A 57671-nucleotide genomic window follows, 5' to 3' on the forward strand; every position below is an offset into this window, starting at 1 on the left:
AGTATGAAGGAATTACCGGAAAAATATCGTAGTGAACATGCCGTCGCGATGTTTGACGGGCATGGGAGCAGTCCTGCGCCGGGCATCGAAACGTCGGCGGTGGCTACGAATTCTCTTCCTGCTCCACCAGCCGGCATTCAATGGGGGGATGACGGGATTGATTTTAACACCCTGATCAGTGATTTTGAGGATCGACTGATACTCGAGGCGATTTCCCGCAGTGGCGGCAACAAGAAGGAAGCGGCGCGTTTGCTGAACCTTAAACGCACTACCCTGATCGAAAAAATCAAGAAGAAGAATCTGCCGGTTTAACTTGATTACGGCTGGGAATTAACTGGCTTTTTTGAAGTGTTGGGATACTTTATCCTGAATTTCATCAGTGCTGGCCGGGATCACCAGGATATCCCTGGCGCCATATTTAACTGCCCGTAGTACCGCTGAACGGGTCCACTCTTCACCGGCAAAAATCAGCGGTGGCAGGGTGCGTCCAGCCGACTGCAGCTTGATCGCAGCGGCAAACCCTTTTTCTCCCACCTGCGACATAACCAGAAAAATGCCCAGAACCTGGTGCTGCTGCAGCAGTGACTTGATATCATCCTGAAAGTTTAACAACCGGCAGTCGTAGGATGCGCCGGTGAGAATGTCAACAAAGGGTTCAGCTGCACTTTGCTGATCGCTTAATATCAGAACAATTGGCGATCCGCCGGCACTGACAGCATCTGTTTCTTCCCCGTCAGTTGCGCTGACCGGGGTGTCTGGGGGTGGTCCGCCCCCCTCACCGGCGGCCGGTGGTTGCGGGCCAGGTTGAGCTGCTGTCTGTCGGGCTTCGTCAACAGCGGCAGCATGGCTGTCGCCAGTAACTGCGGCCGGAGCATCCAGATCAAAGACGTCAGCCGGAAAGATCAGGTACAGGCGATGGAGTTCGTAGCCGTCCATGGCGATGGCAAAGGACGCCAGGTAGTAGCTGTCTTCAACAAACGGCTGATCAGAAGAGGGATCAATCTTGGTTGGGACGACGGTCTGACTTTCGGTGCGGACAAAACGTAGCTGCTTCGGGTAGCGATCAAGAAAAACCTGGGTTAAACTGCCGGCCAGAATATTGGCGATCTCACCATAGGCATCGGAAACTTCTCCCTCGAACTCCCCCTTTCCCATCTGTTCGGCAATCTGGTCATCCGGCAGCATGATCAGGGTGCCGCCCATGGCAATCGCATCGGGAACCTGGGTGAGTAAATAGCCGACCCCGGTTTTATCTCCGCTGACCTTCATCTGGGTCAGGATCGCCTTTTCCTGGCAATGTGAGGAAAAAAAGTCCTCTTTGGTGGTCATGAGCAGCTGGGTATCACTGCATTTGAGGGTCTGTCCGAGCAGGGCACCGATTTCTTCGCCAATCTGGCCGATGGTGGTCTTAAAGACAACATCGACAAGTTTTTTGGCATCGACGAATTTCGGTTTTTTGGCTGCTGGAGGTGCTGGTGCCGCAGGTTGTGCGTCTGCTGCTGCGGCAGGGGGTGGTTCCGTCGGCGTGACAGGCGACGCTGGAGCGGCCTCTTTTTCTTGTGTTGCTGCCGCTGCCGGCGTGGCTTCTTCCAGGTCAAATATGGGCAGCGGAACGACAAATTCAAAGACTCCGAGGTCGGTTTCGTCGATGGTCAACTCACAGCTGGCAACATAATAATCTGCCGGGGGAAAGGGCGCGTCACTTTCCATGTCAATTTTGGTGGGAATCAGCTCTTCAACCGTTTTCTTAACAAAACGCAAGGTTTTTGGGTATTTGTCGACAAACGCCTGGGTCATGACGCCGGCAATAATATTGGCTACCTCACCAAAGGCATCAGCCAATTCACCGTCGAGTTTTCCGGATTGGACGTTTTCTTCGATGATATCCTGAGGGAGCATGATCAGGGTGCCGGCCAGAACAGCGGCAGCAGAGATGCGATTCAGCAGAAAACAGTTGCCCTCACGCTCGCCACTGACCGCCATGCGCGTGAGGGCGGTTTTCTCGCGCGCCGGATTGCTGAACAGTTGTTCTTTTGAGCAGGTGCGAAGCTTGATGTCGGAACAGCTTAGCATCTGTCCCAGCAGGGCGCCGATTTCACCGGCCAGGGTTTGCAGGCCGGCCTTACAGATTACATCTATGAGAGCCCTTTGCTTCAAAATAACCTCGCGTTGCGAAGATGAGAGCAGGGCTAGTTAAGTTGATATTTGATCTCAACAAAAAACTGACCCTGGCTGATGGTAAAGGGTACGACAACCTGCTGACTGCCTTTTGGAGCAGAAATAACGTAGGACTGCCCGGCTACTGCCGTCGGAATGGCCAATTCAAGGTTGATATTTTCTGTGCTCAAACGTTCCTTGATGCCGCCGGCCAGCATGTTGGCAATCTCACCGAAGGCATCTTTCACGTCGGTATCAACCTCTTCCAGTTCCATGTCGAGCATAGCCCCGGCCACTGCCAGACCGACAGGGCTGGGGCAGTGGATGCCGAGCATGGCAGAAAGACCGCCGGTCAGACCGATCATGGCGGAGACATGACAGCCGATCGCCTGTTTGCCGGAAACAAGGGGAGGCGATGCAGCGATATCGATGAAGATCATGCAGTTGAAGATCTCTTCGGTTGTTTCCGCAATAATTTTAGCAAAATCCACATGGATATCCTTGATGATAGCAGTTTCTCCGGTTTTTCAGTCTGATCAGCTCTCTTTACGCAGCTGCAGTTCGACCAGAAAACCCAGGCCGTCAAAAGTGAAAGGAACGCTGACGGCCTGGGCACCGGCAAGACAGTCAACAGAATAGTCTTCTCCGTAGATTGCTGACGGCATCGACAGCTTGATATCGCTGCCACTGGGGTCAAGAATCGACTTGATGCTGCCGGCAAGCATATTGGCCAGTTCGCCAATAGCATCACGGACGTCATCGTCAATTTCCTCAACATCCATACCTAAAAACGCCGTCGTCACAGCCAGGGCGGCAGCATTGGTCATGTGGATGGCGAGCATCCCCCTGGTGGCACCAGCCAGGCCGACAATCCCGGAAATGCTGTTGATCAGTTTGTCATTGTTGCGAATAAAGGGCTCACCGGGGGCAACGTCCAGCATGATCATGCTGGAAAAGATCTCCTGGGTGGAATCGATAATATGCTGTGCGTGCTCCACTCTCTTCTCCTTTGTGCTGTGGCGGCTTATCTTCCTCGGGGGAAAAAGCAACTGTGAGGGGGTGTGCCGTTACAGCAGGGCACCGAGGGTTTCGTTAATCAGTTCCGGAGTAAAGGGTTTTTTGATGGCTCCCTTGGCACCGTAGGACTTGGCTTCATCAATAATATCAGCACCGGTCTCGGTAGAAATCATGACCACCGGAATATCCTTGATGGCGGCAATTTCCGATTTGGCTTTGAGGAATTCGAGCCCGTTCATATTGGGCATATTGATATCGCTGAGAATCACATCGACCTTATTGCCACTCAACACGTCGAGGGCCTCCTGGCCGTCACCTGCTTCGAGGATGGTGCTGAAATCGATGCCGGCCTGGCGCAGCGCCCGTGAAACAATCTTACGCATGGTGTTTGAATCGTCGACAATCAGGACCGTTTTTCCCATAGTAAAACTCCTTTGTTGATATGTTTGATAAAGAGTAACAGACGGTTATCCATTGTTACTTTTGGTAGAGGGCAACCAGTGATTCGCCGACCGCAAATATTTTCAACGGTTCTTCATCGCTATTGATCAGATGCCAGACTACGGTATGTTCATCCGCCTCCGGAAGCTTTCCGGATTCCAGGCTGGGCAGGCCGATTTTGTATTCCTGGTTGGGGAAGAGTTTGGTCATAAACAGGCCACCAATGGTATTAAGCAGTTCGTTCAGAATATCATAGGCCTGTGATGTGGTGACTTCCTCCTCGTCAATGCCAAAAACATTGCCGGAAATTTTTTTTAATAACCCGGCAGGCATTGCCAGGCGGATCTCACCTTGAACCGGGTCATTAATCAACATGCTGCTCCAGGTCAGTTCCGCAGCCGGAATGTCTGTCGGTGCGCCGTGCTCTTCAATGACCTCCATAAAGACCATATTTTCCAGGGTTTGCTGGACAGCTTTAATCATTGCCGGGTAAAACGGATGGTACTGAGTCATGCGGGGTCTCCTCAATGGGGTCCTGTTAATCCAGAAATTTTTCCAGAGCGTCCATCATCATCGGCGGTGAAACCGGCTTGTTAAGCACCCGATAAGCACCAAGTTCAAGTAGTTGTGCTTCTTTGGCGGGGTTGCCGGCACTGGTGATGACGATGATCGGCATATCACACAGTTTTGGGCTTGCCTTGACCCATTTAACCAGGGTCTGCCCATCCATCACCGGCATGTTCAGGTCAGTTAACAACAGATCTGCCGGTTGTTCCTTGGCGGCTTCAAGAGCCTGTTTGCCGTCCTCAACTTCAATAAATTCAGCATCGCCAAGACCGACAATCTGCAGACAACGTTTAATGAACATCCGCGCGGTTGCGGAGTCATCAGCAATAATAATGCGTTTCATCAGCTTTTTTCTCCCTGGTCAGACAGCGATTCTGTCAGTTTGTTAAATTCTGTATCTACTGTCAGCATAACATTCGCCAGAATATTTGCATTAATTTGAAAATAGTCGGAATAGCGCGGGTCGAGCTTGTAGCGCATGCTGTCGGAGCCGGTACCGAAGCCACCCATCATGGCGATACTGTCACCCAGGTGCACTGCATACACTAGTGGACGGAAGACGTCCTGCGCCAGAGATGGTTGATGATGATGACGAATCGCTGAAACCAGTTCCGACGGCAGCTGCCAGGCGATGGCAAGGGCTTCGCCGGCAATCGTATGATCCACTCCGACCAGTTCTTCTTCTGCGGCCAGATAATCGAGGCTGTCGTGGCTGCTGATCAGCTCGACCGCCTCCGGCGCACTGCCGCGCAGATAATCAGAGATCAGGGCTTTACCGATGTCGTGCAGCAACCCGGCGGTGAAGGCCAGATCAGGGCTGAGATCTGCTCCCGATTGAATCACCACCTCGCGTGCTGCAATAGCGGCGCGCAGATCGTGTTTCCACAAATCGCCACCAGCCGCTTCATAGCCTGAAAGTTCTTTAGCAAACAGTTCACCGGCACAGCTTTCAATAGCAATACTGACAATAACCTGCTGCCCCAGATAGGAAACGGCGCGATCGACAGAGGTGATCTGGTTGACCAGACCATAGGCTGCAGAATTGACCACTTTAAGAATCCTGGCAGTCAGGTTGGCGTCGGTTTTCACCAGGTTGACCACATCCATCACTTCATGATCAGGTTGCGAGGTGATCTGCAGAAGGCGGCTGGCGCTGGCAGAGATCATGGGTACCGATGAAACAATTGTCTGCAGCTCAGTCGGATTGATTTTTTTTACCATGATGTTTCTCCTAAAGCTGCCAGTTCGGCTTGCCGGGTGAGCTGAGTGTGACCTGTCCTGCCGCAACCGAGATGGAAACGGTACGGCTGTAGTTTCCACCGAGATCTTCAGCAATGGCTCCCATGCCGTAAGACCAGAGGATTTTTTTGATCGCCAGTGCATTGCGCTTGCCGATCTGGAAAGTGTCGTTGGTATCCATGACGTTGGCGCCACCACAGAGTTTGACGATGATCCCCTTGCCGCGCCTGTCGCAACCCATGTTCGCCATTTGCGCCAGCAGCTCCGGAATCGCGGTATCGGCAAAATAACCGGGTTTTTCAGTGGCTTTCTGCTTGTTGATGGAGGAGTCCGGCAGAGCAATGTGGGCCATGCCGACGCAGCGTGTTTTCGGATCAAGAAAAATCACGGATACGCAGGAACCCAGCGCAAAAGTTTTAATGCTGTCCTCCGCGTTATTCGACGCACCGTAGTCGCCGACACCAAGTATCATTTGCCCCATCTTATTTTTTCTCCGCCAGCAGCTTCAACAGGGAAGTTGCAATGTGATCGAGGGGCACCAGGCTTTGTGCTCCTCCCTTTTCATAAGCTACTTTAGGCATGCCAAAAACCACCGATGTAGCCTCATCCTGAGCAATACAGCGGGCACCCGCCTGATACATGGACAGCATTCCATCGGCGCCGTCTGAACCCATCCCGGTAAGCATGGCACCAATCGCATTGGCGCCGACATGTTTTGCCACCGAATGCATCATCACATCGACTGAAGGGCAGTGACCACTGACTTTTTCCGGGCCTCCCAGGCGCACCACGTAAAAACCGCCGCTGCGAACCACCTCAAATTGTACGCCGCCGGGCGCTATCAGGACCAGGCCGGTACGTACGCGATCACCTTGCTCGGCTTCTTTAACCTGCATGGCACAGAGCTGATTCAGGCGATCGGCAAACATTTTGGTAAAACCGCTCGGCATGTGCTGGACAATAACCGTTCCCGGGGTTGTCGCTGGAAAATCCTCCAGCACCCGCCGAATCGCCTCGGTTCCACCGGTCGACGCCCCGATAGCAATGACCTTGTCGGTCGACTCCGCCAGGGCAGTGGCTTTACCGACTGTGCCGGCGGTCGAGGGATCGACCCGTTTGCCTTTCCAGTGGGAAACATTGGCCCCGCTGGCAATCTTGACCTTGGTGCGCAGTTCCATCAGCATGGAATTGAGCCCGGCAGTCACATTACTGGTTGGTTTGGCAACAAAATCGACCGCACCGGCGTCCAGCGCCTCCATCGTGATCTGCTTGCCACGTTGGGTCAGGGAACTGACCATCACCACGGGTATGGGGTATTGCGGCATCAATTTGCGCAAAAACGCGACCCCATCCATGCGCGGCATTTCGACATCGAGGGTCAGGACATCAGGTTCCAGCTCTAGGATGCGATCACGGGCAATATAAGGATCAGAAGCGGTTCCTACCACCTCAATGGCCGGGTCGAGGGCAAGGCCCTGGCTGAGGATATTACGAACCAGGGCAGAATCATCAACTATCAGCACCCGGATTTTGCGTTTCATTTACAGGGTTCCCTTCTGGTAGAGCGCCGGTTTCAGGTAATTGTAAAGGGTCTGACTGCGTCCCAGGGTTTCTGAATGGCCGATAAAAAGATACCCGCCAGGCTCAGTACACTGATGGTAGCGCTGGACCAGGGCTTCACGGGTTGGCTGGTCAAAATAAATCATGACATTGCGGCAGAAGATCATGTGAAAGGGTTTTTTGAAAGGAAAGCTGGAGTTCATCAGATTGAAGCGTCTGAAGGTCGCTTCTCTTTTGACCTTGTCGATCACGGCCATATTGTCGTTGCCGGCTGCAGTAAAATATTTGCGCCGTAGATTTTCCGGCAGTTGCTTGACCCGCTCAGCGGCATAAACACCATAACGAGCAATGGTCAATGCCCGATCGGAGATGTCGGTCGCCAGGATGCCCGCGTCCCATTTGCCGTAGTCATTACCCAGATATTCCATCATCAGCATCAGCAGGGTGTAGGGTTCTTCACCACTGGAACAGCCGGCGCACCAGATCCGTAATTCCTTGCGATTCTGCTGTCTGAGTTTGTTAATGGTGGCCGGCAATGCGGTTTCGGCAAAATAGTCGAAGTGGTCTTTTTCACGGTTGAAGTAGGTGTGGTTGGTCGAGATCAGATCGACCAGTTCACCCAGGGATTTTTCCGTTTTGTCGCCGGCCAGATAGTCAAAATAAGCAGAAAAGGTTGACAGCCCAAGGTTGCGCATCAGTTTTTGCAAGCGGCCGACGAGCAGCGAACGTTTCTGATCGGTCAGGTTGATGCCGAAGCGTTCATGAATCAGATTGCGCAGCTGGACAAACTCCCGGTCCGAGATCGACATGGTGTTGGTATACTGTGGAGCCTGTATGGTGCTGTTGTTATCCATGAAGGTTATCCGTTTATTCTTCGTCGCCGTCGCTCTGAATCAGTCGCTGCATTTCACCACTGAACAACAGCTTGTGAACATCCAGCAGAATGATGACGCGATTGTTCATTTTTCCCATCCCCTGGATATAGCTGTTATCGCTGTTTTTGCTGGTGCGTGGTGCCGGTTCCACGTGGTTTTCCGGGATATCCGCAACCTCGCTGACCTCATCAACAACCAGACCAACTTCGGTGGAGTCAACATTGATGACAATAATGCAGGTACGATCATCATAATCGCGCGCCGGCAGTCTGAAACGGGCACGCACATCCATGACCGGTATCACCTTGCCGCGCAGGTTGATGACGCCACGGATAAAGGCGGGCATGTCGGGAACTTCCGTAATCGATTGAATTCCAATAATTTCAATAACATAACATATTTCAATGCCGTAGTTTTCACCAGCTAAGTGAAAGGTGAGGTATTTGTCCTTCTGGGTGTCTTCGTTATCTGAGCCATTCAGAGAGAGATCTCCTGCCATTTATTTGTCTCCTTTACTGATTGCTGCGGCATCAGCCAGTTCTTTTTTGCTGTCAAATGATTCAACCAGGGTGCCGACATCGAGAATCAGGCTGACACCGCCATCGCCAAGGATGGTACAACCGGAAACACCAGGAACAGTGCCGATAAAATCAGACAGTCCTTTGATAACGGTCTGCTGCTGGCCGAGGATTTCATCGATAAACAGGCAGAAACGGCTGTCCTGGTATTCGAGAACAATCAGGATGCCGTCGCAGAGTTGTTCTGAGTCGGGTTTTTTATTAAGAATCTGATGCAAGCGGACAACCGGAAAAAAGTGTTCCCTGACCCGCGCCAGTTCGTCGCCGTCAGGGGTGACGGTAATCTGACTCATCTCGGGGCGATAGGCCTCAAGGATAGAGAGGGTTGGAACGATACAGGTGGTGGTGCCAACCCGTACCATCATACCGTCAATGATCGCCAGAGTCAGGGGGATGCGCAGATTGATGCGGGTGCCCTGGCCAAACTTACTGGTGATATCGATCTTGCCTTTAATCTTTTCAAGGTTTCTTTTTACAACATCCATACCGACACCACGGCCGGATATGTCGGTAACCTGGGCGGCGGTGGAGAAACCCGGAGCAAAGATCAGGTTGTTGATCTGTTTGTCCGTCATGTCGGAGCCGTCCCCTTCAATCAGTCCCTTGCTGATGGCTTTCTCAAGAATTTTATCGCGGTTTAAGCCGCGGCCGTCATCTTCAATGGTGACCCACACTTCACCTTCTTCGTGGCGTGCCGAGAGCTTGATTGTCCCTTTTTCCGTTTTGCCGTTGGCACTCCGTTCGGCGGGAGTTTCAAGGCCATGATCGAGGGAGTTGCGCAACAGGTGAACGAGGGGGTCGGTGATGGTCTCGATGACGGTTTTATCAATTTCCGTTTCTTCGCCGATCAGTTGCAGATCAACCTTTTTGCCCGCTTTTACAGAGATATCATGAACCAGCCGGATCATGCGCCGGAACAGGCCGGAAACCGGAATCATCCGGATGGACATGGCCATTTCCTGGAGTTCCCGTACCAGTTTCGACATGTGCTGCGCCGCCTTGCCGAAGTTTTCCAGCTCTAACCCTTTGAGGTCGGGGTTGTGAATCAGCATGTTTTCGGCGATAACCATCTCACCGATCAGGTTGATCAGATTATCGAGTTTGCCCAGTTCAACGCGAATATCCTGGCGTTTAGCCGGAACCTTGGAACGGGACACCGGTTTGGCTTTGGATTTGGCCTCATCACTTGACTCCTGCTGGCGTTTAAGCGCCTTGGCAAGCTGCTCCGGGGTAGCACTCCCCTGTTGCATTAGGATTTCGCCGACCGGTTTTTTCTGGATTTCCACGGCAGAAGAGATCGCCAGTTTATCAACCCCTTCCTCGGCCAGCAGATCGCCGAGCAGGGGGGTTATGAGGTTTTTCAGGTCTTCGAGGTGGGAGTCAAGATCCTCGATAAAATCCTCTTTGCCGTCGGCAATATTGTTCAACCCCTGTTGCAGCAGATCGAGGCTTGCCAGGAGCTGCTCAGTTGGGTTGTCAACCGCGAGCCTGGAGCCGGACTTCACCCGATCAAGGACATTTTCCATCTGATGACTGAGTTTTTCCAGGTGGCCAAAGCCAAAAAACCCGCAGTTTCCCTTGAAACTATGAATATTGCGAAAAATATCGCCGATGGAATCAGGGTCCTCAGGATGCTCTCCCCAATTGAGCAGTCCCTGTTCTGCGTTTTGCAACAGCTCGTTGCTTTCCTGTACAAAACTGTTGCGCATTTCCTCGGTGATCTCCATCTCTGGAAAAACCAGTTCCGGTTCGCCGGATACAGAGGCGGCAGAAGTGTCGGCAATAACATCTTCAGAACCTTCTGTGCTGCCAGTGGCGGGGCCATCGATGGCCTGATGGAGTTGCGCAGAAATAGTATCGGCCGCAGCACTCATAGCGTCGTCGCTGAAACTGGCATCAACGGCATCAAGGGCATCTTTAGAGAAATCACAAGCGGCACAGAAGAGGGTGACGTGCTCCGGTATCAGTTCCATCTCCTTGTTGCGAATCAAATCAAGCAGGCTTTCGGCGGCATGAGCGACCCGGGTCAGGTGAGTGAACTCGAGAAAACCGGCGCTGCCTTTCATCGAATGGAAGAGACGGAAGATGGCATTCATGGTTTCGGGATCGCTGTTTTGCCCCAACTCAATGATCGCAGGTTCAAGCTGTTCAATCATGTCCCGACTTTCGGTGACAAACTCCTGAATGATTTCAATCTGATCGTCGTCGAGGTGCATACTCATGGCGGATCCCCACTAAGCAACATACATACAGACTAGGTTGCAAATTAAACAATGATTAATAATAGTCAGCCGGCTATCAGAAATAAAGGATTTAATGATATTTCTGATAGCCGGAGGGTTCATGGATAAAAGGTTTTTTTGCGGCTCATTGCTTATGGGCAATAAAGCGCCCATATCCATCGCGGTCTTCCTGCTCGATATGATTGACCAGCCAGTCCTTCAGAAACTTGTACACATCGGCGGGCGCCATTCTCTCTCCGGATTTGAGTTTGCCGACAAACGTACTTACCTTGTCGATGAAGCTTTTGTGAATACGGCAGTGGGCCTCATAACCAGGAAATTTGTGTTTGCGCATCAAATCCTCTTCAGCGCGAAAGTGAGTTACGGTGTAATTCACCAGTTCATCGACAATCTGCCCAACCATCATCCGGTCGCCACCATCTTTCATGCAAACAAAGAGCTGGTTGATAAGATCGAGCAGGCGGCGATGCTGTTTATCCATCAGGCTGATACCGGTGTTGAAGCTGTCCTTCCAGGCCAGGGTGCCGTTATGACCAATTGATGGGGTGGTTACTCCCGACTGGCCCCAGCCGGACGGCGCGGCGGGAAGTTGGTTTCTGACGCCGCTCGGTGCCCGTGACGTCGAGTCATGATTTTTCAGGATAAAGCGGCTAAGTTGATGTTTGAGCTGTGCTGCCTGACCGGCAAGCTCGGCACTGGTCGCGGCACTTTCTTCTGCGGTTGCGGTGTTTTGCTGAATGACCTGGTCGATCTGTTGCAGACCGGTGTTGATCTGGCTGACACCCTGCGCCTGCTCCTGGCTGGCAACTGAAATTTCGTCGATCAGATCGGACGTCTTGCCGATGGAGTTGACAATCTCTTTTAACGCATTCGCGGTTCTTTCGGCAATCTGGGAGCCATTGGCGGTTTTTGCTACCGAACCCTCAATCAGCTCTGCCGTTTCTGCTGCGGCTTTGGCGCTGCGTGCTGCCAGATTGCGTACCTCTTCGGCGACAACCGCGAACCCTTTGCCATGTTGACCGGCACGAGCTGCTTCCACCGCGGCATTCAGGGCGAGAAGGTTGGTCTGGAAGGCAATTTCATCAATGACTTTGATGATTTTACTGATATTGTGACCGGCATCACTGATATCCTTCATGGCCCCGATCATTTCCGTCATGCGCTCACTGCCGACATTCGCTGCAGATCGCGCCGAGGTGGCAAGTTCGCTGGCCTGACGGGCATTTTCGGCGCTGGCGTTGGTCTGGCTGCCGATCTGGTTCATCGAACTGCTGATCTCTTCAACCGAAGCTGCCGAGGTCGATGCCCCATCGGATAAATGCTGTGCCGATTCGCTTAACTGGGCACTGCCGCTGTCGATCTCCTCTCCTGCCGCCTGGATGCCGGCAATGATCTGGTTCAGATCCTCGCCGAGAGTTTGCAGGGCGTTGCGCAGGGTGTCATGATGGTCATGAGGGGTCACTTCAAAGGTCAGATCGCCTTTGGCCAGTTGTTGCAATGGCGCGACAATCTCATTTTGCAGGCTGTCCGCCAGTGCATCCAGGGTTCTCCCGGTTTCGCCAAGTTCATCATTCTGGGTCAGATTAAGTCGTTCATCCAGGTGACCGTGACCGATGTCGGTCAGAACCTTTCTTACGCGTGTAAGGGGAGCAACCACCAGTTTCCTGAGCATGAGCAACAAAGCCAGCCAGATGATGATGAGGCAGCTAAATCCGAGGACAAGGCTGCTGATCAGGCTGCTGCGATTGCCGGCGGCGGCCATCTGCAGCAGATGTTCCCGCTCCTGGTTGAGCTTGTCGAGACTGAAATCCACATAGAGAACACCGGACAGGGTGCCTTCTTCAGCGTCGGGGTGGCACCCCATGCAGTGGGATTGAAACATGTGGCCATGGGCCATGAAATAGCTCGTCGAGTTTTCCTGCTTGAGGCTGTAGTTCTCGTCGGTGCTGGTGATGTTCATCGCCGGTTGACGAGAGCCGATTTTATCCCGCAGGCTTGAGTAGATGGTTACCCCCTGCGGGTTGGTCAAACCGACTTCAATGACGCCGGGGACCTCACCCAGTCCGACGACCAGTTCATCAAAAACATCCATTTCGCCACGCTCGAGGGATCCCTTGGTCCCAATCTCCAGACTGCTGAACACTCCCTGCGCCTGCTCCAGGATCGTATCATGTAGTGCACTCAGGGCCTCTGTTTCCTGCTCACGTACAATGCCACGTGTTTGCAGTGCCGACAGGGTGAAGCTGATACCAAGGATCACCAGCAGAATAAGAACGAGGCCCCCGCCCACTTTGGTCTGGATACTGTTTAATTTCATGATCTTTTCCTGTTGTGTAAAGATAGTAAGAAGAGGATTGGCCCATAATCATTAATAATCTATCATGTTGTTGTCCGCAGCGCAACGGAAAAAGGATGCACAAATAAAAAAATTTAATTATCGATAATCTGGTTCTCAGTGGTGTCTGAAAGGGCTGGTGGCACGCAAGGATAGTTCAGGAGTAAAATCTCACGTACCTTTGGTCGGGCATTGCGGGACCTTGCCGGGCAGGTATGTTATATTTAGCGCTGGCTGTGAGATTTTGGGGCTGAGCTTTTTTTACGCCGCCGGCGATTGCGGCGAGCCGGAGCATCCAGTTGTTTGGCGGGGGTAAAGACCGCGCTGTTCCACTGTTGCAGCAGTGGGAGCAGATCGGGTCGGACCTTCGTCCAGAGGGTAAAGAGTTCCAGGGCCGAGACGGTGGCAGGATGGCGCAGAAATTTCTGTTCGCCGCGCTGACCGCGACCGCGAACCAGGCGGAAGCAACCGATGAGCAGATCACGTGCCTGCAGACGGATGCCGGCGGCTATACTGAAATAGCGGCAGTGGGGGGTGAGGATATCGTTGGCGGATTGCAGGGCAGTTGTAATGGGGGTGCCGCGTTCCGGCGGGCAGCTATCCATGAACAGGCGCAGATAAAGAGCAGCCAGGGCAAAGCTTTCATCGATGGTGATGCCGCCGTGGGTGCGGGCATCGACCTGCGCGAGCATGGCAATCCCCTCGTCGGTGCCGGGATAACCGGCGAGCAAATGAGGGAGCATTCCCAGTTCGCGGCACTGATGCAGCACCGGTGCGGCAATGCCGTAACGGAACAGCGCCATGATTTCTTCGCGCACCCGGGCCGGCGCAGCCGTTGCCAATAGTTCTTTGTGTTGATCGATGGCCGGAACAATATTATCGCAGAGCTTGAAATCGAGACGCGCAGCAAACTCGATGGCGCGCAACATGCGTACCGGATCTTCGACAAAACGGATCAGCGGATCGCCGATGACGCGAATCCGGCGTTGATTTACATCGGCAAGGCCGCCGACATGATCGATCACGCTGAAATCAGCAATGTTGTAAAACAGGGCATTGATGGTGAAGTCGCGGCGGTAAGCATCTTCACAAGGAGAGCCGAAAAGGTTCTGGACAAAATGCAGATGATCGTCCGGATTTTCCGGGAGTTCTCCAGCTGTGACCTCACGGCGAAAGGTCGCGACTTCGATCACCTTGTTGCCGGCAAAGCGGATATGGGCGAGGCGAAACCGGCGTCCAACCAGAAAACAGTTGCGGAACAGGCGCTTGATCTGATTGGGGGTGGCATCGGTGGCGATGTCGAAATCTTTTGGCGTACGTCCGAGCAACAGATCACGCACGCTGCCACCCACCAGATAGCTGTTGAAGCCGTTACGGTGCAGTCGGTACAGAACCTTGAGACAGTCCTCATCGATCTGCCGGCGTGAGATCGGGTGCTGGTCGCGTTTGAGGATAACAGGTAAATCAGAATTCATGTCAGTCCGGTGTTTAAAAGCATAGTTGATGTCAGGCGGACTATAACAATTCGACCCGTACCCTGTAACCCATAAAATGTCACAGAGGGGTGGTAATTCACAGTGCAAGATACGATTGACGCAGTGGTTATTCTCGGCGCGACTGCCGGTGGCAAGACCTCCCTGGCCGTAGCGGTGGCACGTCATTTTGGCGGCGAGATCATCTCCGCCGATTCCCGTCAGGTCTACCGGGGAATGGATCTGGGAACCGGTAAGGATTTGACGGAATACGGCGAGGTTCCCTACCACCTGATCGATATCGCCGAGGCCGGCAGTGAGTATAACCTGTTTCAGTTTCAGAATGACTGTTATGCCGCTATCAACACTGTGCATCAGCGTCGCAGGCTACCGGTGATTTGCGGCGGAACCGGCCTCTACCTGGATGCGATATTGAAGGGCTACCATCTGGTCGAGGTACCGGTTAATCTGCAACTGCGTGAGCACGTATCATCCTGGAGCGATGAGCAGTTGCGGCGAAAACTACTGGAAATCAAACCCCGGCAACACAATCGCACCGACCTTGATGAGCGTGAACGACTGCTGCGGGCCTACGAAATTGCCCTCGGAGAAACCCGTGCCGAACCGGTCGATCCCTTTGTCTGGCGACCACTGGTGTTCGGTTTGAAATGGCCACGTGAGATGCTGCGGCGCCGGATAAGCGAGCGCTTAAAACAGCGCCTGGAGCAGGGGCTGATTGCAGAAGTGGAGAATCTTCATGCCGGCGGAGTAACCTGGGAACAGTTGGAATTTTATGGCCTCGAATATCGGTACATTGCCCATTACCTCCAGGGCAAGTTGCGCCGAACTGACATGGTTCAGCAACTTGCCGGCGCCATCGGTCAGTTCGCCAAGCGCCAGGAAACCTTTTTCCGGCGCATGGAGAAACACGGCACGCAGATTAACTGGCTTAACGGGCAGAAAGATGCGTTTGCCCAGCTGTGTAGCATCCTAGAGCACTACCGGATCAATCGCTAGATGCAGCGTCGGCTGAAAAAATATCTGCATCGTCGGGCGGTGCTGACTCCCTGGCAGCCGGCAGGGAGTAGTGCGTCAGTGGTTGATGCAGCAATTGTCATTCCCGCATTGGCGGAAGCAGAGACTCTACCGGCGACCTTGCAGTCTCTTGCGACCAACGCTCCTGAGCTGTTGCAGCGTACCCTGGTGATCGTCGTGGTCAATCAGCGGACGGATGCTTCGCCGGCACTGCGCCTCAACAATGAAACCACCTTGTCCTGGCTGGTATCCCAACCCTGTCTGCCTTTGCAGCTGGCGTGGATCGACGCTGCAAGTCCCGGGCTGGAACTGCCGGTCGGGCAGGGGGTGGGGATGGCACGCAGAATCGGCTTTGATGCGGCATTGCACCGCCTTAACTGGAACAACGACCCCTTCCTGATCTCTCTCGACGCTGACACCCTGGTTGATCCTGATTATCTTAGCGCCCTGTTCCGGCATTTTGCCACAATACAACCAAGCGGCACCGTGCTCCCCTTTCGCCACCAGGCGGGAGCCGATTCCGGTGAAGAAGAGGCAATCCGCGCCTATGAGCTCTACCTGCGCAGCTACCTGTTCGGTTTACAACAGGCCGGATCGCCCTACGCCTATCACAGTATCGGCAGCGCTTTTGCCTGCCGGGCGCAGGGCTACATCGCTGCCGGCGGGATGAACCGGCGGCTGGCCGGGGAGGATTTCTATTTTCTCCAGCAGATCAACAAAATCAGCGGGGTTGCCGCGCTCAAGGGGACGGTGGTGCGTCCTGCGCCCCGATGTTCTGTGCGTGTACCTTTTGGTACCGGGCGTATTGTCGCGCAGCACCAGCGGGGGGAAGCACCAGCTTACCGTTTTATTGATGCACAGGCTTGTGCCTTACTGCGCGAGTGGTTGTTGCTGGTAGCAGCGCGGCCCGATCGTTCGGTAGAAGATCTGCTGAGCCGGGCACAGCGGATCTCGCCGGAGCTGGCCGGTTTTCTGATGGAACGCAATTTTGCCGCCGTCTGGGTGCTGTTGCAGCGTAATCACGCTGGTAACGAGCACCGTTTGCGCGCCTTTCATCATTGGTTTGACGCCCTGCGTACCCGCCAGCTCCTTACGCGCCTGACGCAGACCAGCGGCGATCCCGTCCCGCTGGTCGATGAATTACTGCGCTGGGGCGGATATGCCGGCTACTGTGATGCCGTGACGCAGCTCAGATTGCTCGAAAAATTGCAGGGGGTTGCCGGGCAAGGTGAGTGCTGAATAATTACAACTATTCAGCACTGCTTTAACCTGGTACCGGCAAGGTTTTACTTGGCTACACCAGGGCATTGATGGCAGAATGCGTTTTTTAATATGCTTTCCCCCCAAACTTGTAACCTAAGCACAGGTTGATTCTATGACACTGCTTTATCGGACACTGTTGTTTTTATTTTTGTTGCCAACCTTTGCCCTGGCCCAGCTGCCGGGTCAGCTGCTACAGGATCTGGCCCCGGTCGATGGGGTGGTGCTGATGGCCATGGGCGACTCCTGGCTGGTGGATCTGGATGCCAATCAGAATCTCCGTCCCGGCGATATCCTTTCAGTTATGTCCCCCGGTGAAACCATTATCCATCCGCAGACCCGCGATATTGTAGGTCGTATCGATCATGTTGCGGGATTTCTGGAAGTGACGCGGGTTTTATCCGGTTATTCCTACGCCAAGCTGCTGACCGAGGGATTAAACCTGCAGGCAGGAGATCCGGTGCGTCGCTTCGAGCAGGTTCCTGCTTATATGGATGGTTCTGTTCCGGAAGCCCTGGCACAGGAGCTCAAGCGCAATCTGAGCCATTTTGAGTGGTTTGATCAGCCGCCTGAAACCGCCGACACGGCTTTGGTTTTTCATCTGCAGGATGAACGATTAAGCGTCAGTGGAGTGGCTGGCGCGCTGGTCGGCAGTTATCGTTACAGCGAGGGGCAGGTGCTGGCCTCGCTGACCCCCACCATTCGTCAAGCCGAGCCGGTTGCTGCTGTTGACCCCGAGCGCAGTGCCCTTAATCGTGGTGTTGATTCACTGCTTGGTACCGTCGGCCTGGGGCGTGGCGATACGCGCCTTGAAGCGCCGGGGATCGCTCGTCAACAGCAGTCCGATGGCGTCTGGATCAGCCCGCCCCTGGGTGAGAACCCGGTGGCGCTGGCGAGTGCTGATCTGACCGGTGACGGACGCACGGAGATCGCTGTAGCCCTTGAAAATGAGCTGCGGATCATGCGCATGGAGGATGGTCAGCTGGTCGCTGTCGGGGTTGTCGATTTCCCTGCCGGGACACGCTTGCTCGCTATTGATGCACATGATCAGGAAGGCGATGGTCAGGCCGAACTCTACATCACTGCTGTTATTGGCACTGATCTGCGCAGCCAGGTTGTCGAGTTTCGTAACGGCCGCTTTGAGCGGGTTATTACCATGGTCAACTGGTTCATGCGGGTGGTTGATCTGCCGGGAGAAGGAGCAGTTCTCCTCGGCCAGCGCATGAGTCGCAGTGATGACCCCTTTTTGCCACCGGTTTTCCGCGTTGAACGCAATCGCGATCGATTAATACGCGGCGCGGCTTTGGATCTGCCGGCACGGGTCAATCTGTTCAGCATGGTGCCGGTTACCGCCGCCTCAGGCGAAACCGTCTATATTTCTCTGTCGGCCGCTGATCGATTGCAGCTGGTCAACGACAGCAATGAGCGCCTGTGGCAATCCACCGATCATTTCGGCGGTTCGGATGCCAGTTTCTATCACCGTCCGGAATCTGAGGCGAGCAATCGTGTGCCGGTGGCCATCCAACACCGTCTGGAGCCTCTAGCCACAGGGGAAATTCTGACCGTTCAGAATCAGGGTTCGCGATTGCTGCAGGGGTTGCGTACTTTTACTGATGCCCAACTGGTAGCTTTTGAATGGGACAGTAACAGCCTGCAGTTGATAGAGCGCTGGCGTACCCCCGTGCAACAAGGCTATATCGCTGACTTTGTCGTTGCTGATCTGGATGATAACGGTGATCTTGATCTACTGGTAGCCATGCGTTTTCAGGAAAAAAACATCCTTCAGCGCGGTCACTCCGCGTTGATGGTGTTCAAGCTGCAGCAATAACTCCTTTCAACAACGGCCGGGTTGATCTGCAGTGATCGGTTCGGCCGTTGCTTCTACAATCTGCCAGGATTCCCGACACTCCCCATGAATATTCTTTCCCTCCATCAGGTCAGTCTGGCGTTCGGTGGCCCTAAACTGCTCGCTGCTGTCAATCTGCAGATCGAGGCCGGTGATCGCATCTGTCTGCTCGGACGCAACGGTGCCGGCAAATCATCACTGCTGCGCCTGCTCAATGGTGACATGCCGGTTGACGCGGGTGAAATCCAGCGCCGTCAGGGAGTGCGGACTGCTTATGTGCCCCAGGACTTCCCCGCCCGTTGGCCGGGGACAGTGCGAGACTATCTGCATCAATGTGGCCAGGCCCACGGGATTGATGAACTCACCCTGCAGGTGCGCATCGACCAGCTCGCCGGGCGGCTGGAATTGATGCTGGACGAGTCACCGATCGACCTTTCAGGTGGTCAACAGCGCCGCACCCTGCTGGCGGCCGCACTGATTCTTGAGCCTGATCTGATTCTGCTCGACGAGCCGACCAACCACCTGGATATCGAGGCGATTATCAAGCTTGAGGAGCTGCTGCTGAGGCTCGGCAAGACCCTGGTGTTTGTCAGCCACGACCGTGCTTTTGCCCGCCGTCTGGCAACCCGGATTATTGAGCTGGATCGTGGCCGCTTGCATGATTATCGCTGCGACTACGACACCTTTCTCGTGCGGCGACAGGATGTTCTGCATGCTGAAGAAAAAGCCTGGGAGCGTTTTGATCAAAAGCTGGCCGAAGAGGAGGTATGGATTCGCAAGGGGATCAAGGCGCGCCGTACCCGCAATATGGGGCGGGTGCGCGATCTGCTCAAGCTCCGCGAAGAACGGCGCCAGCGTCGTGAGCGCATCGGCAAGGTGCGCCTGAATATTGACGAGGCACAGCGCAGCGGGCGCATGGTGGTTGAGACCGCAGGATTAGGTTTTGCGTATCCTGGCAACCCGCCGTTGATCGATAACCTCGATCTGCGCATCATGCGTGGTGATCGTATCGGCCTGCTCGGCCCCAATGGTTGTGGAAAAACCACCCTGCTTAAGTTGCTGACTGGTGAGTTGCAGCCGACGGCCGGAACCCTGCGCCTGGGAACCAATCTCGAAATCGCCTATTTTGATCAATTGCGCGAACAACTTGATGGCGACCGCAGCGTCAAGCAGAACCTCGCTGATGATCATGATCAGGTTATTATCAATGGCCAGCCGCGCCATATTTACGGCTACTTGCAGGATTTTCTTTTTACCCCTGAACGTGCCCGCACGCCGGTACGGGTTCTGTCGGGTGGGGAAAAAAATCGTTTGCTGTTGGCCAAACTGTTTACCCGTCCGGCCAATCTGTTGATTCTTGATGAGCCGACAAATGATCTTGACATGGAAACCCTGGAACTGCTGGAGGAGTTACTCCTTGATTATGAGGGCACGGTATTGCTGGTCAGTCACGACCGCAGCTTTATCAATAATCTGGTCACCAGTTCCCTGGTGTTTACCGGTAACGGCAAGGTCGAAGAGATCATCGGTGGCTATGATGATTGGCTGGCGCAGAAGCCGGCGCAACGGGTTGACACCGGACAAAAAGAAAAAACAGTGGCTCTCGCCCGTAAACAGCGGCCACGCAAACTGACCTTCAAGGAAAAAAGGGAGCTGGAAGAATTACCCCTGACTATTGAGGAGCTGGAACGCGAGCAGGCTGAGCTGCACGCCACCATGGCCGATCCGACCTTCTACCAGCAACGCAACAGCGAAAAGATTACCGCAGCACAACAGCGACTGGAGGCAGTAGAGCAGAAGTTGGAGGCAGCTTATGGACGCTGGCAGGAGCTGGAGCAGATTCCGGAGTAAGAGGGGCGTAAAAGCAGAATTCAGAATATAGAATATAGGAGGTTGTGCCCTTCTTCTGAATTCTATCTCCTATATTCTGTATTCTGTTGTTTATTCTGCCTATTCCAACGCTTCAGCCAGCAGGTCGAGGATATGGACGGTGTGCTGTTTGCCGCCGGCGTGATTGATGCTGTCCTGCAGCTGCATCATGCAGCCGGGGCAGTCGGTGGCGACCAGCTCGGCGCCGCTTTCCTCAATCAGGGTGGCTTTTTTGGCGCCGATCTTCTTGCTGGTATCGTAGTGATAGACCGAGTAGGTTCCTCCCAGCCCGCAACAACTTCCAGGCCCCGGTAATTCGACAAAATCGACCTGGGGCAGGGCTTTGAGGATCGCCCGCGGCTCCTTGGTGATGCCATGATTGCGCAGATGGCAGGGATCGTGATAGGTCACCTTGATGGATTTTTCGGCCTTGGGGAGTTGTTCGAGCTTTTCCGGCAGTCCCTGTTCCACCAGATAGACGAAGATGTCACGAATTTTCTTCTGATAATCCCCTTCGCCATTAATCATCCCCGGATAAATCTGCCCCAGGCCCGAGTGGCAGGAGGCACAGGCGGTAACGATGGTGTCGTAGCGGTGCTTGCTGAACATTTCGAGATTGATCGATGCCAGTCTTTCCACGGTGTCACTGGCTCCGGCTGATACTGCCGGCAGACCACAGCAGGCCTGCTCCCGGGGAATCAGAATCGTTACCCCGAGAAATTTCAGCGCCTTGATCAAGGCCTCGCCACTGTCCGGGTACATGTAGTTGATGCCACAACCGGTGAAAAACAGGACAGTCGGGGCGCCTTCCTTGCCGGGGATCAGCTCCGGAAAGCGTTCCCGCAAGGGTTTAGCGGTGACCGGTGGCAGGGTGCGGTCGGCACTGATGAAAGGGGCAGGGAAACGCAGGCGCAAGCCGCTGCTTTCAGGGATTTTTTTGAATAACAGGTGCGATAGCTTGCCGCCACTTTTAGCCAGCAGGTTCATCAGTTTCGGGTGCTTAAGCACCGTCGCGACGCCGAAACCGAAAGTCGACAGCCCCTTGCGCCGGGCGATTTCGCGCCGGGTAGCGGCGACGATCTCTTCGGTATGGACCTTGTTGGGACACTGGGCATAGCAGCTGCCGCACAGCAGACATTGGGACATGTCGAGGAGGAACTGATCTTCGAGATCAACCTCGCCGTCGAGCAGGGCATCTGCCAGGGCTATTTTCCCCCGCGCGACCCGACCCTCATGGTGTTCGGCACCAAACGCCGGGCAGTGGGCACGGCAGCCACCGCACTTGACGCAGTGCTTTATCTCATCGCGATAATCTTCAAGGGTTTTGAGTTTGGGCATGGTGAATACCTTTGAATACAGAATATAGAATGTAGAATACAGAATGAATGGTCTTAACTTCTGTCTCCTATATTCTGTCTTCTATATTCTGCTTTACATCACTTGGGAAGATTTTACCCGGGTTGAGGATGTTGTTGGGGTCAAGGGCTTTTTTGATGGTCTTCATGTAGTCGATGGCGGCCTTGCCCAGTTCCATGCCGACAAAGGGCGCCTTCATGATCCCGACCCCGTGTTCGCCGCTCATAGTGCCACCGAGTTCCAGGGCACCGGCAAAGACATCGGCGATGGCCTGGTCGGCTTTTTCCTGCTCACCGGGAATCTTGCTGTCGATCATGATATTGACATGGATGTTGCCGTCACCGGCGTGACCGAAATTAACAATGGGGACACCGTATTTGTCCGAAATCTTATCTATTTTGCGGATCATCTCAGGTACTTTGGAGCGTGGCACGCAAATATCCTCGTTGAATTTGTCCGGGTTCACGCGGCGCAGCGAGGCTGATACCGAACGCCGGATCTGCCAAAGGGCATCACTTTCCGCCGGGGTTTCGGCAATGCGGGTTTCCACCACCCCTAATGGTTTGATGATCTCGGCGATTCTGTGCGCCTGCTTGTCGAGAAATTCGCGGTCACCGTCGACCTCAATAATCAATACGGCGCGGGCGCCCTCCGGCACTTCCAGGCTGGTGGCGTCGCGTACGCAGTCAAGGGTGCGACCATCCATGAATTCCAGGGTTGCCGGAATGATCTTGCTGCGAATGATGCTTGACACCGCCCGGGCAGCACCGTCGATGGAGTCAAACAGTACCAGCATGGTTTTTTTGGCTTCCGGCAGGGGTAGCAGTTTGATGATGATTTTGGTGATGATCGCCAGGGTGCCTTCGCTGCCACAGATCAGTTTGGTCAGGTCGTAACCGACCACCCCCTTCATGGTCGGACCGCCAGTGGTTATGATGTCACCGGTCGGGGTAACAATCTCAAGTCCGATGATATAGTCCTTGGTGACGCCGTATTTAACACAACGCGGACCCCCGGCACACTCGGCAACGTTACCGCCGAGGGTCGACATTTTCAGGGAAGCCGGGTCGGGCGGGTAGAACAGGCCCACCTTTTCCACCGCTTTTTGGAAGTCTTCGGTAACAACTCCCGGTTCCACCATCGCCACCAGATTTTCTTCGTCGATTTCGAGGATCCGATTAAGGCGGGTCAGGCCAAGGACAATACCGTCAGTACTGGTCGGCAGGCTGCCGCCGGTGAAACCACTGCCGGCGCCGCGCGGATAAACAGGGATCCGGTGCTGGTTGGCCAGGGCCATGATCAGGCTGATTTCCCGGGCGCTGCCGGGATGCACCACCGCCGCCGGTAGAAATTTGCGCTGGGTGGCATCGTAGGAATAACAGATCAGTGAGGCTTTGTCGGTAAGGACATGTTCTTTGCCGACGATCTGCACAAGATTACGGATGATGGTTTTATCGAGCATGGGGCGCCTTTCAATTGCTTTTTTTTTGCAGGCTATTATAAATAAATAACCAGAAAAGTCTACTTTGACTTGCCGAACCAGCCGGTCTTTTCCGCATAGGCCTCGACCCGATTACGTCCCTTTTTCTTGGCGCTGTAAAGGGCCTGGTCCGCACGCTCAATCAGCACCGTTTTGGTGACCCGCCGTTCATTGGCATTGCCGTCAAATTCTGCTACACCAAGACTGACGGTTACTCGATAGTCGTCGCCATCGTACTCAAATTTATGTTGTTCAATTTCGGTGCGGATTTTATCCGCCACTTTCAGGGCGTCCTGGATGGTGGTTTCCGGTAACACGAAAACAAATTCTTCACCGCCGTAGCGGGCGCTCAGATCATACTCGCGAATCATGCCGGCACACAGTCCGGCAAACTCCTTAAGCACATAGTCTCCCGCCTGGTGTCCGTAGAAGTCGTTGAACTTCTTGAAGTTGTCGATGTCCGCCAGAATCAGGCAGAGCTTGTTGCCAAGGCGATTGCTGCGACTGATTTCCTTATCGAGAAATTCCTGGAAATAGCGATGGTTATAGATGCCGGTCAGGCCGTCAAGGTTAACGATCCCTTCGAGGTAGGTGTTTTTTTCTTCCAGTTCTTTGGTCAACTTCTCCAGTTGCATCTTGGCCTGTACCAGTTCGCGATTGATCTGTTCATAGCTCATGTTGAGCAGACTCAATTCGATATTGGCCTGTTGCAGCAATTCAGGAATTGATGCTGTCCCCTGGATTTTCAGGCCAAAATATTCAGCGGCAGTAGCCACTTCGGTATTGACCCTGGTCAGAATCTGGTCAATGGCGTTGGTATCGAGCTTGAACATTTTGCGCGCACCGTCACGAAACGGTGTGTGATAGCCAATGGGGTTGCCAGAATACATGATATTGGCGACCAGGGACGCCAGGTGGGCGACCCGGATATCAGTGAGCAGCCCGGCATTCTTGCCGGCGTACCCTGACGGGTTGTGATGGTGAGCAATCGGGATTGCCAGACTGTCGGGGAAGTTCCAGTGACGCGCCGCCTCGCCGCCAATAAAGGCATGGTTAGCGCCGATCCGCTCTTCTTCCAGCTGCAGCAGTCGCTCCTCATCCCCGTCAGCCTCCTGCAGCAGCTCGTCGTAAAGTTCACGGTAGGCGCTGGCAAAAATCAGCTTGCCGAGCTTCTGCAGCAGGCTGACGGTAAATATGTCTTCCGGATCACGCTCTGAAGAGACCTTGGCCATAATCAGTTTGGCGGTGACCGCTGCCGCTAACGACTGTTCCCAGAACTGTTCGTAGTTGAAACCGCCGCCGTGACGGGGCCGTTCAAGATTCAAAAAGGAGAAGGAAAGCACCAGGCTGCGAACGGCGTTGGTGCCGAGGATGGCGACGGCCTGTTGAATGGTGCCGACCTCGTTGGGAAAATTATAAAAAGAGGAGTTGACCACCTTGAGAATTTTGGTTGACAGGGAAACATCCTGGGCGATCAGTTTACTGATGTCATAGGTCGTGGTTTCTTCCTTGCCGGTGATGTTGATCAGGGTCGAGGCGACCGTGGACAGGGTCGGCAGGGAGCCCGATTCGATGACCTTTTTTAAAACCTCTTGTTGGGTTGCCATGCTGTGTTTTTTCCTGTCGCCAAAGGCTCGTGTTCAGGTTGCCGCCGGAGCAGTAACGATCGGCAGGATCGTTCCACCATCGGGAATAATCACGGTGGAAAAATTGCCGGGGAGGGAGGGTATGACCTGCTGGAGCGCCGTCTGCAGATCAGGGGATTTTTCCATCCCCATGGCGGCGGTTTGCTCACTGCTGAATTCACTGATCAGCAGGATCCGGAAGCGTCGTGAACGGGTCAGCACGGCATGAGCGGTCTGGCCGTTGATCTGGTAGTTTGCGCGCAGGGCGGTTTCAAACTCTTCAAGATCCTGATAGCGGAACCAGTCGAAAAAGGTCGGATACCCGAAGCCGTCGCGACAGGCGGCAAGAAAAATAATCGTACCCCCTTCTTTGACCGCACGGCAGCCGTAATCAAGGGCTTTTTGCGCCTGGATAAAGTTGATGTCTTTAGGCTCGCCGCCGCAGGAGATAATCGCCAGATCGGCGGCAGCGGCTACCGGCACGCTGTAAAGGGAGCGTACCAGTTCGCAGCCTGCCAGGTGTGCCTGTTCCAGCTCCCCACAAAAGACCGCGACGATCTCCTTGTTCGGGCCCAGCACGGTGTTCAGGAGAAAATCGGGTTCGACCCGCTGCGCGGCCTGCAGCAGATTGCGATGGACCGGGTTGCCTGCGAGCACCCCGGTTACGGCGGATGGATGTTTGCCGCCCGTTTCCGGCGGATTAAACACCGCAAAATGGCTGGCCATGCAGGTCTCGCGGCTCGCCACCCCGGGTACCAGCCCCTTGCGACCACCACCGAAGCCGGCAAAATAATGAAAGCCGATGGTGCCGGTGACAATCACCCGATCTGCTGCCGTCACCCGGCGATTGATCTGCACCGGGATCCCGCCATCGGTCACTCCCAGGTCGACCAGCTGCTCAGGATCGTCACAATCATGATCGTAAACTGCAATGCGCCCGTAGAGAGGGCCGAGGATCTTGCGGTGTTCCTCTGCTGACTGCCCACGATGGATTCCCAGGGCGATGACGATGCTGATGTTCGCATCCGGGATGCCGCAGTGATTGAGTTCGTCAACCACCAGGGGCAGATAGACTTCGCTGGCCGAATACCGGGTTATATCGGAGGTGACGATCACCACCTTTTCACCCGCGTTGATAATCCCTTGTAACCGCGGCGTGCCGATGGGATTGTTTAATGCCTCAGTGACCAGCTGGTGCGGTGGCCGCGACGTCGCGATCTCCTCCATCTGCAGTATTCGGGCACCGGGCAGATGGCAGGGGATGCTGGTGGAGCCGTATTTCAAAACAACATTGGTCATTGTTTAATAGCCTTTGATCATGCCGCCATCAATCTGGATAATATCGCCGGTCATGTATGAACAAACCGGTGAAGCAAGAAAGGTGACGACGCGGGCAAATTCGTCAGTTTTGCCATAGCGCCCAAGGGGAATCAGTTTCTGATTTTCTTCGCGAATTTGTTCAATGGCAATGCCGCGCTGGTCTGCCTTGAGTTGATCGAGGTAGACCGTGCGATCAGTAGCAACTCGCCCCGGCGCTACCGTGTGGACCAGAACATTGTCCTTGGCCAGTTCGTTGGCCAAGCTCTTGCCCAGCCCCAGCATCCCCATGCGAAAGGCATTGGACAGCAGCAGGCCGGGAATCGGTTGTTTCACTGATGAGGAGGTGATATTGATGATGCGCCCGCCGTTTTTTTTCAGGGCGGGCAGGGTGGCGCGAATAGTCCGTACGTAGGCCAGCAGGGTCGATTCGAAGGCTGATTGCCAGTGGGTATCGTCGAGCTGATCGAAGTCACCCCCCGGCGGCCCACCGGAATTGTTGATCAGGATGTTAATCCCTCCCAGCTGTTTGCGGGTCTCTGCCACCAGTTTGCTGATATCCTCGGCTTTGGCCATATCGGCCACGCAGGCGGCTACTGTACTGGTGGTCTGTGCGGCAATCTCACTACGGGTTTGTTCCAGTACCGTCGCGTCGCGACCGGTGAGCATGACATTGCAACCTTCGAGCGCCAATTGGGTGGCGACCGCCCTTCCCAGCCCCTTACTCGATGCCATCACCAGTGCTACCTGTCCTTGTAATTGCAGATCCATGGATATTCTCCTTGTAAAAAAGTCAATTATCACCTTACTGTATCATAAGTCCCTCAGACAAGAGTCAAATAACCGTTCCTGCTGACTTTTCCACCTCCGGTAAGCGCAAGGATATGGTTGCAGGTGAACGGACGGCTGTGCTAAATATTTTGTAACTATTCAGCTCCATCTTTGTCACCGGCCCCCCGACCCGGTGCTGAAGAAATACAATAATTTTTTTAATGTCATGAAACAATCAGCAGGAGATATGTGCCATGGATCTGCAAATTCTTCCGATTAAACATCTCAAGCCACGGGTCAGCGACGAAAACAACCTGGTGTTCGGCAAACAGTTCACCGATCGCATGTTTGTGATGGAGTACGATAGTGGTAAAGGCTGGCATTCCGCCCGCATTCAACCTTACGCCCCGTTTGTGCTTGACCCGGCAGCCATGGTTTTTCACTACGCCCAGGAAATTTTTGAAGGACTCAAAGCCTTCCGTCGCGCCGACGGCACCATTGCCCTTTTTCGCCCCGCTGATAATGTTGTGCGCTTCAACCGCAGCGCCCGGCGCATGTGCATGCCTGAAGTCGATGAAGGCTTCTTTCTCGATGCCCTGCTTGAGTTGATTCGCCTCGAGGCCGACTGGGTTCCCCATAATCAGGGCACCAGTCTTTACATCCGCCCGACCATGATTGCCACCGAGCCGATGCTCGGGGTTCGTCCATCTAACAAATATTTGTGCTACATCATTCTGTCGCCGGTGGGGGCCTACTACAAGGGCGGGGTTGCACCGGTAAAAATCTGGATCTCCGACTTTTACGTGCGCGCTACCGAAGGCGGTACCGGTGAAGCTAAAACCGGAGGCAATTATGCCGCCAGCCTCTATGCCGCCAAACAGGCAGCCGAGAACGGTTACGACCAGGTGTTGTGGCTTGATGCCAAAGAAAAGCGCTTTGTCGAAGAGGTCGGCAGCATGAATATGCTGTTCGTCTATGACGGAAAGATTATTACCTCGCCCCTGCGTGGAACCGTACTTGACGGCATTACCCGGCGCAGTGCCCTGACGCTGCTTGGTGAAATGGGCTACCAGATTGAGGAGCGTGCCTTGACGGTAGATGAGGTCATGGAAGGGGCTAAAACTGGACGGTTAACCGAAGCTTTTGGTACCGGCACAGCGGTTGTTATCTCTCCGGTCGGTTCCTTTTGCTACAAAGATTCCTGCGTCCAGTTGGGCGACGGCAAGCCCGGTAAACTGACGATGGAGCTTTATCATAAGCTGACGGCTATCCAGTACGGCAGGGAAGTGGATTCTCACAGCTGGGTCACATTACTGTAGTTCTCGTCTCTTAAGACCAGATGCGCCCCTTGGCGCATCTGGTGCATGACTCCTGTTTGTCCTTATCTCCCCGCGATTACAGATTTTCTGAGACCCCATCAAAGCCATGAATTGTGCCCTGGTTGTAGAGGCGCAGATGACACTGATCCAGTCCATAGAGCATCAAGCCCATCAACAATACGGGCAGGAAATGTTCAGCGATGCTGCCGGTGAAGCTGTAGAAGAAATAGAACGCACTGCGATAACCAAGGTGGTTCCAGGTGCCTGTCGGTTTGGTTCGGTAGGCCAGTGCCTTCAGCCCCAGAACCACGGAGGAACCAAAATAGACGGCCAGAGCGGCGCTTACCATATAGGCCGGCGGTGGGTAACCGAGGATCTGGCGCAGAGGTTCGGAGGCCATGGCAAACAGGTTCAGGTCGCGCACATTGTAAGCACAGATACTTACCAGGAGAAAAAGAAACAGTTCCCACAGGTTGTGGCGTGCGAGGTGATGTCCATTGTCACGCAATGCGCGGATCTTCTGCAGTTGACTCATGTGGGGGGGGATGCCACCCTCGGATTGATGATATTTTGTCATATTGGCCTCCACCTTGACTAAGGTTTTTGCAAGTCTTGTTATTCATTCAAAGCAGGAGTCGTGCCAACTTGTTTGGCTGTTTTACCTTGAAAAAAGGTGGTTTTTGTCGGTTTAAGGGCGTTTATTCCGAGGTATGTTGAACCTTTTTACTGTCTGGCAGGAAATTTCTTCATCGATAGGAATAATATGAAGCAAAGAGCAAAAGAAAAAAGAAAACCCCAGTTTTTTAAGCTTAGTGGGGATTAAATGCAGCAGGGCGACACCTGAAGGTGTCGCCCTTGATGAAGTCATTCTGTTGTGCCATGTGTCAGTGGGTTGAAACCGTACCGACATGTTCGGGATCGGAAACCGCTTCATCGCTTTCTTCCCACCCGGTCCACATGGTTTTAATGTGTTCAAGCGGTGTGTGGCCAAGGGTGGTCAGGTACATATGGGTCGGCAGGAAGGCGATCAGGCAGCAGGCGAGGAGAAAATGAAAATTCATCAGAATCTTCAGGCCGCCCATCATGACGATCACGCCACGCAAGGGTTCGACATTGGTCATAAAGATGCCGGTCAGGCTGACCAGTGGCATCAACACGAACATGATGGCCAGATAGGCCGATTTCTGCATCGGATTGAATTTATTCCTGGGGGTCGGGTGGTGCGGATTCTCCCAGCCCAGAAAGTAGGTTAAAAAGTAGAATTTTATCTGACGCAACAGCCCGTTTTTCAACTCGTCAACTTTAGGAACATAAAGGTTTGCCATCGAGCGAGCGATGAAAACATAGTAAAAAAACCAGAAGGTGAAGGATATGGCGACAACAAATCCGGCGGTATTGTGAAGGTAGATGACGGATTTATAGTTGCCGAGCAGAGTAATGTACTCTGGAAATCGGATTTGCGCCCCGGAAACGGCCAGGGTGATAATACCGAATGCGTTCAGCCAGTGCCAGATGCGTACAGGTGTTGGTTGCAGATATACTTTTTTATGTTCACTCATGATCACTTCCCCTTAGTGTTGGCGGTTTTTGCGGGTTAAAAAGCGCAGCAGTCCATGACCAAGCGGCATCACCAGGCCACCGCAGATAATAATCAGTCCGATAATGTTCATCGACGCGCTTCTGGTTGTGCCAACCATATAAAAGTCGGGCGTGCCGTAGAGAGCTTCAAGGACGGCACCTTGCTCGACCGCGATCCGTTGGTAGCCGCCGTCGCGATTCGGGATTGCAAGAAAACTGGTTTGCATACTTTCCGGCCCGGACACGTGACAAAAGGTGCAGTCGTAGCGGTTGTCAAGCGTCGACAAGTCGTGCGACACGTCGCTCGGCACCATGGTTCCTGCCAGGCGCAGATCACGGTACTCCGGGTTGCGGTTGAAGCGTTTCAGCTCCTTTAAGGTGATGAAATTGTCACCGTCGCTATCGATCAGGCTCAGGATTCCAGCCTCCCCGCTGATGTCCTCTAGTGTGTGGTAGCCGGGCAGCTCATAGCCGCTCAACAGGCGGTCATCCTGTTTGGCAACAATATTGAGCACTATCTCGTATCCTTCAGAACCGGTATGGCAGGTGATGCACGGCAGTTTGGCGATATGCAGATTGGCCTGCGGCAGCCATTCCTTGTGCCGTTCGACCATCGCTGGTGTGTCATGACACTTAAAGCACTTGTCGTTCATGTCGTACCCGGCCATAGCGTCCATGGCGCGAACCTCATGGGGGTTGTGGCAATCACCGCAGGTGGCGTAGTTGGCATGATCGGTCATCATATATTCCTGCCCCAGATGATCGTGACAGTCGAGACATGTGGCTCTGTTCAGTTCACTGTCGCCATTGGGGTGTTCGTCACCGATCGCCTCATGGCAGGTGCTGCAGCCGAGCAGGGCATGGGCGGTAGTGTCAAAGGTTGTTGCCTCGATCAGTAGCGATTCGCCGACCATATCCGCATCACCATGGCACATGAGACAGTAATCCGCATCCATGGCCGACAAGGAGCAGGGGGCAAAGAGCATGACCGAAAGTACCGCCATGCGTAGTAGATTGTTAAAGTGGCAACAGTTCATTTTGGTACCTCCCCGCGCAAATCCTAAAAAAGTAAGACAAGTCGGTCGCAATGACCGCATGAAGACTGATTTTCATCTGGTTTTCACCGGCACCGTCTTTGCTTCTTCCTGAGTTTTTTTACCGAAGATTCCTTTTACAATGCCGAAAACCATCGCCATCAGAGGAGCAAACTGAAGCAGGATAATCAGTGCGCAGGTTCCCAGAAACAGATAGGTCAGTACCATACTGTTGTCTTCACGTGCACCCGTTTGGGCGAAAGCGGGGGCGATGCTGGCAAAGGAAAGGATCAGCGACAGGGTGATTTGTTTGATTTTTTTCATGACATACTCCTTTTAAAATGAATAGATGTGGAGGCCGGTGGTCAGTTGGCAATCAACCGAGCTCCACCCAGCGCATATTCAACAACAGAAACAAGCTCCTCATTGTCTTCCTGGTTGACTGGCTTCAGGGCATGGTAGAAGATTCCGTCTTCGCGGATGCGGCGCAGGGTTTCCAGCGAACTGTCATCGGAAACCAGAATGATTCTCAGGTCTTTGTTGCAGCGCCGCATCAGGGCAATAACATCAACAGCGGAAATCTTTTCTTCAAAGCTGTCACCAAGAATCACAATCGGCTGATTCTTTCTCACAATCTGGGCGATGGCATAGGCGGCAGAAGCGGTTGTGGTGACTTCGTAGTTCGATTTTTCAAAGAACTCCGCCATTTTCTTCTGCGCGGAAGCATCGCGATCAACAATCATGACTTTACGTGCATACATGGTCGACTCCCTTATTTGGTTCAGCGGGTTGATTTATCGACGAGGGTATCCCTTCCATTGCAGGTTTCCTTGATCAGTCCGGAAAACATCAGGATAGCGGGTGCGCATTGAAAGCCGATGATGGCGCCTGCGAAAATGATAAAGAGCTTGGTCAGAAGGGTCGTTTCGAAGCCCATGACCTCCAGCAGAAACATTCCCGCGATTAATAGCGGCGCGAGTACAAGAACCAGACAAAGATTACGAATTCTATTCATGAGATTCTCCGGTATTGAAAGAGATTTATTATCTTATGTGGTTTTATAGCAAGTTGAGTGCCACAACTTAAGGCTGGTCAAAAAATTTCAATAACTCAATTAAACCAGTAGCTTATATTTTGTTCCACGAATAATGATGGGAGATTGTGAATGGCAGAAGCTGCCCGGGGAGGTTTGAATTCCTGTGGGACAGGAAAATTCTTTTCTTTCAGGAATCAACCGGGGGGGGGTATCGCCGTACTGAGAATGATATTACCTGTGTCTGTTCGGCACCGGATCAGCGGCCATGGCAGGGGCTAAAACCGTGACGATGCTACAACCCTTTTTTGCGGGCAGATGAGAGGGGCAGTGTCTGAATGCGGATATGGGCGGGCAGATCTTTGGCATACAGGGTTTTTTGTTCGCCGGCGCAGAGCAGGGATTGTTTCAGGGTGTTGATCAGTTCGCGAACGTTGCCCGGCCAGGAATAAAGAGTCAGCAGATTAAGATACTCGGGAGACAGTTGCTTTTCCACAACTCCGGCGGCGGCGCACAGCTGTCGGCAGCAGTGCCGGGCGAGGTGCTCAATATCGGCGCTGCGACCGGCCAGAACCGGCAATACAATGTGGCATTCGCGCAACTGGTCGAGCAGGTCGGCGGAGAAATTGCCGTGACGCACCAATTCATCGGGGTCGTTGCAGCTCAGACTGATCAGGCGGCAGGTAAGAGGCTGTTTTAATATGTTCGCTAGATGATCCTGTGCCGCCGGCTGCAATTCGTCGATATCTTCCAGAATCAGGCTGCCGTTGCCTGCTTCATCAAAGAATGCCCCGATGCGCGCCATGGTGGCGGGTTGACTGAACTGGCGGCAGGGGATCGTAATCAGGGGGCATTGCGCGCGCCTAGACTGGCGGTGTATCAGCTGGGAAAAAAAGTTTTTCCCGGTTCCGGTGGCACCCTGAATGAGCACCGCAGCGTCAGTCTCCGCCATGGCATGCGCCAGTCCGACGGCGATCTGCATCCGGGCATCCACGGCGATAACAGGTGGCTGCCGAGGGCAACCTTTTTCTGTCTTCCGATCACTGGCACGCAGGGCCTTTTCCTGTTCGGCAGGAGCGCTTTCCCGTGACGCAGGATTGTGCTCGGTCGGCTCCGGGCTGGTGGTGAGGTCATGCAGTCGTTCAAGCAGTTGTTCGAGACATGTACGGTTCAGATAGAGCTGTTCAATCAGTGACTTGAGCTCAGGGATGTTGGGAGCGCACTGCTGTGTCATGACATGCCCGCCTTTTTGATTGGGTTTGTTAATTTGAACAACCGCGCACCCACCCTCAGTCTCAGGATGGATCCGGTTAAGGAAACGCTGCTTTTGCTACCAGCAGGGAAACATGCATAAGCCGCGCCAAACAACAGGCGGGGGGTGGATGGGGGGCGTGGAGTGCCGATCAGCTCTTGCGGCTGATGTCGTATTTTTTCAGCAGGGCGTAAAGACGCGATTGTGACAGCCCGGAGATGTCGCAGGCCAGCCCAATATCCGTATGGGCCTGGGACATCAGGGCGCTCAGGTATTGCTGCTCGGCACGGCTTAAGACCTCTTCGCGGTAGTCCTGCAGTTTGGGGAGGATATCGGAGGTTGTGACCGGGACCGAAAGGTCCGGTTCGGCGTTGTTTTTTTCCATAGCGGCACGGCGCACATGAACGCGGATATGGCTTGGCAGATGCTGGGGGAAGAGGGTGGGGTCAAATTGAGCAGCAGTGAGAGTTCTTTCCAGGGTGTTTACCAGTTCCCGGACATTGCCGGGCCAGGGATAGAGCATCAGCATGTTCAGGAATTCAGCATCCAGCCCTTTGGGGCCGCTTAAGTGCTGTTCGCAGAAGCGATCGACATAGTGGCGCGTCAGTGCCTTGATGTCCTCTTTGCGTTTACGCAGAGGAGGGAGTTCGATCACAAAAGAGCGTAAGCGGAAGAGCAGATCGCTACGAAAAGAGCCTTCCTCAGCCATCGCATCGAGGTCACGATTGGTCGCGGCGATCAGGCGGAAATCACTTTCAATTTCGCGTGCTGCGCCGAGAGGGCGAAAGCGATGTTCCTGCAGTACCCGCAGAAAGGATTTTTGCAGGCTCATCGGCAGCTCCCCAACCTCGTCGAGGAACAGGGTACCTTTGTGCGCCTGTTTCACCAGCCCGTCTCGATTGCGTTCCGCGCCGGTAAAGGCACCCTTTTCGTGGCCAAAAAGCAGGCTTTCCACCAGGGTTTCCGGCAGGGCAGTACAATCGACGACGACGAAATGTTCGCTCCGGCGAGCACTGTTTTCATGAACCGCCCGGGCGAACAGTTCTTTGCCGGTGCCGGTTTCACCACTGATAAAAACATGAGCATCGCTCCCCGCAGATTGCGCGACCAGATCAAGACAGGCATTCAGAGCAGGGCTGTTGCCGATGATGTTGGGGCGGTGCAGTGGGACAGGTTTTCTGCCGCGCAGCACCTCCTGTTTTTCTTGACGATATTGGAGTGCGCGTTCCAGCGACAGGGTGATCTCCTTGATGGAAAATCCCTTCTCGATATAATCCCAGGCGCCACTTTTGATAGCGAGTTCCGCCCCATCCGGGTCACCAAAGCCGGTAATGATGATCACCTCAGGCGCTGACGGCGTTGCATTTATTTGTGTCAGCAGATCCAGCCCGTTGCCGTCCGGCATCTTGACGTCAAGAAAGGTGATGTCAAAGTCGTGCGTTTCAACCAGGGTTCTCCCCTGTTGCAGGGTAGTCGCACAGGTTGCCGAGTAGCCTTTGCGTTGCACCAGCGCCGACAGGGTCGCACACATCATTTCATCATCATCAATAATCAGTATGTTGCTCATTTGCGACCTCTGGCCCGGGGGCTGCTTTATGACTGAGTAGTTGTGCCACCGTTGCCACCAGTTCTCTACGTTGGACGGGTTTTAACAGCAACTTGCTGATTCCCAGAGCCGCTATGTTGGCATTGCTGACGGCCGGTTCGGTTTCCGGCGTTGAGCCGCTGCAGAGAACAATCGGTAGCCCCGGCTTGAGTTTCAATACTTCTGCCGCTAGCTGGGTGCCGGTCAGTTGGGGCATGGTCTGGTCGCTGATCAGCAGATCGCAGGAAAAAGCATCCTGGCGCAGCAGGTCAAGCACGACCCGGCTGTCGGTATGGGCGGTTACCTGGTAGCCGCAGCGTTCGAGCACGATTTTCATGGTGGTGACATAGTCGGCTTCGTCATCCACGAACAGGATATGCCCTTTGCCGGGGGCTTGTTCCACCCTGCTGGTATCGACATCAGCGCTGATGGTTTCTGTGGTTGCCGGCAATAATACGGTAAAGGTGGTGCCGCCTTCAAGAATACTCACGGCGGAGATATGCCCTTTGTGGGATTTGACGATGCCGTGGGCGATGGACAGACCAAGTCCGGTCCCCTTGCCCTGTTCCTTGGTGGTGAAGAAAGGGTCAAAAATGCGATCCAGCACATCCCGACTCATACCGTGGCCGTTGTCGGTGACCATCAGGCGTACATAGTTGCCCGCAGGGAGTTCAGGATAATTGGTCCGGTCGTCGGCTGACAGGGTGATCTCGTCAAGACTGATATTCAGAACGCCATTGTGTCCGGCCATTGCATCGGCGGCATTGGTACACAGATTCATGATGACCTGATGGATCTGGGTCGGATCAGCGATGACCAGGGCCAGCTGTGCGGGAATTTGCTGCTGTAGCTCAATAGTGGTCGGCAGGGTGGCGCGCAACATGCTCATACATTCCTCAACCACAGCGCCCAGGTTAGTGGGTTTTTGCGGTTGCTCGCTTTTACGGCTGATCGTCAGAAACTGACGGACCAGACTCTTGCCACGCAGGCCGGCCTTGAGAATCAACTCGAGAAACGGGCGCTGAGGGTCGTGCTCCGGGACGTCTTCCAGGCACATCTCGGTGTTGGTGATGATGATCGCCAGAATATTATTGAAATCATGGGCGATGCCACCGGAAAGGGTCGCCAGTGCTTCCATTTTTTGTGCCTGCCGCAACTGGCGTTGCAGCACAACTTCCTGACTGATGTCCCTGACGGTAGCAACATAGCGGATGACGCTGCCGTCAGTGTCGAAGACCGGCGCGATCCAGGCATCAATGTCGTAGACGCTGCCATCGCTGCGCTTGTTGATGAAGTGTCCCGAATAGGGCTGGTTGGTTGCAAACACATTGAGGATGGCGCGGTAAAATTCGGGATTGCGCTGGGAACACTCAAAGTTGTGCAGAGAGGTGCCGACGCATCGACCTTCCGGAACTCCGCACAGATGGAGAAAACTGAAGTTAACGTATTGAATGATGGCCTGGGTGTTGAAGGTGATAATGCCGTCCGATGTCTGATCCATGGCCGCCGCCAGCATCAGGCGCTCTTGAACCTCATCGTGATGGATCTTCTGCATGCGCAGCGTCCTGATGCCGTAGGATAAGTCTTCCGCCATTTCCGCCAGCAATTCAGTTTTATCCGGAGTGAACGCATCCTTTTGTCCGTTGAAGATGATCAGCGCGCCGTAGGTCCGCTCATTGTCGACGAGCGGCAGGGCAATGCAGGATGCGTAACCGTACTTGCGTACTTGCTTGAGCCAGGGTCTAAAGCGGGAATCAGCGTGGAGATTCTGAAAAATAACTATTTCACCGGTACGAATACAGGTTCCGGCCGGTCCCTGCCCAATGTCGATGTCAGCTGACCAGCTGGCCTTGAGATTTTCCAGATAGATATTGTCGGCTCCCCAGTGGGCTGCCGGTTTGAGACTCTTTTGTGGGTTATCTTGCTTAAAAGCGACCCACGCCATGCGATGTCCGCCAACTTCGACACAGATGCGGCAGATTTCCTGCATCAGTGTCTCTTCATCCTCCAGTCGGGTGATTGCCCTTGAACATTCACTGACGCTTCGAAGGGAGCGATTGACTTTCTTCAGGGATTCCTGGGTTTCGGAAACGGAGGCTTCCCAGAAGCGCAGTAACCAGTAGAGCATGATGGCGGAAAATATGATGAAGAACCAGTGTCCGATATTGGTCGAATGCTGGTTCATTTCAGGGCGATTCAGCAGGACCGCAAAGAGATGATCCGAAAACAGGTTCCAGAAGGTGCTGATAACGAGAAACACCAGGGTGACAATGATAGCGGTAGGACGATCGGATTTTTGTGCAGACGTTGTCATGAAGCTGATCTTTCTGAAAAAGCCTGGTGGTTAAGAGAAAAACAGTTGTGCTTCAACGTTAGAATTAGTAACAAAAAAGCTTGGCAAGTCAATATGATTCGCCATTGTTTTTCAATGCACTAATTGCTTAAGTAGGTTTCGGATAGTGAGTACGGCATCGTTTGCAGTATCTGGGCCGGTATCTGCCCGTGCGTTATCTGGGCATGAAGCAGGTGGTGCAGGAAAAACGATATAATAGTCGTAGCCACCAAGGGGCCAGGAACAGAAAGAGAAACGATCAATGGGTTTTCTGGGTGGACTGGGTGGCGGAAAACTAAAAAAGCCCCGGTGAAGATCACCGGGGCTTTTGGTTAAGCAGTGAATTCTAATCGAATTAGAAGTTCACGAACAGGCCAACGCCGCCAGCCATGGCTTCGAGGTCGTCGTTGGTGCCTTCACCAGTGAAGTCCCAGTACTGCAGTTGCAGACCAAGCTTGGTGTTTGCCATCACGGCATAGCTGAAGCCGCCAGCAAATACCATTGCGTCTTCGTAAACAGCGACACTATCTTCATCGTTAACGCCGTAGAAGACGGAAGCACCAAGGGTCAGATCGTTGCTGACCATGAAGTTACCGTAGAGGCGACCGGCCATGATACCGGCACCATTACCCAGCAGGGCAAAGGGGCGGCCAAGGTCAATTTGCTCATTGTCAAGATTGGTACCAATAGCTTGGATCGGGTCCCAGCCACCGAAGTCGTTGCCAAGGATCTGATACTGTACATCGTCTTCATCGCCCATGGCGTAGAAGGCCTGGCCACCAACGGTAACGGTTTCAGATGCAGCCATGGAAACGTCAACGAAGAGTTGCAGACCGTAGGCATCCATCGTTGCGCTGGCATCACCAGTGAAGTAGTCAAGCTCGGCAAACATCTTGAGGGCATCAAAGCTCTGGGCATAGTTCAGGCCGAGAACATAGACGTCTTCGTCATTGTTTTTTTGTCCACCAACAAAAACATTGGCTGCGTAAGCATCAGTCTTGTGCGCGACATTAGCGCCATAGTAGTAAGCATCAGAATCTGCACTGGAGCCGCCATCATTGTCAACCATGAAGAACAGGGAAACCGGGATCTGACCTTTAACGTTCAGCATCAGGCCGTTGTCCTGGGCATCAAATGCGGTCTGGCCAAGAGTGGTGTAGAACTGGCCGGCACGCAGGTGTAAGGCACCCTTCTGGATATCCAGGTGAGCGCGGTCCCACTGCATAGGATTATTGCTACCGGTTACTAAACGACCTGAACCAAAACCGGTCTGGCTTCCCCAGTTAGACTCAGTGGCATCCATGCGGAAGGTCACGCTGACGCCTTCAGCAACGGAGAACTTGCCACCGATCCGCAGGCGCTGATCAGCCCAGGTTGCAGTGTTGTCGGCGCCGTCAACATCAACATGCCAACCGCGTACACGCATTTCGCCGTTGAGGCTCAGGCGGTCTTCTGCAAGAACCGGTGTTGCTACTGCGATCGCCAGCAGGACGATCAATAAACTTGCTAATCTGCTCATTGGTGTTACCTCCTAAGGTAATAGTTTTGCCGAAGTCATTTCGGCGGTTTAAGTTCTGCTCAACTTAAAAACTAGCCATTTAACGTCCATTGCACTTTACATTTGGGTGGTGCGTTATTCTTGCTCGGTAGTATCTGAACAGCAGTATCTGTGCCAAACTGCTGGTGTTTTGCTGAATTTAACGTAAGCTGCTGATGTTGTGTTGTTATTGCTGATCATGCTGCGAGGGCTTGAGTTAACCCGAAGGGGTCTTTGTGGCTGCCGCGCAACAGGTTGCTGTAGGTTTTTTGCTACAGCGGCGATGTTTTCGGCTGTTGTGATGAATGTCTGCTGGTCAATGATGTTGCTCTTTCGTCTGTGCATGGTAACCGTAAAAGCAGGTGCTGCCAAGCGAACGCTCATTAGTATAGTGAGCTTATCGTTGATGTCAATAAAAATCAGGGGTATTCAGCATACAGAATACAGGAGGTGTTGCGCTTCTTCTGGATTCTGTATGCTGTATTCTGCCTTCTGCCTTTCAATGTCCACACTGGCAGATTTCCGTCAGGACACCGCCGGTGACCTTGGGATGCAGAAAGGCGATGAGGCTGTTGTGGGCCCCTTTGCGTGGGTTTTCATCAATCAGGCGGACGCCGTCGGCTTTTAGACGCTCCAGGGTGGCGATAATATCGTCAACTTCGTAGGCCATGTGGTGAATGCCCTCGCCGTTTTTGGCGAGAAATTTGGCGACGGGTGAGTCCTCGGCGGTAGCTTCAAGCAGCTCGATGCGGCTCTCGCCAACGATGAAAAAAGCGACCTTGACCTTCTGCTCCTCGACAACCTCGGTTCCCTCAAAGGTCATGCCGAGCTGATCGCGGTAGAAGGGGATGGAGGTGTTGAGGCTGTGCACGGCGATGCCGATGTGGTTGATTTTGGTAAGCATAGGGGCTCCTTGAGGACAGAATATAGAATGAATATATTGCTTTGACGGTTAAACATTAAAATGTAGGGGCGGGGTTTCCCCGCCCTGAGCGCGGAAACCCCGCCCCTACACCAACGCAGGATTCAGATATTTATACCCATATTCTGCCCTTCAATGCCTTCTAAACGCTTCAATTAATCGCCTTGCCGCTGCGCCGGGGGTGGTGATGCCGGTGCTGACAGCGGTTTGCAGGGGGTGGATCAGGGGGGCGACATGCTTGTCGGTCATGAACAGGGTTTTGAGTTCATCCATGACCTGGGCCCACATCCAGTCGCTGGCCTGGAGGCGGCGCTTCTGCTCGAACTCATCATGCTCGCGCATAGTTTTAACAAAGTCGAGAACCGTCTGCCAGGTTTCGTCGATTCCCTGCTTTTTGAGGGCGCTGCACAGTAGCACGGGTACAATCCAGTTACGGCTTTTGGGTTTGAGCAGGTGCAGGGCATTCTGGTACTGCTTGCGGGCCAGCTCGGCGCGGGGTCGATTGTCCCCTTCAGCCTTGTTGATGAGGATGGCGTCGGCGATCTCCATCACCCCTTTTTTGATCCCCTGGAGTTCGTCCCCGGCGCCGGCGAGCTGCAGCAGCATGAAGAAGTCGACCATGGAGGCGACGGTGATCTCCGACTGACCGACGCCGACGGTTTCGACGATGATGACATCAAAACCGGCCGCTTCGCACAGCAGCATGGTCTCGCGGGTTTTACGCGCCACCCCGCCTAGGGTATCGCCGGCCGGAGAGGGGCGGATAAAGGCCTTGTGCTCGCGGGCCAGCTCTTCCATGCGGGTTTTATCGCCCAGGATCGAGCCGCCTGATAATTGCGATGAAGGATCAACAGCGAGAATGGCGACTCTATGGTCGCGGCCGATCAGATCCATCCCCAATGCCTCGATGAAGGTGCTTTTGCCGGCACCGGGCACCCCGGAGATGCCGACACGGATGCTGTTGCCGGTAGCGGGCAGCAGGGCGTCAAGGAGTTCAGAGGCCTTTGCCCCGTGATCAGGATTACGGCTCTCGATCAGGGTAATGGCTTTGGCCAGGGAGCGGATGTTGCCGGAACGTACGCCGGTGGCGAGTTGCGAGATAGTAGACAAGGTTAAGGCTCACTGTGAGGCAGAATACAGAAGACAGAATACAGAATATAGAAGGTGTTGCCCTTCTTCGGTATTCTACCTCCTGTATTCTGTATTCTGTATTCTGCTTTTAATTCTATTTTTTGCCTTCTATGGCATCCAGGGTTTGCATTCCCGAGGTGGTGATCGGGGTGCCGGGGCCGAAGATTTTGGCGGCGCCGGCAGCAAAAAGGACGTCGTAGTCCTGGCGCGGGATGACGCCGCCGCAGACGATGGCGATATCATCGGCGCCGAGTTTTTTCAGCTCGGCGGCCAGTTGCGGCACCAGGGTCTTGTGCCCGGCGGCGAGACTGGACACGCCGACGACATGGACGTCATTTTCCACCGCCATCTTGGCAGCTTCGTCCGGGGTCTGGAACAGGGGGCCAACATCGACATCAAAACCGGCATCGGCGTAGGCGGTGGCTACTACCTTGGCGCCACGGTCATGACCGTCCTGCCCCATCTTGGCGATGAGGATGCGCGGGCGCCGTCCTTCCCGGGCGGCAAAGTCGTCGACCCGTTTTTTTAATTCGGCAAAATCACTGTCTTCACTCACGATCGACCCATAGGCTCCGGAAACAAGTCTGATTTCGGCACGGTGGCGGCCATAGACCTTTTCCATGGCATCCGAGATTTCCCCGACACTGGCACGTTGACGCGCAGCGTTGACGCAGAGTTCGAGCAGGTTACCGTTGTTATTTTCCGCTGCTGCGGTGATCGCGTCAAGGGCGCTCCGGCATGCGGCTTCGTCACGCGCGGCGCGCATTCTGGTCAGGCGGCTGATCTGGCCTTTGAGAACTGCAGCGTTATCGACATCAAGGGTTTCAATGGGATCTTCTTTGGCAAGTTTATACTTGTTGACCCCGACGATGACGTCGCGACCGCTGTCAATGGCGGCCTGCTTCTTGGCGGCGGATTCTTCGATCCGCAGTTTCGGCATGCCGGTTTCAATCGCCTTGGTCATGCCGCCGAGCTCTTCAACTTCATTGATAATGGTGCGTGCCTCTTCGATCAGGGCATTGGTCAGGGACTCCACATAGTAGGAGCCGCCCAACGGATCAACGACATTGCAGATGCCGGTTTCTTCCTGGATCACCAGCTGGGTGTTGCGGGCAATGCGGGCGCTGTGGTCGGTCGGCAGGGCGATAGCTTCATCCAGGGCGTTGGTGTGCAGGGACTGGGTACCGCCTAATACCGCCGCCATGGCTTCGATGGTGGTACGCACGACATTGTTGTAGGGGTCTTGCTCGGTCAGACTCCAGCCGCTGGTCTGGCAGTGGGTGCGCAGCATCGAGGACTTGGGATTTTTGGGATTGAATTGATTCATCAGCTCGGCCCACAAAAAGCGCGCGGCCCGCAGTTTTGAGGCTTCCATGAAGAAGTTCATGCCGATGGCAAAGAAGAATGACAGGCGCGGCGCGAAGGCATCAACATCAAGCCCCTTGGCGATGGCGGTGCGTACGTACTCAAGGCCGTCGGCGAGGGTAAAGGCCAGCTCCAGGGCGTTGTTGGCGCCGGCTTCCTGGATGTGATAGCCGGAAATGGAGATGGAGTTGAACTTGGGCATGTACTTGCTGGTGTACTCGATGATGTCACCGATGATGCGCATTGAAGGTGCGGGCGGATAGATATAGGTGTTACGCACCATGAACTCTTTAAGGATGTCGTTCTGGATGGTGCCGGCCAGTTGCTCCGGCTTAACCCCCTGCTCCTCGGCGGCGACAATGTAGTTGGCCATGATCGGCAGCACCGCACCGTTCATGGTCATGGAGACGGAAACCTTGTCCAGCGGAATATCGCCGAAGAGGATCTTCATGTCCTCGACCGAGTCGATGGCGACCCCGGCCTTGCCGACATCACCGACAACGCGCGGATGGTCGGAGTCGTAGCCGCGGTGGGTGGCGAGGTCAAAAGCTACCGACAGCCCCTGCTGGCCGGCGGCGAGATTGCGCTTGTAAAAGGCGTTGGATTCTTCCGCTGTGGAAAAGCCGGCGTACTGGCGCACTGTCCACGGACGACCGGCATACATGGTCGCCATCGGTCCACGGATGAAGGGTGCGAGGCCGGGCAGGGTATCGGTATGGGGAAGGCTGGCGGTATCAGCTGCGGTATAGAGCGGCTTGACGGTAATGCCTTCAGGCGTGTCCCAGTTGAGGGCGGAAAGATCCTCGCTCTTTTTCTCCTTTTTGGCCTGGGCTTCCCAGTCAGAGACGGTTTTTTTGTCAAATTGGCTCATGGTTTTAAACTTCCTTCCTGAAAATGGAATGTTCTGGGCACAATCTTTTTTAGCCACCAAGGCTCGAAGGACACCAGGTAAGTCTGAAAGACCTTATATGTAAAGACTTAAGGATTTGCTGTAATTCAAGTTTGGCCTCTCCTGGAGCTCTTGGTGTTTTGATGGCAATTTTTTAACGCGTCACCACCGCCAGGACTTGAACCGTTTCGCCATCCTTGGCCAGCAGTCGGTGTCTGACGGTGGAATCGAAATAAACAGCATCCCCTTCGGCAAGGGAAAAGCGCTCATCATTGAGTATAATCTCGGCATTGCCCTTCAAGATCAACAGGAACTCCTCCCCCTCATGATTATAGAGGGTTTCCTCCTGGGCGCGTTCGGTAACCGTGAGGACAAAGGGCTCCATTTTTTTATTGCGCTTGCGGTACGAAAGGGTTTCGTAGGTATAGCCGTGGCTGGTGCCGTCCTTGGAGATAACCCGACTGACAATGCGGCGTTCGCCGCGGCGGACAATTTCGTAGCGGTTGGTCTCTTCTCCCTCCTCGAAGAAATGGCTCATCTTGATGTCGAAAAAACGGGCGATCTTCGACAGGGTAGCGATGGGAGGCGAGACGTTGTTGTTTTCGATCTGGGAAATCAGCGCCGGAGAAAACCCGGTTTCATTGGCGACATCCTGCAGGGTCAGCTTGCGTTGCTTGCGCAGGGTTTTGATTTTCTGGCCGATGTTGAAGTCCATGTGGTTCCTTGCGATTGCAGCAATATAAAGCTGTTTTGTTCCCGCTTCGTATAGCGAACATGGTCAAAAATGTCAACCGGAATAACTTTAACCAAAGTAAAAACAATCAGAGTGTTCAGGCCCTCTTGTGGATAGCCCCCTGTAGCATATTCAGGCTCTTCCGAATATTTATGGGGAGATGAGAGGGACTGTGCTGGGCTCTATGGGAAGGATTTTATTTAAGTCTGACTTAATTCTATGGCCGCTGTCAATTCATCCGGCAGCAACCGTTGTTTTTTTGCTTGACAATCGTGGAACAGAGATTATTATTATGCCGTTGTTAGCACTCGATCAGGTTGAGTGCTAACAAGGAAAAAGTAAGGAGTCGGTCGCAGTATGATGCCCGATTCCGGATTCGTTGACAACTGTTGCGGGCAAATTTTCCGCGGATTGAGGCTTGAAAGGAGAGCACAAGGTATGAAAATCAGACCAATGCAGGACCGTATCATCGTTGAGCGTGTAGAGGAAGAAACCAAAACGGCCGGGGGCATCATCATCCCTGACACGGTTTCCAAGGAAAAGCCCCAGGAAGGTAAAGTCGTTGCCGCCGGTAAGGGCAAAGTGACCCCCGAAGGCAAGGTGCTGCCGCTTGATGTCAAGGTGGGTGACCGTGTTCTGTTCGGTAAGTATGCCGGCAGCGAGATCAAGGTTGACGGTAAGGAATACCTGATTATGCGCGAGGACGACATCCTCGGCGTTCTTGGTTGATTTAACCTTTTGTCACATTGACGACAGGTGATCAGTAAACTGAATCAATAAGCAATCAAAATTCATGGAGGATATAAGAAATTATGGCTAAACAACTGTTATTTTCACAAGAAGCTCGTGCCAAGATTCTTGACGGCGTCGCTGTTCTGGCTGATGCGGTTAAGGTAACCCTCGGTCCCAAAGGGCGTAACGTCGTGATCGACAAGTCCTATGGTGCTCCGCTGATCACCAAGGACGGTGTGACCGTGGCTAAAGAGATCGAACTTGAAAACAAGTTCGAAAACATGGGTGCGCAACTGGTCAAGGAAGTTGCTTCAAAAACCTCCGACGTGGCCGGTGACGGTACTACCACCGCAACCGTGCTGGCGCAGGCGATCTATCAGGAAGGCGTCAAGCTGGTGACCGCCGGTCACAACCCGATGGAGCTTAAGCGTGGCATCGACAAGGCGGTTGTTGCTGCGGTTGAAGAGCTGAAAAAGATTTCCAAGCCGGTAAAAGACCACAAGGAAATTGCCCAGGTTGGTACAATCTCCGCCAACAGTGACGAGACCATCGGCAACATCATTGCCGAGGCGATGGAAAAAGTCGGCAAAGAGGGCGTTATCACCGTTGAAGAAGCCAAGTCGATGGAAACCTCGCTGGAAACGGTTGAGGGGATGCAGTTCGACCGTGGCTACCTTTCCCCGTACTTTGTTTCCGATGCCGAGCGCATGGAATCTGTCCTTGATGATCCGTTGATTCTGATTCACGACAAAAAAATCAGCAACATGAAAGATCTGCTGCCGGTCCTCGAGCCGGTCGCCAAGCAAGGCCGTCCGCTGTTGATCATTTCTGAAGATGTCGATGGCGAAGCGTTGGCCACCCTGGTGGTTAACAAGCTGCGCGGCACCATCAACGTCTGCGCCGTTAAAGCTCCCGGCTTTGGTGACCGTCGTAAAGCGATGCTGGAAGATATCGCCGTGCTGACCGGTGGCCAGGTCATTGCCGAAGAGGTTGGCTTCAAGCTCGAAAACGCCACCATTGACATGCTCGGAACCGCGAAACGGGTTGTTATCGACAAGGATAACACCACCATTATCGATGGGGCTGGTGACGAGGTTTCCATTGAGGGACGCGTCAAGGTGATCCGTAGTCAGATTGAAGAGACCAGCAGTGACTACGATCGTGAAAAACTGCAGGAGCGTCTGGCCAAACTGGTCGGTGGCGTTGCCGTGGTTAAGGTCGGTGCTGCAACCGAAACCGAAATGAAAGAAAAGAAAGCCCGCGTTGAAGATGCCCTGCATGCTACCCGCGCTGCAGTTGAAGAGGGTATCGTCCCTGGTGGTGGTGTTGCCCTGGTACGCTGCCTGCCGGCGCTGAAGAAGCTTAAAATCGAAGGTGAGCAGAAGTTCGGGGTTGACCTGGTGATCCGCGCCTTGGAAGCACCGCTGCGTCAGATCGCTATCAACGCTGGTGTTGAGGGTGCCATTGTTGCCGATAAGGTTCGCAACGGCAAAGGGGCTTTCGGTTTCAACGCTGCTACCGATGAATACTGCGACATGATCGAGGCCGGCATCATTGATCCGACCAAAGTGACCCGCAGTGCCCTGCAGAATGCCGGCTCCGTTGCCGGTCTGATGCTGACCACCGAAGCGATGATCGCTGACAAGCCGGAAGATAAAGATGCGATGCCGGCAATGCCTGGTGGTATGGGCGGTATGGGTGGCATGGGCGGTATGGGCGGCATGATGTAAGCCCAAAAGCCTCACCAGAAGTTAAGTAGAAACAACGAAGCCCCCGTCGAGAATGAACTCTCGGCGGGGGCTTTGGTAGTTTTAAGGCAGAATTCAGAATACAGGAGGTAGAATACAGAAGAGGGGCAACACCTTCTATATTCTGTATTCTGACTCCTGGTTTTCGCCCCTTCAGCGTAGCAGCATCTTGATCGATTCTTCCCGGGGCATGGGGGGGACGGTCAGGCTGGAGCTGTTGTCATGATCAAAGCAGAGGACCTCTACCAGGGGTTCGTCCTTGCCCTGGCCGTAGGAAGCGACAATCGCCGCGGCGCGTTCCAGGGTGGCCTGCTCAGCGTCACCACAGAGTACACCCAAAGGTCCACTGAAATCGCGGCAGCGCAGCAACAGTCTGGATTTCGTCAAAAAACCTTCCAACGCCTGATTGTCTTCCTGGTTTCTGCCGACCACCAGTTTGGCAGTGGGTGTAAGGCGGAACTGGCGCCCGATCTTGAGCAGTTCGACATCGCTGACGTCGGCACCGGCATGATGGTTGAACAGATCGCGCAGTTGATTGGAAAACCCCCTTTCCGTCAGCAGGCACCCGCCGGCAACGGCGGGAAGTTCCTTCAGTCCCCATTCCCCGGCCAGGGCTTGCTGACGCTTGCGTGAGCGCCCCTGGATATCGAGCAGTTGCTTGCGGTCGACCAGGCCGTTTTCTTCCATCGGCGTTGGTGGCAGAAGGCGCGCGCTTAAGGGGCGCAAAATCCGTTCAGGAAAACCGGAGTGTTTGGCTACGGCTTTAAGGGCCGTTGAATTCTGGCTCATGGGGCGCTGCCCCAGAACTTCACCGGAAAAGAGAAAATCAAAGCCGCCTTCCTGCATTTTTTCACCGGCCAGGCGGAACATCATGGCGTGGCAGTCGATGCACGGGTTCATATGACGACCGTAACCATATTTAGGATGCTTGAGCATCTCCAGATGAATGGCACTGATGTCGGAAATGATCAGCGGGTGGCCGACGGCCGCAGCCGCCTTGCGCGCTTTTTCGGCGCCAAAAAACGGGGTGACAAAGGAAATGCCGGTAACCTCAAGCCCCTGGCGCATGAGGATCATGGCTGCGAGGGTGCTGTCGAGACCGCCCGACATGAGGCCCAGTGCTTTAGTCATTGTATCGTTCTCCTGTGAGGCAAATTAAAAAACCCCGCCAGAGCATGCGCAGGGTTTGTTGGTAGTGATAATGGGTAGTAAGGGGCAGCAGGTAGCAGGGAGTGGGTAGTAACTACCTGAGCCGTCAGGATTTCTTATCCTGTTCCTCTTCCTTGACTTCTTTTTTCTTGTGGGTGGTGACTTCCTCGATTTCTCCTTCTTCAATTTCCTCGTCGGAGTCGTTCACCCCTTTTTTGAAATTGCGCAGCCCTTTGCCGAGGGCGCTGCCGACTTGTGGCAGCTTGCCGGCACCGAAGATGATCATTACCAGCACCAGGATGATGAGCAGTTCCTGTGTTCCCAGTCCGAACATGGTGTTCCTCCTTGTATAAATAAAAACTATCGAAGATAGAAGACAGAATAAAACTTATTAATTCCAAAGGTTTTTTTCTGAGTTCTATATTCTATGTTCTGATTTGCTGCAAGCGGTGTAGTTTATTGATTCAGGCCGCTCAAGATACACCGGCTGAAGGAAAAAAACAATCATCCTTGCGGGATGAAAATAGATTTCTTTTGTTGCAACAGGCTGTTTGGGTGTATTTTGCTGGCATGGTGTTCATCTGGAGTGTTTTTGATGAACTTTTAAAAGGAGTGGATAGTGAAGCGACAACTGATTGACGTAGTCTACCCGGATGGAACCCGTGGGCAGGTCAGCAACGATGTCCTTGACGTACTGATTGCAACGGGGAAGATACTCAGATTTAGCCGCGCCGCCGGCTGGGTTGATATTGTTCGCGATCATGCGTGCTTGCGTGATTATCGCCGTGATGGCAACTATACCGGTCAGGATCGGCGTTCACCGTGGCAAATAGAAGCGACGGACGCAGATAGCTGATCACTGGTCCGCCCCCTGTCCGGGCTGCTTAGCCGATGCGCTCGAGACGTTCCTGCTCGGTTTTACATTCGATGCACAATGTTGTCACCGGGCGGGCGCGCAGGCGCTCCGGACTGATTTCAACATCGCAGCTTTCGCAGTGGCCGTAGCTGCCGTCATCAATACGTTCCAGGGCCTGGCGAATCTTGCTGATCAATTTACGCTCACGATCGCGAATGCGCAGCTCAAAATTACGGTCCGATTCCAGCGATGCCCGATCCGTCGGATCGGCAAAGTTGACATTTTCCTCATTCATTTCGGACACGGTTTTTCCGGCTTCCTGCAGCAGTTCTTTGAGCTGACGGTTAAGCAGCTCCCTAAATTCCCCCAGAGTTTGTTTGTCCATGAGCTTCCCCTTGTTGTTACTCTCGCCGGCTGTTTCTGCTGCCGTAAAGAGGTTAACAGTTGACGATGGTTAAAAAAGAGTGCTTCGCAACTGCGCCGCGATGACCAGCAACAGCACGGCGACAGCGAGCCAGGCTGAAAAGACATCGCTGCACTTGCGCGGAGGGTCAGCCGCCAACTGGCGGGCTTCATCGCTTAAGGCAGTTTCTGGTACCAGCTCAATCAGCCGACGCACCAGCTGGTCAAAACGGTCGTAGCTGTTGGAGATAATCATAAAATTGTCCTCAGTCGTCAGGCTGATAAAGACGCGTTTACGCACCCGGACAGCATCAACGGAGGCCAAGTCGCTGAAGTGGATCTGCTTTTTCCCCAGGGTTCGTTCCATCAGGACATGATCATGATAAATATGAACCCGCCGGCGACTGCTTTCAATAAAAATCAGCAGGGCCGGTGCCATGAAGGCGGCAAGCAGGTAGAGACGACCGGCAGGCATCCGGATTCCGATGCCGATAAGCAGCAACACCACGCCGAGGACAACGGTGAGCCCCATGGGGATCAAAAAGCCTTTGCGGATTTTGTAGGTGATACTGTCCATGAGGTGTTCCCTTGTTGCCAGGAGAATCAAACAGTAGTGCGCTCAAAGGTGCCACTTTTGCCGCCGGTTTTTTTTAACAAGTGAATCTGCCCGATTACCATCTCCTTGTCAATTGCTTTACACATATCGTAGATGGTCAAGCCGGCGATCGAGGCTGCGGTAAGGGCTTCCATTTCAACCCCGGTCTGGCCACTGACGCCGGCGCTGGCTCTAATGGTGACAATGCCGGCTGCAGGATCGGTAGTGAAATTGACCTCGACCGAGGTCAGGGCCAGGGGGTGACACAGGGGGATGAGGTTCGCGGTCTGCTTGGCCGCCATAATGCCGGCCAGGCGCGCGACAGCAAAAACGTCCCCTTTTTGAATTGACTGGTCGAGAATCCGCTGCAGAGTTTGTGGCTTCATCCGCACCTCTGCCCCGGCAACAGCCAGGCGGTGGGTGGCCGGCTTGGCGCTGATGTCAACCATGATAGCCTTGCCGTCATGATCAAAATGGGTCAGTTGATCGCTCATGTTGTTGACTCCTCAATTTGTGCTCGTTGCGCACAGGGCCGACATTCCCATGCCCAGGGACACTTAGCGCCATCCTTGGCCGCTTGACGGTCGCCATCCCTGGCGAAAGACACCCCGGTCGCGGGAACCCCGACCCTGAACAAGGGAGCGAACCTACTCAACGTCAAATAAAAATGATGTCGAGGGCCTCGCTGACCTGGTCGATGCCGGTCAGTCTGATGCCCTCGGGTACCTCGAGGTTCTTGATACTTTTGCGTGGCAGGACACATTCGCAAAAACCCAGACGCGCGGCTTCCTTGACGCGCAACTCCGGCTGGGTTACGGCCCGCACCTCGCCGGTCAAACCGACTTCACCAAAAATCACCAGTTTGGGGTTAATGATGCGGTTGAGATGACTGGAAGCCAGTACCGCGATAGCGGCCAGATCAATGGCCGGCTCATCCAGACGCACGCCTCCGGCGACATTGAGAAAAATATCCTGTCCGGCCAGAGACAGCTCGACTTTCTTTTCGAGGATGGCAATGAGCAGGGCAATGCGTTTGTGGTCGATGCCGATGGCGGTGCGCTGGGGGGTGCCGAACGAGCTGGCAGAGACCAGCGCCTGCAACTCGACCAGAATCGGTCGGCTGCCTTCCAGGGCGGGAACAACAACACTGCCCGCGCTTTTATCAGGACGTTCGGCGAGAAACAGTTCGGACGGATTGGTGACCTCGCGCAGCCCCTGGCCGCGCATCTCAAAAACACCGATTTCATTGGTCGATCCGAAGCGGTTTTTTACCGTGCGCAGGATGCGGTAAGGATAGCCGGGATCACCCTCAAAATAGAGGACGGTATCGACGATATGCTCCAGTACCCGTGGCCCGGCGATGGCGCCATCTTTGGTGACGTGACCGACGATAAATGTCGGTAGCCCCAGGCTCTTGGCCTGAATCATCAGCTGGCCGGAGCATTCCCGTACCTGACTGACACTCCCGGGAGCGGAATCGAGGTTGCTGGTAAAGATGGTCTGAATCGAATCGATGACCAGAAAGGCCGGTTTGAGTTCAACGATGCGTTGCTTGATCTGCTCCAGTGAGGTTTCGGCCAGCAGGTAAAGATTCTCAGTAGCGATATCGAGGCGGTCAGCGCGCATTTTGACCTGGCGCACCGACTCTTCAGCGGTAACGTACAGGGCGATGCCGCTGGTGGCGAGATGAGCAAATGCCTGCAACAGCAGGGTCGATTTGCCGATACCGGGATCACCACCTACCAGGATCAGGGAGCCGGGAACAACGCCGCCACCCAGGGTTCGATCTAGCTCAGCGAGGCCGGTGCGCAACCGGTCTTCGGAACGACAATCGACGATAGCCAGTTGGACTGGGCGCCCCGGTTCAGCCAGGGCACGGCTGTGAGCGGCAACCGGCAGCGACTGTTCTTCGACCAGACTGTTCCATTGTTGGCAGTCGGGACAGCGCCCGTGCCATTTGGGACTCTGGTAGCCGCAGTGCTGACAGCTGTAAACAGTTTTCGCGCGTGCCACAATAACTCCCTGGACGGATACCTGCTAAAATGAGTCGCCATCCTATTCTTAATGACCTGAATGTGTCAATTGAAGGCTGCTGATCTCATTTGCTTGTTTATGTGGCTCTTTCTTTACTGGGAGGAGTGAACCTATAATGTTAGTTTATGGTTAAGCACTTTACATGAACTATGATTCGGGCTCATAAAACATCTACCACTGAGGCACAGAGACACTGAGAAATTAATAAAAATCCATGCGTTCTTAGCTCCCCCTGTGTTTCAAGCGAGCGAAGCGAACGGGTGGTGAAACAATTTATTTCCTTTGCTGAAGCCAAGTGCATCAACAGGTTTTTTTTAGTCCCGGATACCAACTAGCTCAGGGGGTGAGATGTTGGAAAAAGGAATCAGTTACGCCGATCTGCTGGCAGCGCTGGAGGAGTTTAGTCTGCCGCAACGCGTCACTCTGAGCCGGATTCGCGAACGGCATCGCGAGCTGGTCCGCCGTTATCATCCTGACTGTGGCCAGGGTGATGACCCGGAGCGGATAGTTCGGATTAACGCGGCCTACGCGATTCTCAACGACTATGTCAGCCAGTATCCGTTTGATTTTTCGCGTCAGGCGTTTTATGAGCGCTATCCCGAAGAGCGGTTGCGCGAGCAGTTTTATGGTGAGAGTCTGTGGCAGGGGAAATGAGTATCAGGTCACGCAAAAAGCTTGTGGCAAAGAGGTCGTTGTGTGGTAACTTGATCAGCTTTGCCGGAAGTTAATTTTTTCCTTTAGGTGGATGATGTGAAGAGTGATCAAACAGCCGCGCTGACTGAAGTCAGTCGCCCCTCCCGCTATACTGGTGGGGAGCTGGGAAGCTTGTGCAAACCCGACGAGCAGGTCCAGGTGCGCATGGCGCTGGCATTTCCTGATGTTTATGATGTCGGCATGAGCCATATCGGTTTTCCGATTCTTTATACCATTCTTAACCAGCTTGAGGGGGTTGCCGCCGAGCGGGTGTTTTCCCCCTGGACCGACATGGAAGCCTGGCTGCGTGAGCACGATCAACCCCTCTGCTCATTGGAGTCACAGCGGCCACTGGCGCAGTTTGACATCATCGGTTTTACCCTGCAGTACGAGCTCAGTTATACCAACCTGCTGACCATGCTCGATCTGGCCGGTGTGCCGCGCCGCCACGAGCAGCGTGGCGAGGACGCCCCGCTGGTGGTCGTGGGCGGGCCCTGTGCTTTTAATCCGGAACCGCTGGCCGATTTTTTCGATGTGGCCCTGATTGGTGATGGAGAAGAAGCCGTTGTTGAGCTGGTCGAGCTGGTGCGCAAACGTCAGCACTGCGGCTGGTCAAAAACGCGCCTTCTGAGTGAGTTGGCTCGTCTTGAAGGGTTTTATGTGCCGGCCTTTTATCAGGTTGACTACTTAAAAGACGGGCAGGTTGGCTCGATCGCTCCGATCAGTGATGAGTTCCCGCCACGGGTGCGGCGCCGTTTTCTTGCTGACCTTGATAGGGCGGTGTTTCCGACCAATCCCATCGTTCCTTTTCTGCAGACGGTGCACAACCGCGTGGCAGTGGAGATTGCTCGTGGCTGCACCCGTGGCTGCCGTTTCTGCCAGGCCGGCTATATCTATCGACCGGTGCGCGAGCGTGAGCCGGAAACCATCCGCCGGCTGATCAATGAATCGCTGGAGCATTCAGGCTTTGAAGAGATCTCCCTGCTGTCCCTGTCCACCGGTGATTACAGTTGTATCGAGCCCTTGCTGCAGCGCCTGATGCGCGAGCATGCCGGGGACCAGGTGGCAGTCTCCTTGCCCAGTTTGCGTGTCGGCACCCTGACCCCGGAGCTCATGGACGAGATTAAAAAAGTGCGCAAAACCGGCTTTACCCTGGCTCCCGAGGCTGGGAGTGAGCGCTTACGTCAGGTCATCAATAAAGGCATCCGTGAGGAGGACCTGCTGACAGCGACAGCCCAGGCTTATCAGGCCGGCTGGCGGTTGATCAAGCTCTATTTTATGCAGGGGCTGCCGACGGAAACCGATGCCGACCTCGAAGCGATTATCGCTCTGGCTGCGGCAGTTAAAAAAAGCGGCAAAGGCACCGGCGGCAACGATGTCAATGTAGCAGTGTCAACCTTCGTCCCCAAGCCCCATACCCCGTTTCAGTGGGAGGCGCAGACCGGCCTTGATGAGACCCGGCGGCGCCAGTCGTTGCTGCGCGATGGACTGCGGCAGAAAAAATTGCGCTTTAAATATCATGAAGCGGAGTTGTCTTTTCTCGAAGGTGTGTTTGCCCGTGGTGACCGGCGCCTGGGCAGGGTAATTGAGGCAGCGACGGATCTGGGCTGCCGGTTTGACGGCTGGCGCGAGCATTTTGACTTTGTCCGTTGGCAGCAGGCTTTTGCCACCTGTGAGCTGGAACCGGAATGGTATCTGCGTCGGCGTGACGAGGATGAAGTTCTTCCCTGGGATCATATCGACTGTGGTTTGCCTAAGGAATTTTTCCGTGCCGAACGCCATAAAGCACTGGCAGGTGCGCCAACCCTTGATTGCCGTGATGGTGAGTGCCACGGCTGCGGGGTCTGTGACTTTGAGCAACTGCGCATGCGTTTTGTGCATGAAACGGTCGCTGAGTCCGCCGATATAACCGCGGAGGTTGCCGCACCCCAGGAGGCCCCGGAGCAGTTTACCCGGGTTCGTTTGACCTTGAGCAAGCTGGGGCGGGCGCGCATGATCGGGCATCTGGAATATCTTAAAATGTTTCAACGAGCGCTGCGGCGGGCCCGATTGCCTGTACGTTTTTCGCAAGGATTTCACCCGACGCCGAAGGTTTCTTACCTGGAAGCACTGCCCCTTGGCGTTGCCAGTCAGGCGGAACTGATTGATCTGGAACTTCTCTATCCCGTCCCTGTTGACAAGGTCGTTGAAGACCTTAATGTTCAACTTCCCGAAGGGTTCAAAATAATTGATGGTGACGTTATCCCCTGGAAGTCGCCGTCACCCTCGGCGGCGGTGGCTTCCAGCCGTTATCTGGTGCCGTTGCCGGAGCAGCCACCGGAAAATCTTGAAGAACGTCTCAGCTCCCTGCTGGCCGCGCCACACCAACGGGTGACGCGCATCAAAAAAGGGGAACCCCATACGGTGGATGTGCGGGAGTCACTGGTTGCCATGTCCCTGACGGAAAAGGGGCTTGAGATTGAGTTGACCAAAGGTGGGCCATTGCTGGTCGCTGGCTGGTTGCTTGACCTCGAGGTGGAACAGGTACGCCGCCTGGGAGTGATGAAAACGGGCAATCAACTGAAGGATTAAAATACGTAATTCAGAATTCAGAATATAGAACACTTCAAATCAGGAGAGAGTATGACCAAGGAGCTGGTAATTAATACCACCTCCCACGAAACCCGGGTCGCATTGCTGGAAGGGGGGCATATTGCCGAACTCTATATCGAGCGGGAGCGGGAGCGGGGGATTGTGGGAAATATCTACAAAGGGCGTGTGATCCGGGTTTTGCCGGGGATGCAGGCGGCCTTTGTTGATATCGGGCTGGAGAAGGCGGCATTTTTGTATGTCGCCGATGTGTTTGATGAAATTGAGGAAGTCGAACGTCACATTGACGGAGATGAGGTGGTTGCCGGACAGAATGAAGGGGAAACTTCCTCGCCGCTGCCGCCCATCGAGGATCTGCTGAAAGAGGGGCAGGAACTGCTGGTTCAGGTGTCGAAAGAGCCGATCGGCACCAAGGGCGCCCGCATTACCTCCCATGTCTCCTTGCCGGGGCGACATCTGGTCTATATGCCGACGGTGGATCATATCGGTATTTCGCGGCGGATTGAGTGCGAAACCGAGCGAGAACGCCTGCGCAAGGTTGTTGAAGAGATGCGTGAACCGGGCACCGGCTTTATTGTCCGGACCGTGTCGGAAGGCAAAAGTGCTGATGACCTGCGCCAGGACATGGAATTCCTTGTCGGTTTGTGGAAGAATATCAGTCGCGGTGTCGACAGTATCAGCGCGCCGGAACTGATCCACTCGGATCTGGATGTTACCAGCAAGGTGTTGCGTGATATCCTCACTGAAGAGGTGCAGCGCATCGTTGTTGATGACCTCGATGAGTACAACAAGATTCTTCGTTTTCTGCGGACTTTCATGCCGCGCATTAACTATCGTGTTGACCTGTACGAAGCAGAAGAACCGATTTTTGATGCCTACGGACTGGAGGTTGAGATCTCACGTGCCTTGGGCCGCAAGGTCTGGCTGAAAAGTGGCGGCTCGATTATCATCGAACAAACTGAAGCGTTAACCGCCATTGATGTCAATACCGGCCGCTATGTCGGCAAGCATAATCTTGAAGATACGATCCTTAAAACCAATCTCGAGGCCTTAAAAGAGATCGCTTTTCAGCTGCGCCTGCGCAACATTGGCGGCCTGATCATTATCGATTTTATCGATATGGAAAAAGAGGCCCACCGCGAGAAAGTGCACGCAGCCCTTGAAGAGGCGCTTAAGGGGGATAAAAACAAAACCAATATCCTGAAGATTTCGGAATTGGGGCTGGTAGAGATGACCCGTAAACGGGTGCGCGAGAGTATCGGGCGGACCCTCTGTGAGCCCTGCCCCTATTGTGAGGGGAAGGGATATGTCAAGGGTAAGCTGACCATCATCTATGAAATTCTGCGGGAATTGCATCGCGAACTTGCCGATCTGCCGGCCGGCCCGGTGACCCTGCTTGCTCATCCGCGCATCGCCGGCCTGCTGGTGGATGAGGAACGCAGCGGTATCGATGTACTTGAAAAGCGCTTCACCCGCTCGGTCCAGATCAATCCTCATCCCGAGTTTCATATTGAACAGTATGAGATTCAACTGGGCTGATGCCATTGTTGTGGCGATTAAATATTGAAACGTAGGGGCAGGGTCACCCTGCCCTGGGCGCGGAAAACGCGCCCCTACACCACCGCATAACTCCGCTATTTGTACACCGGCTTTGATTTAAACGAGACATTTCCCTTTTCGACGACAGGGCTGACGATGGCACGTAAACCGCGACTGCACTTCCCCGGAGCTATCTACCATGTGAGCCTGCGCGCTAATGGTGCTCAGAAGGTCTGTACCGAGGCTGCTGATTATACCCGGCTGCTGCTGTTGTTACAGGAAGGGGTAGAAAAGTTCGGCCACCTGGTTCACGCTTACGTGCTGTTGCCGACCGAAATCCGCCTGGTTGTTGAGGTGGATGAAGTACCCCTGACGCGGATTATGCAACAGCTGGGTTTTCGCTACACCCGCTGGTTCAATGATCGCCATCAGCAGCAGGGGCACCTGTTTCAGGGGCGATACAAGGCGATTCTGGTTGATCCGGAGCAGTATCTGCTGCCATTGGTGCGTGATCTGCATCTGGCGTCGGTTGCCGGCGCGGTTGATAGTGATCCGATGCATTATCCGTGGAGCAGCCATCGTGCCTATTGCGGCCGGGAAAAGGTGTTGTGGTTGACCCAGACGCTGGTGTTTGCCTACTTTGAAGAGACCGGCATCCGTGCGCTGATGCGTTTTCATGCCTATGTCAATGAAGGTCTGGTCGAACCGGCAGCGCTGAATTTTTATCGCGGTGGGGACTATGATCCACGGGTGCTGGGAAACAAGGATTATGCCCGCGGTGCCCTCAAGCTGGCACGTCAGGTTTCTCCGCCGAAGGTTGATCCGGAACGGTTGCTGGCACTGGTGCTGAGGGATTTTAACCTGACGGAAATAGAGCTCGGGGCGGCCGGTAAGAACCGTCACTGCGCACAGGCACGGGCCTTTTTAGGCTGGCTGTGTCTGGAGACGGCCTGTATGACCCTGACCGCACTGGGAGAGCGGTTGGGACGCGATGTTTCCTCATTAAGTTCGGCGATCCGGCGTTTGCAACTGGCCGCAAAAAAAGATACAAATCTGCTCGAACGTTATCAAAAACTGCATAAAAAAGCCCTGAAGCCTTAGCCGGCACAGTGCCTTTTGTTCAGCTTTCTTCCTCCTCAATCAGTTCCTTGCCTGCTTCTCTGAAATCGAGCAGGATCATGCCGTTGAACATATTGTCACGATATATTTCGAGCCGCAATAACCGGCCACTGCGATCAACCGAGACCTTGTCCCCTTCAAGGCGGGTCGCCAGATTCGGCCAGTTATCCTTATGCCCGGCGAGGGTGAACTGGTAATCGGGCAGGGGTTCGATCTGGACGTGGGAATGAACCGGCAGGATGGTGCCGGGGATGACCTCCAGGTAATTGCCGTCGATGATCATGGGTACCGTTGTGAGATCGGCGGCAATCTGGACCGGGCGAGGGTGGAGCAGAGCAAGACGGTTGTTGCCGTAGTGGATGCGGTAGCCGTTCCCTTCCGGCTGCAGGGAAATGAGGGGATTGGCAGCGCTGATGCTGGTTTGAGGATTGGCAGGCAGAGGAAAATCATAGAGATTGCGGT

The 57671-nt window shown here is 54.1% G+C and carries 54 protein-coding genes (2 of these 54 running past the window's edge); 14 read left to right on the forward strand and 40 right to left on the reverse strand.

Features of this window, described 5'->3' with window-relative positions; translation table 11 throughout:
• Positions 1 to 312, forward strand: the 3' end of a protein-coding gene (locus tag AC1931_RS09885; protein ID WP_483877094.1) for a sigma-54 interaction domain-containing protein. Its footprint begins 741 nt before the window's first position; only the last 312 of its 1053 coding nucleotides appear in the window; the start codon falls outside the window, past its left edge; it ends in the stop codon at positions 310 to 312.
• Positions 313 to 330: 18 nt separating this feature from the next.
• On the opposite strand, the gene AC1931_RS09890 is transcribed toward AC1931_RS09885, so the two are convergent.
• The 14 genes from AC1931_RS09890 to pcnB form a co-directional block, all read right to left on the reverse strand.
• Positions 331 to 2157, reverse strand: coding sequence for a hypothetical protein (locus AC1931_RS09890; protein ID WP_483877095.1), 1827 nt, complete (start codon positions 2155 to 2157; stop codon positions 331 to 333).
• A 32-nt stretch (positions 2158 to 2189) separates the two neighbouring features.
• Positions 2190 to 2648 (reverse strand): chemotaxis protein CheX, encoded by a 459-nt coding sequence (locus AC1931_RS09895; RefSeq protein ID WP_483877096.1) that lies wholly within the window; start codon positions 2646 to 2648, stop codon positions 2190 to 2192.
• Between the two features lie 45 nt (positions 2649 to 2693).
• Positions 2694 to 3155: a chemotaxis protein CheX gene (locus AC1931_RS09900; RefSeq protein WP_483877097.1), complete on the reverse strand. Its 462-nt coding sequence runs from the start codon at positions 3153 to 3155 to the stop codon at positions 2694 to 2696.
• Between the two features lie 69 nt (positions 3156 to 3224).
• Complete coding sequence (locus AC1931_RS09905) at positions 3225 to 3596, reverse strand: response regulator (RefSeq protein ID WP_483877098.1); 372 nt, start codon at positions 3594 to 3596, stop codon at positions 3225 to 3227.
• A gap of 55 nt (positions 3597 to 3651) precedes the next feature.
• Entirely contained in the window at positions 3652 to 4128 is a 477-nt protein-coding gene (locus AC1931_RS09910; protein WP_483877099.1) for a chemotaxis protein CheX, read from the reverse strand.
• 25 nt (positions 4129 to 4153) lie between these two features.
• Positions 4154 to 4525: a response regulator gene (locus AC1931_RS09915; RefSeq protein ID WP_483877100.1), complete on the reverse strand. Its 372-nt coding sequence runs from the start codon at positions 4523 to 4525 to the stop codon at positions 4154 to 4156.
• Entirely contained in the window at positions 4525 to 5403 is an 879-nt protein-coding gene (locus AC1931_RS09920) for an HDOD domain-containing protein (protein WP_483877101.1), read from the reverse strand. The genes AC1931_RS09915 and AC1931_RS09920 overlap by 1 nt, the downstream gene beginning before the upstream one ends.
• Positions 5404 to 5413: 10 nt before the next feature.
• The gene (locus AC1931_RS09925) at positions 5414 to 5902 is read right to left on the reverse strand and encodes a chemotaxis protein CheD (RefSeq protein WP_483877102.1); all 489 of its coding nucleotides are present in this window, start codon (positions 5900 to 5902) and stop codon (positions 5414 to 5416) included.
• Position 5903: 1 nt separating this feature from the next.
• Entirely contained in the window at positions 5904 to 6962 is a 1059-nt protein-coding gene (locus tag AC1931_RS09930; RefSeq protein ID WP_483877103.1) for a protein-glutamate methylesterase/protein-glutamine glutaminase, read from the reverse strand.
• Positions 6963 to 7835, reverse strand: coding sequence for a CheR family methyltransferase (locus AC1931_RS09935; protein WP_483877104.1), 873 nt, complete (start codon positions 7833 to 7835; stop codon positions 6963 to 6965).
• Positions 7836 to 7848: 13 nt separating this feature from the next.
• Positions 7849 to 8355, reverse strand: coding sequence for a chemotaxis protein CheW (locus AC1931_RS09940; RefSeq protein ID WP_483877105.1), 507 nt, complete (start codon positions 8353 to 8355; stop codon positions 7849 to 7851).
• On the reverse strand, positions 8356 to 10656 hold the full coding sequence (locus AC1931_RS09945; RefSeq protein WP_483877106.1) for a chemotaxis protein CheA: 2301 nt from the start codon (positions 10654 to 10656) through the stop codon (positions 8356 to 8358). It lies immediately after the preceding gene.
• Positions 10657 to 10801: 145 nt separating this feature from the next.
• Positions 10802 to 12994 (reverse strand): bacteriohemerythrin, encoded by a 2193-nt coding sequence (locus AC1931_RS09950; RefSeq protein WP_483877107.1) that lies wholly within the window; start codon positions 12992 to 12994, stop codon positions 10802 to 10804.
• Between the two features lie 242 nt (positions 12995 to 13236).
• Positions 13237 to 14487, reverse strand: a complete 1251-nt coding sequence (pcnB, locus tag AC1931_RS09955; protein ID WP_483877108.1) for a polynucleotide adenylyltransferase PcnB — start codon at positions 14485 to 14487, stop codon at positions 13237 to 13239.
• 102 nt (positions 14488 to 14589) lie between these two features.
• On the opposite strand from pcnB, the gene miaA reads away from it, so the two are divergent.
• The 4 genes from miaA to AC1931_RS09975 all read left to right on the forward strand — a co-directional run bounded on the left by miaA (position 14590) and on the right by AC1931_RS09975 (position 20476).
• On the forward strand, positions 14590 to 15501 hold the full coding sequence (miaA, locus tag AC1931_RS09960) for a tRNA (adenosine(37)-N6)-dimethylallyltransferase MiaA (protein ID WP_483877109.1): 912 nt from the start codon (positions 14590 to 14592) through the stop codon (positions 15499 to 15501).
• Positions 15502 to 16758 carry a glycosyltransferase family 2 protein gene (locus AC1931_RS09965; RefSeq protein ID WP_483877110.1) on the forward strand — a complete coding sequence of 419 codons (1257 nt, stop codon included), beginning with the start codon at positions 15502 to 15504 and terminating at the stop codon, positions 16756 to 16758.
• Between the two features lie 136 nt (positions 16759 to 16894).
• Positions 16895 to 18607 (forward strand): FG-GAP-like repeat-containing protein, encoded by a 1713-nt coding sequence (locus tag AC1931_RS09970; RefSeq protein WP_483877111.1) that lies wholly within the window; start codon positions 16895 to 16897, stop codon positions 18605 to 18607.
• Positions 18608 to 18691: 84 nt separating this feature from the next.
• Positions 18692 to 20476, forward strand: a complete 1785-nt coding sequence (locus AC1931_RS09975) for an ATP-binding cassette domain-containing protein (protein ID WP_483877112.1) — start codon at positions 18692 to 18694, stop codon at positions 20474 to 20476.
• Positions 20477 to 20575: 99 nt separating this feature from the next.
• Here the strand turns inward: AC1931_RS09975 and AC1931_RS09980 are convergent, their stop codons facing one another.
• The 5 genes from AC1931_RS09980 to AC1931_RS10000 all read right to left on the reverse strand — a co-directional run bounded on the left by AC1931_RS09980 (position 20576) and on the right by AC1931_RS10000 (position 27043).
• Positions 20576 to 21832 (reverse strand): (Fe-S)-binding protein, encoded by a 1257-nt coding sequence (locus AC1931_RS09980; RefSeq protein WP_483877113.1) that lies wholly within the window; start codon positions 21830 to 21832, stop codon positions 20576 to 20578.
• Positions 21833 to 21899: 67 nt separating this feature from the next.
• Positions 21900 to 23312, reverse strand: a complete 1413-nt coding sequence (locus AC1931_RS09985) for an FAD-binding oxidoreductase (protein ID WP_483877114.1) — start codon at positions 23310 to 23312, stop codon at positions 21900 to 21902.
• Positions 23313 to 23371: 59 nt separating this feature from the next.
• Positions 23372 to 24937 carry a sensor domain-containing diguanylate cyclase gene (locus tag AC1931_RS09990; RefSeq protein ID WP_483877115.1) on the reverse strand — a complete coding sequence of 522 codons (1566 nt, stop codon included), beginning with the start codon at positions 24935 to 24937 and terminating at the stop codon, positions 23372 to 23374.
• 33 nt (positions 24938 to 24970) lie between these two features.
• A complete protein-coding gene (locus tag AC1931_RS09995) occupies positions 24971 to 26254 on the reverse strand; it encodes a nickel-dependent lactate racemase family protein (RefSeq protein WP_483877116.1) in 1284 nt (427 codons plus the stop codon).
• Positions 26255 to 26257: 3 nt separating this feature from the next.
• Positions 26258 to 27043 carry an SDR family oxidoreductase gene (locus tag AC1931_RS10000; protein WP_483877117.1) on the reverse strand — a complete coding sequence of 262 codons (786 nt, stop codon included), beginning with the start codon at positions 27041 to 27043 and terminating at the stop codon, positions 26258 to 26260.
• A 254-nt stretch (positions 27044 to 27297) separates the two neighbouring features.
• On the opposite strand from AC1931_RS10000, the gene AC1931_RS10005 reads away from it, so the two are divergent.
• Positions 27298 to 28362, forward strand: a complete 1065-nt coding sequence (locus tag AC1931_RS10005; protein WP_483877118.1) for a branched-chain amino acid aminotransferase — start codon at positions 27298 to 27300, stop codon at positions 28360 to 28362.
• A gap of 76 nt (positions 28363 to 28438) precedes the next feature.
• Here AC1931_RS10005 and AC1931_RS10010 read toward each other — a convergent pair whose 3' ends face one another.
• From AC1931_RS10010 to AC1931_RS10075, 14 genes are all read right to left on the reverse strand, one after another.
• Positions 28439 to 28939: a hypothetical protein gene (locus AC1931_RS10010; RefSeq protein ID WP_483877119.1), complete on the reverse strand. Its 501-nt coding sequence runs from the start codon at positions 28937 to 28939 to the stop codon at positions 28439 to 28441.
• A 307-nt stretch (positions 28940 to 29246) separates the two neighbouring features.
• Entirely contained in the window at positions 29247 to 29921 is a 675-nt protein-coding gene (locus AC1931_RS10015) for a cytochrome b/b6 domain-containing protein (RefSeq protein ID WP_483877120.1), read from the reverse strand.
• 12 nt (positions 29922 to 29933) lie between these two features.
• Positions 29934 to 30977, reverse strand: a complete 1044-nt coding sequence (locus AC1931_RS10020; protein ID WP_483877121.1) for a cytochrome c3 family protein — start codon at positions 30975 to 30977, stop codon at positions 29934 to 29936.
• Between the two features lie 72 nt (positions 30978 to 31049).
• On the reverse strand, positions 31050 to 31298 hold the full coding sequence (locus AC1931_RS10025; RefSeq protein WP_483877122.1) for a hypothetical protein: 249 nt from the start codon (positions 31296 to 31298) through the stop codon (positions 31050 to 31052).
• Positions 31299 to 31339: 41 nt separating this feature from the next.
• On the reverse strand, positions 31340 to 31735 hold the full coding sequence (locus AC1931_RS10030; protein ID WP_483877123.1) for a response regulator: 396 nt from the start codon (positions 31733 to 31735) through the stop codon (positions 31340 to 31342).
• Between the two features lie 20 nt (positions 31736 to 31755).
• Positions 31756 to 31989: a hypothetical protein gene (locus AC1931_RS10035; protein ID WP_483877124.1), complete on the reverse strand. Its 234-nt coding sequence runs from the start codon at positions 31987 to 31989 to the stop codon at positions 31756 to 31758.
• Positions 31990 to 32302: 313 nt separating this feature from the next.
• Positions 32303 to 33241: an AAA-type ATPase lid domain-containing protein gene (locus AC1931_RS10040; protein WP_483877125.1), complete on the reverse strand. Its 939-nt coding sequence runs from the start codon at positions 33239 to 33241 to the stop codon at positions 32303 to 32305.
• A gap of 169 nt (positions 33242 to 33410) precedes the next feature.
• Complete coding sequence (locus AC1931_RS10045; protein WP_483877126.1) at positions 33411 to 34826, reverse strand: sigma-54-dependent transcriptional regulator; 1416 nt, start codon at positions 34824 to 34826, stop codon at positions 33411 to 33413.
• Positions 34804 to 37158, reverse strand: a complete 2355-nt coding sequence (locus AC1931_RS10050) for a hybrid sensor histidine kinase/response regulator (protein ID WP_483877127.1) — start codon at positions 37156 to 37158, stop codon at positions 34804 to 34806. Before AC1931_RS10050 ends, AC1931_RS10045 begins: the two co-directional genes overlap by 23 nt.
• A 373-nt stretch (positions 37159 to 37531) precedes the next feature.
• Positions 37532 to 38695, reverse strand: a complete 1164-nt coding sequence (locus tag AC1931_RS10055) for a hypothetical protein (protein ID WP_483877128.1) — start codon at positions 38693 to 38695, stop codon at positions 37532 to 37534.
• Between the two features lie 517 nt (positions 38696 to 39212).
• A complete protein-coding gene (gene mce / locus AC1931_RS10060; protein ID WP_483877129.1) occupies positions 39213 to 39617 on the reverse strand; it encodes a methylmalonyl-CoA epimerase in 405 nt (134 codons plus the stop codon).
• Between the two features lie 150 nt (positions 39618 to 39767).
• Positions 39768 to 40745: a methylmalonyl Co-A mutase-associated GTPase MeaB gene (gene meaB, locus AC1931_RS10065; protein WP_483877130.1), complete on the reverse strand. Its 978-nt coding sequence runs from the start codon at positions 40743 to 40745 to the stop codon at positions 39768 to 39770.
• 115 nt (positions 40746 to 40860) lie between these two features.
• Complete coding sequence (gene scpA, locus AC1931_RS10070) at positions 40861 to 43002, reverse strand: methylmalonyl-CoA mutase (protein ID WP_483877131.1); 2142 nt, start codon at positions 43000 to 43002, stop codon at positions 40861 to 40863.
• A gap of 172 nt (positions 43003 to 43174) precedes the next feature.
• Positions 43175 to 43735 carry a helix-turn-helix domain-containing protein gene (locus AC1931_RS10075; protein ID WP_483877132.1) on the reverse strand — a complete coding sequence of 187 codons (561 nt, stop codon included), beginning with the start codon at positions 43733 to 43735 and terminating at the stop codon, positions 43175 to 43177.
• A gap of 456 nt (positions 43736 to 44191) precedes the next feature.
• Here AC1931_RS10075 and groES point away from each other — a divergent pair, with 456 nt between their 5' ends.
• Together groES and groL are read left to right on the forward strand one after the other, a co-directional pair.
• Positions 44192 to 44482, forward strand: coding sequence for a co-chaperone GroES (gene groES / locus AC1931_RS10080; RefSeq protein ID WP_483877133.1), 291 nt, complete (start codon positions 44192 to 44194; stop codon positions 44480 to 44482).
• Between the two features lie 83 nt (positions 44483 to 44565).
• Positions 44566 to 46215, forward strand: coding sequence for a chaperonin GroEL (gene groL, locus AC1931_RS10085; RefSeq protein ID WP_483877134.1), 1650 nt, complete (start codon positions 44566 to 44568; stop codon positions 46213 to 46215).
• A 171-nt stretch (positions 46216 to 46386) separates the two neighbouring features.
• Here the strand turns inward: groL and AC1931_RS10090 are convergent, their stop codons facing one another.
• Positions 46387 to 47364, reverse strand: a complete 978-nt coding sequence (locus AC1931_RS10090) for a hypothetical protein (RefSeq protein ID WP_483877135.1) — start codon at positions 47362 to 47364, stop codon at positions 46387 to 46389.
• Positions 47365 to 47488: 124 nt separating this feature from the next.
• Positions 47489 to 47716 carry a twin-arginine translocase TatA/TatE family subunit gene (locus tag AC1931_RS10095; RefSeq protein WP_483877136.1) on the reverse strand — a complete coding sequence of 76 codons (228 nt, stop codon included), beginning with the start codon at positions 47714 to 47716 and terminating at the stop codon, positions 47489 to 47491.
• A 125-nt stretch (positions 47717 to 47841) separates the two neighbouring features.
• On the opposite strand from AC1931_RS10095, the gene AC1931_RS10100 reads away from it, so the two are divergent.
• Both AC1931_RS10100 and AC1931_RS10105 read left to right on the forward strand, forming a co-directional pair.
• Positions 47842 to 48021 carry a hypothetical protein gene (locus tag AC1931_RS10100; protein WP_483877137.1) on the forward strand — a complete coding sequence of 60 codons (180 nt, stop codon included), beginning with the start codon at positions 47842 to 47844 and terminating at the stop codon, positions 48019 to 48021.
• Positions 48002 to 48238, forward strand: coding sequence for a GSU3473 family protein (locus AC1931_RS10105; RefSeq protein WP_483877138.1), 237 nt, complete (start codon positions 48002 to 48004; stop codon positions 48236 to 48238). Before AC1931_RS10100 ends, AC1931_RS10105 begins: the two co-directional genes overlap by 20 nt.
• A 28-nt stretch (positions 48239 to 48266) precedes the next feature.
• On the opposite strand, the gene dksA is transcribed toward AC1931_RS10105, so the two are convergent.
• The 4 genes from dksA to radA form a co-directional block, all read right to left on the reverse strand.
• Positions 48267 to 48623, reverse strand: a complete 357-nt coding sequence (dksA, locus tag AC1931_RS10110) for an RNA polymerase-binding protein DksA (protein ID WP_483877139.1) — start codon at positions 48621 to 48623, stop codon at positions 48267 to 48269.
• 69 nt (positions 48624 to 48692) lie between these two features.
• Positions 48693 to 49217 (reverse strand): hypothetical protein, encoded by a 525-nt coding sequence (locus tag AC1931_RS10115; protein ID WP_483877140.1) that lies wholly within the window; start codon positions 49215 to 49217, stop codon positions 48693 to 48695.
• Positions 49218 to 49243: 26 nt separating this feature from the next.
• Positions 49244 to 49729, reverse strand: a complete 486-nt coding sequence (moaC, locus tag AC1931_RS10120) for a cyclic pyranopterin monophosphate synthase MoaC (RefSeq protein ID WP_483877141.1) — start codon at positions 49727 to 49729, stop codon at positions 49244 to 49246.
• A 163-nt stretch (positions 49730 to 49892) separates the two neighbouring features.
• On the reverse strand, positions 49893 to 51248 hold the full coding sequence (gene radA / locus AC1931_RS10125; RefSeq protein WP_483877142.1) for a DNA repair protein RadA: 1356 nt from the start codon (positions 51246 to 51248) through the stop codon (positions 49893 to 49895).
• 369 nt (positions 51249 to 51617) lie between these two features.
• On the opposite strand from radA, the gene AC1931_RS10130 reads away from it, so the two are divergent.
• From AC1931_RS10130 to AC1931_RS10145, 4 genes are all read left to right on the forward strand, one after another.
• The gene (locus AC1931_RS10130; protein ID WP_483877143.1) at positions 51618 to 51923 is read left to right on the forward strand and encodes a J domain-containing protein; all 306 of its coding nucleotides are present in this window, start codon (positions 51618 to 51620) and stop codon (positions 51921 to 51923) included.
• 96 nt (positions 51924 to 52019) lie between these two features.
• Positions 52020 to 54533 carry a TIGR03960 family B12-binding radical SAM protein gene (locus tag AC1931_RS10135; RefSeq protein WP_483877144.1) on the forward strand — a complete coding sequence of 838 codons (2514 nt, stop codon included), beginning with the start codon at positions 52020 to 52022 and terminating at the stop codon, positions 54531 to 54533.
• Positions 54534 to 54584: 51 nt separating this feature from the next.
• Positions 54585 to 56090, forward strand: a complete 1506-nt coding sequence (locus tag AC1931_RS10140) for an Rne/Rng family ribonuclease (RefSeq protein ID WP_483877145.1) — start codon at positions 54585 to 54587, stop codon at positions 56088 to 56090.
• Between the two features lie 156 nt (positions 56091 to 56246).
• Entirely contained in the window at positions 56247 to 57191 is a 945-nt protein-coding gene (locus AC1931_RS10145) for a transposase (RefSeq protein WP_483877146.1), read from the forward strand.
• A 19-nt stretch (positions 57192 to 57210) separates the two neighbouring features.
• Here AC1931_RS10145 and AC1931_RS10150 read toward each other — a convergent pair whose 3' ends face one another.
• Positions 57211 to 57671: the 3' portion of a M99 family carboxypeptidase catalytic domain-containing protein gene (locus AC1931_RS10150; RefSeq protein ID WP_483877147.1), read on the reverse strand. It continues 880 nt past the right edge of the window; 461 of the gene's 1341 nt are visible here — the last part of the coding sequence; its start codon lies beyond the right edge, outside the window; it ends in the stop codon at positions 57211 to 57213.

This window comes from Pelovirga sp. C15f (assembly GCF_057178085.1).

Coding starts and splice junctions, on each gene's coding strand:
- AC1931_RS09940 (WP_483877105.1), bottom strand. CDS start 8,355: ATGGCAGGAGATCTCTCTCTGAATGGCTCAGATAACGAAGACACCCAG.
- AC1931_RS10140 (WP_483877145.1), top strand. CDS start 54,585: ATGACCAAGGAGCTGGTAATTAATACCACCTCCCACGAAACCCGGGTC.
- AC1931_RS09995 (WP_483877116.1), bottom strand. CDS start 26,254: ATGACCAATGTTGTTTTGAAATACGGCTCCACCAGCATCCCCTGCCAT.
- mce (WP_483877129.1), bottom strand. CDS start 39,617: ATGCTTACCAAAATCAACCACATCGGCATCGCCGTGCACAGCCTCAAC.
- AC1931_RS10040 (WP_483877125.1), bottom strand. CDS start 33,241: ATGACACAGCAGTGCGCTCCCAACATCCCTGAGCTCAAGTCACTGATT.
- AC1931_RS10015 (WP_483877120.1), bottom strand. CDS start 29,921: ATGAGTGAACATAAAAAAGTATATCTGCAACCAACACCTGTACGCATC.
- moaC (WP_483877141.1), bottom strand. CDS start 49,729: ATGAGCGATCAACTGACCCATTTTGATCATGACGGCAAGGCTATCATG.
- AC1931_RS09930 (WP_483877103.1), bottom strand. CDS start 6,962: ATGAAACGCAAAATCCGGGTGCTGATAGTTGATGATTCTGCCCTGGTT.
- AC1931_RS10075 (WP_483877132.1), bottom strand. CDS start 43,735: ATGGACTTCAACATCGGCCAGAAAATCAAAACCCTGCGCAAGCAACGC.
- AC1931_RS10035 (WP_483877124.1), bottom strand. CDS start 31,989: ATGAATAGAATTCGTAATCTTTGTCTGGTTCTTGTACTCGCGCCGCTA.
- AC1931_RS10050 (WP_483877127.1), bottom strand. CDS start 37,158: ATGACAACGTCTGCACAAAAATCCGATCGTCCTACCGCTATCATTGTC.
- AC1931_RS09935 (WP_483877104.1), bottom strand. CDS start 7,835: ATGGATAACAACAGCACCATACAGGCTCCACAGTATACCAACACCATG.
- AC1931_RS10020 (WP_483877121.1), bottom strand. CDS start 30,977: ATGAACTGTTGCCACTTTAACAATCTACTACGCATGGCGGTACTTTCG.
- AC1931_RS09950 (WP_483877107.1), bottom strand. CDS start 12,994: ATGAAATTAAACAGTATCCAGACCAAAGTGGGCGGGGGCCTCGTTCTT.
- groL (WP_483877134.1), top strand. CDS start 44,566: ATGGCTAAACAACTGTTATTTTCACAAGAAGCTCGTGCCAAGATTCTT.
- AC1931_RS09910 (WP_483877099.1), bottom strand. CDS start 4,128: ATGACTCAGTACCATCCGTTTTACCCGGCAATGATTAAAGCTGTCCAG.
- AC1931_RS09985 (WP_483877114.1), bottom strand. CDS start 23,312: ATGCTCGATAAAACCATCATCCGTAATCTTGTGCAGATCGTCGGCAAA.
- scpA (WP_483877131.1), bottom strand. CDS start 43,002: ATGAGCCAATTTGACAAAAAAACCGTCTCTGACTGGGAAGCCCAGGCC.
- groES (WP_483877133.1), top strand. CDS start 44,192: ATGAAAATCAGACCAATGCAGGACCGTATCATCGTTGAGCGTGTAGAG.
- pcnB (WP_483877108.1), bottom strand. CDS start 14,487: ATGAATTCTGATTTACCTGTTATCCTCAAACGCGACCAGCACCCGATC.
- AC1931_RS10000 (WP_483877117.1), bottom strand. CDS start 27,043: ATGGATCTGCAATTACAAGGACAGGTAGCACTGGTGATGGCATCGAGT.
- AC1931_RS10130 (WP_483877143.1), top strand. CDS start 51,618: ATGTTGGAAAAAGGAATCAGTTACGCCGATCTGCTGGCAGCGCTGGAG.
- AC1931_RS09975 (WP_483877112.1), top strand. CDS start 18,692: ATGAATATTCTTTCCCTCCATCAGGTCAGTCTGGCGTTCGGTGGCCCT.
- AC1931_RS10010 (WP_483877119.1), bottom strand. CDS start 28,939: ATGACAAAATATCATCAATCCGAGGGTGGCATCCCCCCCCACATGAGT.
- AC1931_RS09970 (WP_483877111.1), top strand. CDS start 16,895: ATGACACTGCTTTATCGGACACTGTTGTTTTTATTTTTGTTGCCAACC.
- AC1931_RS10090 (WP_483877135.1), bottom strand. CDS start 47,364: ATGACTAAAGCACTGGGCCTCATGTCGGGCGGTCTCGACAGCACCCTC.
- AC1931_RS09965 (WP_483877110.1), top strand. CDS start 15,502: ATGCAGCGTCGGCTGAAAAAATATCTGCATCGTCGGGCGGTGCTGACT.
- AC1931_RS10025 (WP_483877122.1), bottom strand. CDS start 31,298: ATGAAAAAAATCAAACAAATCACCCTGTCGCTGATCCTTTCCTTTGCC.
- AC1931_RS09905 (WP_483877098.1), bottom strand. CDS start 3,596: ATGGGAAAAACGGTCCTGATTGTCGACGATTCAAACACCATGCGTAAG.
- dksA (WP_483877139.1), bottom strand. CDS start 48,623: ATGGACAAACAAACTCTGGGGGAATTTAGGGAGCTGCTTAACCGTCAG.
- AC1931_RS10045 (WP_483877126.1), bottom strand. CDS start 34,826: ATGAGCAACATACTGATTATTGATGATGATGAAATGATGTGTGCGACC.
- AC1931_RS10095 (WP_483877136.1), bottom strand. CDS start 47,716: ATGTTCGGACTGGGAACACAGGAACTGCTCATCATCCTGGTGCTGGTA.
- AC1931_RS10145 (WP_483877146.1), top strand. CDS start 56,247: ATGGCACGTAAACCGCGACTGCACTTCCCCGGAGCTATCTACCATGTG.
- AC1931_RS09915 (WP_483877100.1), bottom strand. CDS start 4,525: ATGAAACGCATTATTATTGCTGATGACTCCGCAACCGCGCGGATGTTC.
- AC1931_RS10115 (WP_483877140.1), bottom strand. CDS start 49,217: ATGGACAGTATCACCTACAAAATCCGCAAAGGCTTTTTGATCCCCATG.
- AC1931_RS09925 (WP_483877102.1), bottom strand. CDS start 5,902: ATGGGGCAAATGATACTTGGTGTCGGCGACTACGGTGCGTCGAATAAC.
- AC1931_RS09920 (WP_483877101.1), bottom strand. CDS start 5,403: ATGGTAAAAAAAATCAATCCGACTGAGCTGCAGACAATTGTTTCATCG.
- AC1931_RS10030 (WP_483877123.1), bottom strand. CDS start 31,735: ATGTATGCACGTAAAGTCATGATTGTTGATCGCGATGCTTCCGCGCAG.
- AC1931_RS09990 (WP_483877115.1), bottom strand. CDS start 24,937: ATGGCAACCCAACAAGAGGTTTTAAAAAAGGTCATCGAATCGGGCTCC.
- AC1931_RS09980 (WP_483877113.1), bottom strand. CDS start 21,832: ATGCCCAAACTCAAAACCCTTGAAGATTATCGCGATGAGATAAAGCAC.
- AC1931_RS09945 (WP_483877106.1), bottom strand. CDS start 10,656: ATGAGTATGCACCTCGACGACGATCAGATTGAAATCATTCAGGAGTTT.
- AC1931_RS10055 (WP_483877128.1), bottom strand. CDS start 38,695: ATGAGCAGATTAGCAAGTTTATTGATCGTCCTGCTGGCGATCGCAGTA.
- AC1931_RS10005 (WP_483877118.1), top strand. CDS start 27,298: ATGGATCTGCAAATTCTTCCGATTAAACATCTCAAGCCACGGGTCAGC.